The following is a 42,742-nucleotide window of genomic DNA, read 5'->3' as shown; positions in this document are numbered from 1 at the left end:
CGTCGTTAGTGGCAGGACTTCGCGGGGCGCGGATCGTGTGGATCGTCGGGATCCGGGTCACCGAACCAGCGCGAGGGCTCGTGTGAGCCGTACTCGTCGTGCCAGTCCCACCATTCATATGCGGGGGACTGCGGGTAGCCCTCCGGCGAGTCCTCCCATGTCTCCTGGCGGCCCAGCGCCGTCATGTCGAGGAAGGTCCAGGTGTTGTTGAACGCCTCGTCACCCCGGTTCTTGATGAAATAGGTGCGGTACACCCGATTCCCGTCGCGGATGAATGCGTTGGTGCCATGCCAGTCGTCGACATCGAAGTCGCGGTCGAAGGAACTGTCCGCGGCGATGGTGTACCAGGGGTGATGCCAGCCCATCCGTGCCTTGATGCGTTCCAGGTCCGCCTGCGATCCGCGCGAGGCGTAGATGAGTGTGGTGTCGCGGGCATTCAGATGGGCCAGATTGCCGATGTGGTCGGCCATCAGTGAGCAGCCGGTGCACCCATGTTCGGGCCAGTCGCCCGTGCCGGGGTCGATGAAGGCGCGGTAGACGATGAGCTGGCGGCGACCCTGAAACAGGTCGAGGAGGGTTACCGGGCCTTCTGGTCCCTCGAACCGGTAGGACGCGTCCACCTCAGTCCACGGCATGCGCCGGCGTTTGGCGGCCAGGGCGTCGCGGGCCCGGGTGAACGCCTTTTCCTCGATGAGCATCTGCTGGTGCGCGATTGCCCAATCCTGTGCCGACACGATCGGGGGAGTCCTCATGATGTTGCCCTCTCTATGGTCTCGGCGAGCTGTTTGATCCGCGCCAACCGTCGATCCCATGCCGCTCCCACCGCGGTGAGCTGCTCGGCGATGCGGGCGACTTGTTCGGCGTTGGCGCGATACTGCTTCTCCCGCCCGTTGGCGGTGGCGTGGACCAGGCCGGCCTTGTCGAGGACCGCGAGGTGTTTGGTCACGGCCTGGCGGGTGACCGGAAGGCGATCGCTCAACGTTGTGGCCGTGGCCATGCCGTCGGTCAAGATGAGGTCGAAGACCCGCCGGCGGGTCGGATCGCCGACCGCCGCCCACAGATCGTCGTCGATGACGGCTGTCGTCATGGCCGGCCCGCCAGCTCGCCCACGCAGGGAGCGAGGCGGGGCAGGTGCCGCGCCCAGCCCTCCTCGTGTGCCTCGTACTGCTCGATGACGTCGGCTTCGGTTCGGCCCTGGTCCCGAAAGCCGACCTCGGTCATGCGCACCTGGGTGCCGGTCCCCGCCGGTGTGAGGTCAAATGTCACCAGTAGCGAATTTCCAGCGTTCGCCACGTGCCCCTCGGGATAACACCAACGGAACGAGAACCGCCGCGGCGGATCGACGTCGACGAGCGTGAGCCCGAAGATCTGGACCTCGCCGGGTTCCTCGCCGCTGAAGGTGATCTCGCCCCGCGCCGCCGGGGTCGGGGCGAACTCTGCGTCGTCCGGCCACCATTGCTTCATATGTTCCGGGCGGCTGATGACGGAGAAGACCACCTCCGGCGCCGCGTCGATGTGAAGTTCTCGCTCGATGCGTTCGTATGACATGTCTCTCCCAACTCGCAACAATCGGTTGCGTTTTACTGTAGTGCCGCAAGGGGTGATATGCAACCATAAGTTGCAGGTGATTGGCCCGGTGGCGCGGTCCAGGGGTTTCGTTGTGTGGTGGGCGGCCCGACGGGGCCTGCCGGTAGGCTGAGGAAGCTGTTTTAAGAAGCCCGCGCGTGATTGTTCACGCTTGCCCGATGAGGGGTCCCTTGGCACTGTTCTTTGAGATCATTGGCTACGCGCTTCTGCTCTTCTGTTTGCTGCTGTTCGCGCGCATAGTGATCGAGACCATTCAGTCCATTAGCCGCGATTGGCACCCGCGAGGCGCCACTGTGGTGATTCTGGAGCTCATCTTTACCGTCACCGACCCTCCTGTGCGGTTATTGCGCCGCCTCATTCCGCCACTCTCGCTTGGCGCGGTGCGATTCGATCTGTCCATTACTTTGCTGCTTTTGGTCGGATTCTTTGGCATGCGGGTGGCGTTCCTGATGGCCGCTGGCTAAGCCTCCAGCGACGCTGAATTTCGGTATTCAACTCACATCGATCTGGATACGAATGCGCGTCATATCCAAAGCCTCAGAGTATTTTTATGCACGTCAGAGGGATACTTAACGCGCTCTGCTGCGACCGGCGGGTCGGATGTGACAGGATGGACGCCAGTTACAGTGACACGGCACGTTCGTTTTACACTGCAATACGATTCCAGACGTCGAGACTTGATAGGGGCAGGCAATGCCGCTTACACCAGCTGATGTACATAACGTCGCGTTCAGTAAGCCACCCATCGGTAAGCGCGGATACAACGAGGACGAGGTTGACGCCTTCCTCGACCTGGTGGAGAACGAGCTGGCCCGCCTGATCGAGGAGAACTCGGACCTGCGTCAGCGGGTTCAGGAGTTGGACCAGGAGTTGGTCGAGGCCCGCAAGGGTGGCGGCGCGGCTCCCGTCTACGAGGCCCCCAAGCCCGAGAAGAAGCCCGAGCCCGCTAAGCCCGAGCCCACACCGGCACCCGTCGTGGCGGCCGCCCCGGCTGCGGCGTCGACCGAGGAACACCATGTCCGCGCGGCCAAGATCCTGGGCCTGGCACAGGACACCGCGGACCGTCTGACCGGGAACGCCAAGTCCGAGTCGGAAAAGTTGTTGTCCGATGCTCGCGCAAATGCGGACCAGATCGTCAGCGAGGCTCGCGCCACCGCCGATAAGACGGTCACCGACGCACGGGCCAAAGCAGAGGCGCTACTCTCGGATGCCCAGACCCGTTCCGAGACCCAGCTGCGCCAGGCGCAGGAGAAGGCCGATGCCCTGCAATCCGATGCCGAGCGCAAGCACTCGGAGATCATGGGCACCATCAACCAGCAGCGCACGGTGCTGGAAGGGCGTCTGGAGCAGTTGCGTACATTCGAGCGCGAGTACCGCACCCGGCTCAAGACCTACCTGGAGTCTCAGCTCGAGGAGCTTGGCCAGCGCGGTTCCGCAGCGCCCGTCGATGCGGGTGCTTCGAATGAAAACGCATCCAAGGAAGCCGGTTTCGGCCAGTTCAACCGTGGGAACAACTACTGATTTAGATCGGTCTATGCTCGCGGCACGTATGAGGAGTGATTCGCGATGCTGATCGTCGCATTGGTGTTGGCCGCTGTCGGTCTGGCGGCCCTGGTGACAGCAGTGGTCACCAGTAATGAAGTTCTTGCCTTCGTGTGTATCGCCGCAGCCGCCATTGGCGTGGTGCTCATGATTGTCGACGCGATTCGGGACCGGCACGCCGGCGCGCTGGAATCCGATGAGGAGTCCGACCCGGACGCCGAGGGCGATGACGACGAGTCCGACGAGCAGGGGACCGACGAGTCCGGAACCGCCTCGGCCGATCAGGCCGGCGGTGACTCGGTAACCGATGTGGCAGAAGCAGATTCGACCAAGACATCGGTGATCCCGGCGGTACACGAGAGCACGGCCCCCGCCGCTGTCAGCCTCAAGGAGGCCGCCACCGCGGCCCACATCCATCCGTCTGCCGAAGAGACCTACGAGCAGTTCGATGTTGACGACGAGGACGAGGACGAGCCACACCGCTCGTGACGGGACCCTTGCCAATGTCGCGTAGAGCAGTCGTGAGCGTGGCGGTCGTCGTTGCGACACTTAGCCTGTCGGGATGCCACGCCACGGAACCGGCCGTAAGCGGCCACCCGGAAGCGGTGGCTGGCATTGTCCTGGTGACGGCCCAGACGACTGTCCCGCAGCCTCCGTCGTCCGGCACGCTCGGCGAGGAGCCGGACGGGGGCGCGTTGTCTGCTCCGGTCAGCCCATTCGACACCACTTCTCTCGCGGTCATCAGGCTGGACCCTCCGCTGCTCCGCGCGGTCCAGGACGCCGCCAATAGCGCGGCGGTCGACGGTGTGACACTTGTGATCACGTCGGGCTGGCGGTCACGGGCTTTCCAACAGCAGTTACTCGATGACGCGGTACAGACGTACGGAAGCCTGGCGGTGGCCCGGCAGTGGGTGGCCACTCCCGACGAATCGCATCATGTGCAGGGCAAGGCCGTCGACATCGGTCCCGCGTCGGCCTACGACTGGATGCTAAGGCACAGTGCGCAATTCGGTCTGTGTCAGGTCTTCGCCAACGAGAAGTGGCACTACGAACTCATCGCCGATGCCGAAGGGCAATGTCCACCGTTGCGTACCAACGCGGCGGGCTGACCAGACTCGCTTCTACCTCGGACCGGCTGCGGCCTTGGCGAGCTGACCTGAGATGGATTCCAGTGCCTGGGTGAGGCTTTGGAAGGGGATTTCGGGGTCGCGTTCGTGGTAGATCGCCGCGATGATGATCGGCAAAGTGACCGTCGCTTCAGGATATTTCGTGACATCGATGCGCCCTGTCGCGTCCTCCACGGGAGTGCCCTGGTCGTAGAGACGGTTCGCTTGCTCGTGTAAGTCCGACCAGAACGCGATGCCGCGATCGATGGCCGCGTCGATCTCGGCGCCGACCAGCACTGGGCCATGACCGGGCACAACGGTTTTGGCGCCAAAGGTACGGATGCGCTCCAACGCGGCGATCCAGTGAGGGACCGAACCCGACCAGACGACCTTCACGATGGCATGGGTCAGCAAGTCGCCGGAGAAAAGCACCTTGTGTTCGGGGAGGAAGGTGATCGCGTCTCCGACGGTGTGGGCCGGACCGAGCTCATGCAACTCGAGGTCGAGCTTGCCCACGCGAAGCGCCCTCTCGCCCGAGAACGTGGTGTCCGCGGGCCGGACGCGCACCTCATCGAAATGGAAAGGCTTGGCCAGTGGGGCCAACACGTGCATAGGCGATGACGGGTCGGTGCTGCCGCCCAGGAGCTCGGCGGTCAGGTCGGCGTGCTCCTGCACCATGAGCGCACTGGCGGCTTCCGTGGCGATGATCTCGACGTCGTTGGCGAATACCTGATTACCGAAGAAGTGGTCGCCGTCGGTATGCGTGTTGAAGACATAGCGCACCGGGGCAGTCGCCGTGTGCTGCCCGAACGCATCGCGCATCTCCTGCGCGTGCCGCACATCGTAAAGGGTGTCCACGACCAGTGATTCGCCATCGCTGACCACCAGACCCGCGTTGGCCAGCCCGAAGCCCTCGTCGCCGGAGAGGAAAACGTGTGCGCCACCGCCGAGTTGGACGAGTCCCTTGTGGAACGCAGAATCCTGTGTCATGTCAGTTCTGCCCCTCTTCTGAACGCAATGTGTTCGTAGCGGTGGTGAGGATGTCCTGCGTCGCGCCCTCACCATCGGCGGTGATGCCCAGCGTCTTGAGGAAGAGTGCTGTCATCACGTAATGCCCAGTGAGCAGCACGATTTCGGCGACTTCGTTGTCTGAGTAGAACTTCTGGACAGCGTCGGTAACCGCGGGTGGGCCGGTGATCCCGGCAAGCAGTTCGTCGACGAAACCGATGAGCGCGGCGAGGCGCTCATCGCCGAAGGAGTCCACTCCGGACACCACCGCGTCGATCACCTCGGCTGGCACTCCGACTCGCTGTGCCTCCGGAGCATGGTGGTGTATCTCGTACTGCGCGCGCGTGACCGCACCGACCCGCAAGATGACCAATTCTCTGGTCTCGGCGGACAACTCGCCGTCTCTAAAGGAGAGGCCCAAGGTGAGGTAGGGCTTGGCGCTGTTCCTCGTCATCACCAGGCCCCGGGTCAGATTGGCGGGGAACAGCTCGAATGCTTCTCGTTGTGTGGGGCTCAAATCGGCCACCGTCGGCAGAACGACGCTCATGGATTTCCTCTCCTTGGGCACTCCTGGCGGCAAGGGTCTGTTATAAGAAACGGACCGTATCTTGTGTGCTCTGATCGTATCACGGCGTAAGATACGCGACGTGTCTACTGGAGGCGTGAAGGAGAGCGCGGAAGCGTCGCGGGCGGACGGCGGGACACGGCGGCGCGACGAAACACTGATGTCGGCAATCCGCGACGCGACGTACGCGGAGCTGAAGGAGCACGGCTACTCCGGGGTTACTTTTGAGGGTGTGGCCCGTCGGGCCAAGACCAGCAAGCCGGTGCTGTACCGCCGTTACCGATCCCGCGCGCACATGGTCGCCGACGCACTGCCGACGCTGCGATACCCACCCGCGCGGCTCGCATCGGCCACCTCCCTGCGTGAAGACGTGCTGGCACTGTTGGGGGCCTTGCTCCGGGAGCTGCAGCTCATCGGGGTCGCCAACTACCGCTGCCTCTTGGCCGAGGCCGACGACGAATTGGCCGGCGACATGACGACGGCAATCGCCGGATGGGTCGACCAAACGGTGCTGCAGGCCTTGGCCGAGGCGCGCGAGCGCGGTGAGATCGGTCCCGAGGACATTCCGCTGCCTGTGGCGACGAGCATCCTTGCGCTCATGCGCCATGAGCTGTTCTTCACCCGCAAGCAGTTTGACGGCGACAAGCTCGCGGAGCTGTTCGACACCGTCTATCTGCCGTTGATCAATCTGACGTCGCGCGGCGGCTAAAAGCGGCTTCGCTCGTCTCAGTCGTGTGTGTCCGAGGGGGGACTTGAACCCCCACGCCCGTTAATAGGGCACTAGCACCTCAAGCTAGCGCGTCTGCCATTCCGCCACTCGGACCTCTTGCTCCAGTTTGGGCACGTAGGCGGAATTTCCGCGCTGTGCTCAAACCAAGTGCGGGCACTATGGCCCGTGGTTGCCGTCATAGGCTAGCGGAAACCCTGCACAAGGCCCAAACCGGTTGCCCGCGCCCGGTGTGCGGCGTCCGTCGATGGTAGGAAAGGTAGTTGTGACTTCTGAGAATCCGGCGCCCGAGGACGAGGTCGTCGAACTGGTCAGCACGCTGATCCGTTTCGACACCTCCAACACCGGAGAGCTGGAAACCACCAAGGGCGAGGCCGAATGTGCCCGCTGGATCCAGCAGCAGCTGGAAGAGGTCGGATACACCTGTGAGTACGTCGAGGCGGGCGCACCTGGCCGCGGAAACCTGTTCGCGCGTCTGGCCGGGGCCGACAGGGGGCGTGGTGCCCTGCTCGTGCACGGCCATCTGGACGTCGTTCCCGCAGAGGCCGCCGACTGGAGCGTGCACCCCTTCTCGGGGGCGGTGACCGACGGCTATGTGTGGGGCCGCGGCGCGGTCGACATGAAGGACATGGTCGGGATGATGGTCGCGATCGCCCGGTGGTTCAAACAATCCGGGACGGTACCCCCGCGCGATCTGGTCTGGGCATTTGTCTCGGACGAGGAGAACGGTGGCAAGTGGGGCTCTCAGTGGCTCGTAGACAACCGTCCCGACCTGTTCGAGGGTGTCATCGAGGCCATCGGCGAGGTGGGCGGTTTCTCGCTCACCGTGCCGCGCAAGGAAGGTGGGGAGCGGCGTCTGTACCTGCTGGAGACGGCGGAGAAGGGCATCGCGTGGATGAAGTTGACCGCCAAGGCGCGGGCCGGCCACGGCTCCATGGTGCATGAGGACAACGCCGTCACGGCGGTCGCCGAAGCCGTCGCCAAACTGGGCCGGCATCGGTTCCCCTTGGTGCTGACCGAAGCGGTGACTCAGTTCCTTGCCGCGGTCGCCGAGGAGACCGGCTACGACTTCGACCCGGACTCACCGGATCTGGAGGGCACCGTCGCCAAGTTGGGATCGATTGGCAAGATTGTCGGCGCGACCCTGCGCGATACCGCGAACCCCACGATGCTCAAGGCCGGGTACAAGGCCAATGTCATACCGGCGACCGCTGAGGCCGTGATCGACTGCCGGGTGCTGCCCGGACGGCTGGAGGCCTTCGAGCGTGAGGTCGACGAAATCATCGGGCCCGATGTCGAACGCGAATGGGTGCAGTTACTCCCCGCCTACGAGACAACGTTCGACGGCGACCTGGTCGATGCGATGAATGCCGCGGTGCTGGAATTCGATCCCGATGCCCGCACCGTGCCGTACATGCTGTCCGGCGGAACTGATGCAAAGGCGTTCGCCCGGTTAGGTATTCGGTGCTTTGGTTTCGCACCCTTGAAGCTGCCGCCCGAGCTCGACTTCGCCGCACTGTTCCATGGCGTGGACGAGCGCGTGCCCGTCGACGCATTGACGTTCGGTACCAAGGTTCTTCAGCACTTCCTGCTTAACCACTGATCACACCCGACTGAAAGGACGCCCACATGGCCTCTCCCTACGACTCCCTGCCGCAGTTGCCGACCTTCACCCTGACATCTGCCAGCGTCACCGATGGACAGCCGCTCGGCATCGAGCAGGTAAGCGGAATCATGGGTGCTGGGGGACAGGACGTCTCGCCCGAGCTGAGCTGGTCCGGATTCCCCGAGGAAACGCAGAGCTTCGCCGTCACGGTGTATGACCCCGATGCGCCCACCGCGTCGGGCTTTTGGCACTGGGCGGTGGCGAACCTGCCCGCCACTACGACGCAGCTCCCCGCTGGCGTGGGCAACGGAAGCGACTTGCCGGGGGATGCGATCACGTTGGCCAATGACGCGAGCCTCAAGCGGTACATCGGGGCGGCACCGCCCGCCGGTCACGGACCGCACCGGTATTACATCGCCGTGCACGCCGTGAGCGTGCCGAAGCTGGAGCTGCCGGAGAGCGCTACCCCGGCGTATCTGGGCTTCAACTTGTTTGGGCATGCGATCGCCCGCGCTGTCATTCACGGCACCTACGAGCAGCACTAGCTGCCTCGGAATGGGCTAGGAGGCGGAGCCAACCGCCTCTTGCAGGCTGCCGAACCCGCCGTCACGCAGGTGTTGGGCGATACCGTCATGAATCCGCTTGGCGTAGAAGCCACCCCGGTAGATGAACCCGGTATAGCCCTGCAGCAGTGAGGCCCCGGCGGTGATCCGCGCCCAGGCGTCGTCGGCATCCTCGATGCCGCCGACGCTGATGAGCACCAGGCGGTCACCCACTCGCCGATGTAGCCGTCGCAGCACCTCGAGTGATCGGGTGGCCACCGGCGGACCGGAGATGCCCCCGGCGCCCAGGTCTTCGACATCGGGCGTCTTCAAGCCGGCGCGGCTGATGGTGGTGTTGGTGGCAACGATCCCGGCGAGGCCCAGTTCCGCTGCCAGATCTGCGATCTCGTCGATATCGGCATCGGAGAGATCCGGGGCGATCTTCACCAGCACCGGTGTGGTGGTCTCTTCGAGAACCGCGGAGAGGATCTTGCGCAACTCGCCGATGGCTTGGAGATCGCGTAGCCCAGGGGTGTTGGGGGAGCTCACATTCACCACCAGGAAATCGGCGGCCGGCCCCACCAAGCGTGCGCTCACCCGGTAGTCGGAGGACGCGAACGCGGCCTCGACGATCTTCGACTTGCCGATGTTGGCGCCGATGGGCACCGTGGACTTTCGTGTCGCCAACCGGGGCGCAAGGGCTGCCGCACCGTGGTTGTTGAAACCCATCCGGTTGAGCAGGCCGCGGTCGGCAGAGAGCCGGAACAGTCGGGGCTTCGGGTTGCCGGGCTGCGCGATGGCGGTCACCGTGCCCACCTCGGCGTAGCCGAACCCCAGCGGGCCCCACACCTTGAGGCCCTCGCCGTCCTTGTCGAATCCGGCGGCCAAGCCCAGCGGGGCGGGGAAGCGCACCCCGAACACCTCGCTGGCCAGGAGGGGGTCGGCCGGGGCGCACAGCCGATTCAACAGCCAGCGCGTGGGCGCGAAGGCTGCCGCGGCGCGCAGGGAAGCGAAGACCAGGCTGTGCGCCCGTTCGGGTGGCACCACAAAAAACAGCCGCAACAGGATGGCGTACAGCATCAGATCACCGGGACGGTAAACGGCCCGCCAGCCAGGTTTCCGCGGAGTTTCTTGCGGCGCAACAGGACTCGACGGCTTCCGTCGGTGTAGACGCGGACCCGGGTGAGCTCCCAGCCGCCGAACTCGGCCTGAATCGAGAGCCGAAGCGATGCCGTGATCCTGGTGATTTCCGGAGGCAGCCGCAACGGGTAGTAGTCGTACTCGTCATCGGGTTCGCTCTCCCAACCCGCTGGAAAGCTACTGCGTGCGGCGCGGCTCACCCGATACTCCTGATGTCGATCGCCTGTATTCCGTCGCCGACGCCGGATGCCACAAACAACGTGGATCCGTCGCTGACCAGTGAATTAGGTTGCCGCACAGTCGCGAATCGGGCCCTTTCCTCGGGGATGCCGGTAGACAAATCGTAGCCAATAACCGTGTTGGACGCCGTCTGCGACACCCAGGTGAGCTTGGTCGAGTACGCCAGTCCATACGGAGCGGCGGGAACCGGGTAGCGCTGGCGCAGGATGAGCGAGTCGGCCAAGCCGAACACCAGCAGGGCGCCGCCGCGGGTGTCGGCCACCAGCAGGCGTCCCTTATCGTCGGCGAGCATCGTGGTCGCCCCCTCGCCGGCTCGAAGGGCATGCGCGGTGCCATCGCCGGCCTCGGTCAGGGTGGTCACGGAGCTCTGCGCGCGGTCCAGAACGGCGACGGTGTTGCCTTGGTATGCAAGGGAATCGATGTGGGCGAAACCGCTTGCGTGGGCGGCAATCTGGTTCTGGGCGTCGAGCGTGAAGACGGTGCCGTCGGTGTTTCCGAGCACGACACGGCCGTCTGGGCGGCGGGTGATGGCTGAAAACTCGGCGTTTTCGTGGCCCGAGATATCGACCTTGTTCGCGCGCCCCGAGGTGATGTCGACCGTGAAGTAGCCGCCCGTGGTGGACAGGTACACCCTGCCGTGGTCGTCGCCGACGGCAGCGGTCGCCGGGGAGGAGAGCGTGACGGTGTGACGTGGCGCGTCGAGATTGTCCCGCGTGAACAACGTCACTGTTCGGCCGTCATTGGTCAGAACTGACACTGTGTTGCTCGAGGTGTCGAACAACACGGCGCTGGACTGGCCGGCGAACCGGTGCACCGTTCCCGCCGGTGCTGCCGTCACCGGGGGCGACTGTGCTGCGGAAGCCGGCGTGATGACGGCGGGGGCGGCGGGGCTGCCGGTATCACTGCCCGTTGAGCAGCCCGATACGGCGCCCGAGACCACCGCGATGACGGCTGCTAGTGCGGTGATAGTGCCTCTTATACCGCGCACATCGCGGCCCGGTAAAGGATTCATCGCATCCATCATCGCAATCGACCTGGGATTGCCGAGCAGGAGATGACTTTCTCGGCGCGTTCGGTGCTAGCAGTCGGTAGCTGGGGGCTATCGTGAGAGCCATGACGCTTGCCGACAGTCCGGTCTTCACCGTCGAGGTCCTCGTGACGGGCGTGCACGCGAATGGATTTGGTGAGGTGGGCGATGGTCGTAGCTTCGCTTTCCGCATCGAGGATTCGTTGCTGCGTGTCGAGATCTACCGGGCCTTCCTCACCGAGCTGGTTCCCGATGACAGCGATGTGGTGGCCGTGGGAACCCGGCCCATCACTGATATCGATGTCACCGATGAACGCAGCATCGTTGCCGCGGTGCGCGATCTGGTCGCCGACGCGCAGCCGGTGAGCATCAGCCGCCTCGCCCGGCTGCTGGCCGGCTAGGGCGATCTGCCGCCGCGTCCAGTACGGTCGCTGTCGTGGATTCGGCAGTAGCGGCAATGTCCTGGTTGCAAGTGATCGTGCTGGCGGTGGTCCAGGGACTTACCGAATTCCTGCCGATTTCGTCCTCGGGCCATCTGGCCATCGTGTCGCGGGTGTTTTTCGATGAGGATGCGGGCGCGTCCTTTACGGCGGTCTCCCAGTTGGGCACGGAGGCGGCGGTTTTGCTCTACTTCGCCAAGGACATCTGGCGCATCCTTCGTGCATGGTTCGGGGGGCTGTTCGTGAAGGCGCACAGAACTTTTGACTACTGGATGGGCTGGTACGTCATTGTCGGCACCATGCCCATCGGCGTGTTGGGTCTGGCATTCAAGGATCAAATCCGTTCGGGTGCAAGAAATTTGTGGCTCATCTCGGCCTCGCTCATCGTCTTCGCGCTGGTCATCGCCGTCGCGGAGTACTACGGGCGGCAGGTGCGTCACACCGAACAGCTCACCATGAAGGATGCTGTGATCGTCGGTAGCGCACAGGCTTTGGCTCTGATCCCGGGTGTATCCCGGTCGGGTGCCACCATCAGCGCCGGGCTGTTCCTCGGACTGGACCGGCCCGCGTCCGCCCGATTCGGATTTCTGCTGGCCATACCGGCGGTGCTGGCCTCCGGGCTGTTCTCCCTGCCCGATGCGTTCCACCCGGTGACTGAGGGCATGCGTGCGACGGGTCCGCAGCTGCTGGTGGCCACCCTGATCGCCTTCGTCATCGGCTACGCGGCAGTCGCCTGGCTGCTCCGCTTCATCAGCAACCACAGCATGTACTGGTTCGTCGGATACCGCGTGGTCCTGGGGCTCACGGTGATGGGTCTGCTGGCTGCCGGGGTGGTGAGCGCGTCATGACGGTCATCCTGTTACGTCACGGGCGGTCCACCTCGAATGTCGCGCACACCCTCGCCGGCCGCAGCCCAGGTGTCGAGCTCGACGAGAAGGGACAAGTCCAGGCACGGGGGATCGTCCACCGTCTGGGCGCGGTGACGGTTCGGGCGATCATCACGTCCCCGCTGCTGCGGTGCGAGCAGACCGTGGCGCCGTTGGCGGCGGAGTTGAACCTGACGCCTGTCGTTGAGGACCGGCTCGCCGAGGTGGATTACGGGCAGTGGACCGGCCGCGCGATTGCCGAGTTGCTCGCCGAACCCCTGTGGAAGGTCGTCCAGCAGCAGCCCAGTGCCGCACAATTCCCGGGTGGTGAGGGGCTTGCACAGGTCCAGGCGCGGGCGGTCGCGGCGATCCGTGAGCACGACCGGCGGCTATCCGAGGAGCATGGCGGTGACAGCGTCTGGGTGGCATGCACGCACGGAGATGTCATCAAGTCGGTACTCGCCGACGCGCTCGGCACGCACCTGGATGCGTTCCAGCGCATCGTCGCCGATCCGGCCTCGATGAGCGTGGTGCGCTACACCGAGCTGCGACCCTTCGTTATGCACATGAATCACACCGGCCCCGACCTGTCCAGCGCGCTGAGCGCCCGGCCGCCCGAGAAGCCCGCCGGGGCGGCTTCCGATGCCCCTGTGGGCGGCACAACCGATTAGAACCCTTCGCGCGAGGGGTTCATCGACCGGTAGTTTTGGAGACACCATGCCCCGATCGATTCACGTATTCCGCAGCCCGGACCGTTTCGTCGCCGGAACGGTCGGGGAGCCGGGGAACCGTACGTTCTATCTGCAAGCCGTCCATGAGAGCCGGATCGTCAGCGTGATGCTGGAGAAGCAACAGGTGTCTGTGCTGGCTGAGCGCATTGGAACCCTGCTGTCGGAGGTCCACCGCCGGTTCGGAACAGAGATCCCGCCCGAGCCCGATGTGGTTGAGGATCTCAGCCCGCTGGTGATGCCCGTCGACGCCGAGTTCCGGGTCGGAACCATGGGGCTCGGCTGGGACGCCGAGGCCAACTCGGTGGTTGTCGAACTCCTCGCGGTGAGCGAGCAGGAGTTCGACGCCTCCGTGGTGCTCGATGACTCCGAGGACGGCCCGGACGCCGTTCGTGTGTTCCTGTCCCTGGAAGCGGCACGGCAGTTCGCGACACGCTCCACCCGGGTCGTTTCCGCGGGCCGTCCTCCGTGCCCGCTATGCGAGGAGCCGCTCGATCCGGCCGGACACATCTGCGTCCGCACCAACGGCTACCGCCGGGGGACGGTGCCCGGGGCGGCAGATGATGACGCCGAGTCCTGACGACTCGGGCCCCGGCGGCAGCCCCGAGGAGCACGCCGCCATCCGTGACGGCGAGCTCACCGTCATCGGGCGCATCCGATCCGCGAGCAATGCCACGTTTCTCTGTGAGGTCGAAAGTGGCCTGCATTGTGTCTACAAACCAGTGCGAGGTGAGCGGCCGCTCTGGGATTTCCCGGACGGCACCTTGGCCGGGCGTGAGGTGGCAACGTACCTGATCTCGGCGGAGCTGGGCTGGAACGTGGTGCCGTATACGGTATTTCGAGACGGTCCGGCGGGTGTTGGCATGGTGCAGCGGTGGATCCACGAGCCGGAGCTCGCCGAGGGCGCCCTCGACCTGGTCGATATCTGTCTTCCGCAGGCCGTGCCGCAGGATTACCTGCCGATCCTGCGCGCTCTCGACGCCGACGGCGCGGAAATCGTGCTGGTTCACGCCGATGACGCCCTGCTGCGCCGGATGGCGGTGTTCGACACCCTGGTGAACAACGCCGACCGCAAGGGCGGTCACATCCTGCGGGGTGCCGACGGTGTCTACGGCGTCGATCACGGGATCTGCCTGCACGCCGACGACAAGCTGCGAACCGTGCTGTGGGGATGGGCGGGCAAGCCCGTGGAGCCAGAGTTGCTTGATGACGTGGAGCGCCTCGAGGAGGCATTGCGGGGAGATTTGGGCGCCGCACTGTCGGTCCACATCACTGCGGAGGAAGTGGCGGCTTTACGCCAACGTGCTGCGACGACGCTGGATGAGCCGGTGATGCCGATGCCTGATCGCAACAGACCTATACCGTGGCCCGCCTTTTGATGGGCGATCGTCTAGCCTGGTCGGCACAGCGTGATGTTCCGGGAAGGGACGGGCAAGGGGGGTGCTGACGTGACGGGACCACATGACCCGTATCAGCAGGGACCAGCGGGGCAGTGGGGCGCACCCGAAGGGCCAACTCAGGAGCACTGGCAGGCGCCGCCGCCGACGGCTCCGTACGGTTACGCGCCATCGGACTACCCGGACGATTCGATCGGCCGCCTGTATGACGGAATTCCGCAGGGTTACGCGGTTCCCCCGATGTATCCGGGGCTCCCAGGGCAGGATCCCTTCGGGCCGCAGAAACAGTCCAGGCCGTGGATTCTGATCGCTTCGATCACCGCGGTGGTCGTCGTCGTGCTCGCGGTGGTGTTGGTGGTGATCCTCAACCGGGACACCGATCCGCGCCAATCGGTCAGCTCGCCGACTACTACGGTGTCCTACGCGAACCCCGAATTGCCCACAGTCAGTGGCGCACCGACGTATCTGACACCTACTGCGCAGCCGCCTAGTGCACCAATGCCACTGCCCCAGATGCCTGTTCCGCCCCCGGCGCCGACGGGCCCGCCCAAGGCCGCGGGACAGGTGGCCGCAGTCGGCGACTGTATCGCGTTGGCCGCTCCCTCGGACTACAAGGCGGTGGCGTGTACGGACCCCAAGGCGGCGTGGCGTGTGATCGAGGTTGTCCCCGGCGGCAAGTGCCGGCAGACGTACACCGGATTCACGGCCGGTGATTTCTCGTATTGCATTGCCCCGCAACTGCGTGTCGGCTCGTGCTATCAGACGGCAGTGGTGATGGGCAGCACCGTGTTCGTGGCCGCGGATACCTGCCAGGCGCCGAAGGCATTCGTCGTGTTGTTCGTGATTCCGGGGACGAAAGAGGCCGCGCAATGCAAGGGCAAGCCCGGGGTGGTTCATTCCTTCGCGTTCCCCGACCCGCCGATGGCTATCTGTACGGGCGAATTCGCTCCCTGATCGTGCAAACTGGGATCGGTCAACTTACGCAAAAACGCTTCCGACCAGTCGCTATCGCGCAATAAGATCGTCTCCTCATCTGAGGGGGCATCATGATTACCAACTTCCGCCGGTTTTGGGCTGCCGGCATTCTCGCCGCTTCCGTCGCAGGGGCCATCAGTCTTGCCGGACCGGCACATGCCGATGGCGAGGGAGAGTTCTTACAGCTCATCAACGACAACATTCCCGGGGCAAGCCCCTATAACGCGGGCAATGCCGCGATGTACGTGCACGCCGGGAACATGGCCTGTGGGGTGCTGCGCAACGGCGGAACGAAGGACGAGGCCATTGCGGCCGCCACATTGCTCCCGTGGTCTCCGAAGTGGGCGTCGAAGGCGGTGGTCGAGTACGCCCCCCAGACCATGTGTCCTGACGTCAAACACTGACGCCTAGCGCGGCGGCCCCTTTTCGATCCGCCCGCGCAATGCTCCGAGGGAATCCTCGTGCTCGGTGTGCCAGTCCGAGTCCAGATACCAGGTGTAGCCGGCCTCGTGCAGGGTGGTGATCTTCTCGCGTGTGGCAGCGAGGTCACCGAAGTCGGTAGTTGCCTCGTACACCACGTCGTAGCCACCGGTGTGGCCCAATTCGCTTCGTAGTGAATGAATTTCACGGGCGGCCTCAATCCATCGCCGTAGCGGCGGATTGAGGTCGAACTGTCCGTCGGCCGTGGTGATGTTGGGCAGCAGCCCGTCACAGCGGGCGGCGCGGGACAGGGACTTGCGTGAGCCACTCAGACCCACACACCAGGTGGTGATGCGCGGCTTCTGTGCCGGCGGGCCGGGCACCATATGCGCCGTGGGCGTCACTTGGTAATGCGTGCCCTCGTAGCTGAAGGGCTGACCTTCCCATAGCCCGAATAGGACGTCGAGTCCCTCGTCGAGTAGCCCGGCGCGAGCCTTGCGGCCCTGGTCGCGCTCGAAGGCCAGCCAATTGTCATGCAGCGCACCCATTCCCACCGACAAGATGACCCGGCCGCCGGAGAGTCGATCCAGCGTCGCAGTGGTGGATGCCAGATCCCACGGCTTGCGGCGCGACAGCGGCGTGAGCATGGTTCCGAGCTTGATCCGGGTGGTGCGCATAGCCGCCGCTGTCAACGCCACCCATGCGTCGACACCCCACACCGGTTCCCAGCCGAAGACGGCATCCCAGCCCGCCTCCTCGGCCAGCGCGGCCAGCTCCGCGACGTCGGCGGCGTCACCCGTTGTCAGGACGATTCCGTACTGGATGCCGGCGGTCATGGGCGCGAGTATGCCGACGGGGTGTGACAAATCCTGATCGGGTAATACTGACCGGGTGACTCTTTCCGATGCCGCTCTTGCCGCAGAACTCGCTCACGAAGCCGGACAGCTGTTGTTGCAAGTGCGTGCCGAGCTCGGGTTCGACGACCCCAAGGCGCTCGGCGCGGCCGGTGACAAGCGTGCTAACGCTCTGCTGCTGGAGCGACTGGCCGCCGAACGGCCCGCGGACGCGGTGCTCTCGGAGGAGGCCGTCGACGACAAGGTCCGCCTGGGCGCGCAGCGGGTGTGGATCATCGACCCGCTCGATGGCACCCGCGAGTTCGGGATCCAGGGCCGCGACGACTGGGCGGTGCATGTCGCGCTATGGCAGGCCGATGGTGCTGGGGGGTCGATCACCGATGCCGCCGTCGCGCTGCCCGGATTGGGCACCGTGTTTCGCACCGACGAGACCCGGGTCAGCCCTCCGGCGCGCGCTGAATCGGATCCGATCCGGGTTGTCGTGAGTGCCAGTCGCCCTCCGAAGCTGCTGATCGAGATGGCAGAACGGCACAACATCGAACTGATCCCGATGGGTTCGGCCGGGGCCAAGGCCATGGCGGTGGTGCGTGGTGAGGCCGATGCCTATCTGCACGGCGGCGGCCAGTGGGAGTGGGATTCCGCGGCACCGGCGGGCGTGGTGCTCGCGGCCGGGCTGCATGCCTCGCGCCTCGACGGAACCCCGCTGCGTTACAACCAACCGCACCCGTACCTGCCGGACCTGATCATGTGCCGCTCCGATCTGGCGCGGCCGCTCCTGGATGCGGTGGCCGAGCTCGCCTGAGCACCTCATACAGTGGTGCCATGCAGTCGTGGACGTCGGCGCCGGTTCCTGAACTCGACGGTAGTGGTCCGCAGCTGAGGCTGTACGACACCGCCGATCGTCAGGTGCGACCGGTCACGCCGTCGTCCGGTCCGGGATCCAGCGCGACGATGTATGTGTGTGGCATCACCCCTTATGACGCCACCCATCTGGGCCACGCCGCAACGTATCTCACGTTCGACCTGATCTATCGGCAGTGGCTCGACGCGGGCCTGGACGTGCATTACGTGCAGAACGTCACCGACATCGACGACCCGCTCTTCGAACGTGCCGACCGTGACGGCATCGATTGGCGTGAGCTGGGGGACCGGGAAACCGATCTGTTCCGGGGCGATATGACGGCGCTGCGGGTGCTACCGCCGCGGGAGTACGTGCGCGCCACCGAGTCGATCGCTTGCATCATCGAACTCGTCGAGAAGATGCTGGCCTCGGGCGCTGCCTATGTGGTCGATGACCCCGAGTATCCGGACGTGTACTTCCGCGTCGACGCCACCGAGCAGTTCGGCTATGAGTCGGGGTACGACATCGAGACCATGTCGCGGCTCTTCGCCGAACGCGGCGGTGATCCGGACCGTCCCGGCAAGGCCAATGAGCTCGACGCCCTGCTGTGGCGCGCCGCGCGCCCGGGGGAGCCCAGCTGGGAGGCATCGTTTGGCCCGGGCCGGCCGGGTTGGCATGTGGAGTGCTCGGCGATCGTTCTGCGCGAGCTCGGTGCCGGTATCGACATTCAGGGTGGTGGCAGCGACCTGATCTTCCCGCACCACGAATACAGTGCCGCGCACGCCGAATCCGTTACAGCGCAACGCCGTTTCGCGCGGCACTATGTGCACGCCGGGATGATCGGGTGGGACGGGCACAAGATGTCCAAGAGCCGCGGGAACCTGGTGAAGGTTTCGGGGCTGACGGCCGAGGGTGTGGATCCCGCGGCGATCAGACTCGGGCTGTTGGCCGGTCACTACCGTGCCGATCGGTCCTGGAGTGACGCCGTGCTTTCCGACGCGCAGGGCCGTTTGGCCCGCTGGCGCCACGCAGTGGCGCTGCCCACCGCGCCGGGTGCCCGCGACGTGGTGTCCCGGGTGCGGCGCTATCTCGCCGACGATCTGGATACACCAAAAGCTCTTGCGGCCCTAGATAACTGGGTGACCGACGCGTTGGCGTACGGCGGTCATGACCCCGAGGCCGGAACCCATGTGCGTCATGCGGTGGATGCCCTGCTGGGAGTGCAGCTGTAGCGTCGGTCCATGGGTTCAACGCCGAACAACATCGCTGGTAAGACCGTCCTGATCACCGGCGGTGCCGGTGGAATCGGGGTGGAAGTCGCCCACAGGCTGCATGCCAAGGGTGCCAATCTCGTGCTCACCGATCTGGACGAGACCAAGCTTGCCGCGGTTGCCGATGAGCTGGGTCGTGATCGGGTGCTGGTCGTGGTTGCCGATGTCTGCGACCTGGCGGCCATGGAGAAGGCCGTCGCACTAGCCGTGGAGCGGTTCGGCGGGATTGACGTGGTGCTTGCGAATGCCGGACTGCTGGCCTTCGGCTCGGTGCTGCAGATCGACCCCGCCACCTTCAAGAAGTTGATCGATGTCAACGTGCTCGGGGTATTTCATACGGTGCGCGCGGCGCTGCCCTCGGTCATCGAACGACAGGGCTACGTGCTTATCGTGTCCTCTCTGGCGGCATATGCCGCCGCGCCGGGGGTCACGGCGTACAACGCCTCGAAAGCGGCCGTTGAGCACTTCGCCAATGCGCTGCGCCTGGAGGTGGCGCATCGGGGCGTCGATGTCGGTTCGGCGCATATGTCGTGGATCGACACCTCGATGGTGAACGACCAGAAGGCTAACCTGTCGGCGTTCTCGGAGATGTTGAACCGCCTGCCACCGCCATTGGGCACCGTGACCTCGGTAGAAGCCTGCGGCAAGGCCTTTGTGAAGGGCATCGAGCGCCGCCGTCGACGGATTAACTGCCCCGGCTGGGTGGGTGTGACGCACTGGCTTAAGCCTGTGCTGTCGACGCCGGTTGGCGAGATCCCGGTGCGAGGCATGATTCCCGAGATCCTGCCGCGTATCGACGCCGAGGTGGCGGCCTTACAGCGCGCTGCTCATGACCGGGCAGAGCAGGTCTAGCGACCTTCCCATATACCCATTACGGGTATGGGGTGTGTGTATCGTGGGGTGATGGCCCCCGGCGGTGAACGCACAGTGCGACGCGGAGGTCTCACCCTGGCGTCGGTCCTGCTGCGGGTCCTGCTGAGCATCGTGGTTGTGCTGATGCCGTTGTTGACGTGCCATGCGGCGCCGGATGCGGCTCCCGGAGTTGTTGGCACCTTGGCCGCATCAATGGGTGTCGCCCAGGTGCCACACGTACTCGTCAATCTGGTGGGCGCTGAAGATCATCACGACTGCCACGCGTTGCCCGTGATCACTGCCGCCGTCTCTGCCGCCGGCGTGCTCTCCGGGTGGGCGGTGGCTGCCGCGGCAGTGACATTCGTGGTGCTCGCGGTGTGTGAGATGTGGCGCCCGAGCGCGCACGGTCCGCCCCGGGTACAGCCCCACTGGTTGTTGAGTAACGGTCATGAGCGTCTCGTGCATTTCTGTGTGATGCGGCGCTGACCGGTTCCGGCTGCCCCGCCAGTCACCCATCGTCTAACGAGTAGACGGCGATGCGCGGTCGGGTGACCAATCAGTCATGGCTTCAACACTTTTCAGATAAGGACACGATCACCGTGGCTAAATCATCTGTAGCTGTGCTGCGCGCTCTCGCCGGTCGCATCGGCGGATCGGCATTGGCGGCCGGGATGGTAGCCGTCGTATGGGCGGCCCCCGCCTCCGCCGGTCCGACGCAACCGGGTCCGCAGGCGCCAGGTAACGCCCAGGCCGTGATCACCGCGCTGAAGGTCCGCGGGGATCAGATCGTCATCAACCGCAGCGGTCCCAAAAAGCCGCTGTCGCAGTGCACCGCCACCTCGATCCGGGTCGGTCGGCACATCTATCGGCAGGCGCCGCAGCGCAAGGGCCCACCCACGCGCTCACTGGCCTCCCACGTCATGTACGTCACTGTTAAGTGTTAGGGAATTCTTATGCGCCGCAGGCTTTTTCCATGTCGTTCGATCGCTGCGGCAATGTTTCTCGCCGCGGCGCTGGCCGTCGCCGCATCTCCCGCCGCATCGGCCGGTCCCTCGCCGGCGAATGCCTTGCAGGTGATCACGCAGTTGCAACGCCAAGGTGCCAAGGTCGTCGTCCTTCGCACCGGTGATAAGCCGCTGCAGGCGTGCACCGTGACCGCGGTGCGCGAAGGGAAGTCGGAGTATTGGTGGACCCACCCCCGCATCGCCGACCCTAACCGAGCTAGACGTGCCAATGGTGTGGGTACTCAACTGATTTACCGCACCGTCTACGTCGACGTTCAATGCTGACCAGTTCTCGGACGATCCGCGTTTCGGTAAGCGTGGTTATCGCGGCGGCGACTCTCACTGCGCTCGCGGTGCAGTGTGTGGCGATGCGTCACCGCGATATGGCCGCGGTTCCCTTGTCGCATCATGCCGTCGCGGCCGGGTCGCCGCGGCAGTTCAGCGCGGTCACGGTGCACGATCACATCGGGAAGGCTGTGGTCTTGGGGTGCTCGGCCGGCGACGCTGTGGCGACCGCGGTCGCGACGCCCGTAGTGCCACGTCTGCTGTGGCTTGCCGCATCGATGCTTGCCGTCTGTGTACTGGCGTCGGCGATCGGTGTGGTCCCGACGCGCGGGCCGCCGTCTCATACCGGGGCTGCGGCAATCATCGGGGGGCGCACTCTCATTCATCACCTCTGCGTACTGCGGCGCTGATCACGGTCGGCCCGGGTACCGGCATGCGTTGACGCATGCACGGCCCGGTGCTGCGGCCAACCGTCAGTAAGCTCCGCACCCTCCTGGGTGCGGCTTCACGCATGAGAGGTATTTCGCCATGAACTCCAACTTTCGTGGGCGCCTGCCCGGGATGGCCTGGGTTACGGCCGCGGTTACCGCGGCACTGGTGGCGGCCCCGGTCGCTCAGGCCGGCCCGGGCGCGCTCGGTGACGCCGAACAAGTCATTGACGGCCTCAAGGCCCAAGGCAACAAGGTCATCGTTACCAGGAGCGGCAACAAGCCGCTGTCGCAATGCGTAGCCACCCGGGTGCGCAAAGATCTCGACGTCTTCGGCAACCCGCGGATCTACCCGAACATCTCGTCCGGGCCGACCAGGCGGGTATGGCTTTACAGCGTGTATCACGTCGACGTCCAGTGCTAAACCCCTTGACATATACCCCTGGGGGGTATTTAATCGGGGTATGAGTGCGCACGCGGATCACCCCGGCCATCCGTCTTCTCACATGCCTGCCGCAACATGCGAAGCCGATCATGTCGACCACGCTCACCACGATCACGGTCACCACGATCACGGTCACCACGACCACGCGGGTCATGGCGGAGGCCATGGAGGTCATGCTGACCATGTCGGGCAGTTCCGCAGGTTGTTCTGGATCATGCTGGGGCTCTCCGTGCCGGTGGTGGCGTTCAACGACATGTTCGCGATGGTCATCGGCTATCAGTTGCCGGCCACCGGTTGGGTCCCGTGGATCTCACCGGTGCTCGGTACCGTCATCTACTTCTGGGGCGGCAAGCCCTTCCTGATCGGTGCCGTCGCCGAGGTACGGAGTCGCACGCCGGGAATGATGCTGTTGATCGGCCTGGCGATCACGGTGGCCTTCGTCGCGTCCTGGGGGGCGAGCCTCGGCCTGATCGATCACCAGCTCAATTTCTGGTGGGAGCTGGCGCTTCTGGTGGTGATCATGCTGCTGGGGCACTGGATCGAGATGCGGTCGCTGGCGCAGACCACCTCGGCGCTCGACTCCTTGGCGGCGCTGCTGCCCGACAGTGCCGAGCGCGTCGAGGGAGACGCGGTGGTGTCCGTCGCGCCGGCCGACCTTCGGGTGGGTGACGTGGTTCTCGTGCGCCCGGGCGGCTCGGTGCCCGCGGACGGTCGGATCACCGAGGGCAGTGCCCATCTGGATGAATCGATGGTGACGGGGGAGTCACGCGCGATACGTCGTCACACCGGCGATCCGGTCGTCGCAGGCACCGTGGCCACCGATTCCGGTCTGCGTGTGGAAGTCACGGCGGTCGGTGACGACACCACACTCGCCGGAATCCAGCGTCTGGTGGCCGATGCTCAGGCGTCGAGCTCGCGCGCGCAGCGGATCGCCGATACCGCCGCGGGCTGGTTGTTCTGGTTCGCGCTCGGTGCCGCCGCGTTGACGGCCGTGGCCTGGACGATTCTGGGAGACCCTGACACCGCGGTGGTGCGCGTCATCACGGTGCTGGTGATTGCCTGCCCGCACGCGTTGGGCCTGGCCATTCCGCTGGTCGTTTCCATCGCCACCGAGCGCGCCGCGCGGGGCGGGGTCTTGGTGAAAGACCGCTTGGCTCTTGAGCAGATGCGCACCGTCGATGTCGTGCTGTTCGACAAGACGGGAACGCTGACCAAGGGTGCTCCTACGGTGACGGGTGTCGAACCCGTCGAGGGACGCGAGGCCGATGCCGTGCTGTCGCTGGCGGCCGCGGCCGAAGCCGACAGTGAGCATCCGCTGGCACGTGCCATCGTAGAAGCCGCTCGAGACCGGGGACTGCGTGTCGCTGCCGCCAGCGGCTTTTCTTCCGAGCCGGCGCTGGGTGTTACCGCGGAGGTCGCGGGTGCGCAGGTCGCGGTCGGTGGGCCCGCGATGCTGAAAAGGCATGGTGCACAAGAATTACCGATCGCCGAAGGATGGCGTGCTGAGGGTGCGATCATTCTGCACGTGTTGGTGGATGGGCGGGTCGCCGGCGCACTGCGGCTGGCCGATGACATCCGGCCGGAGTCTCGGGATACGGTCGAGGCGCTGCACAGACTGGGCGTATCGGTCGTCATGATCACCGGTGACGCGCATGCCGTGGCCAACACGGTGGCGGCCGAGCTCGGTGTGGATCGGGTGTTCGCCGAGGTGCGGCCCGAGGACAAGGCGTCTGCGGTGGCGCAGCTGCAGTCCGAAGGGCATACCGTGGCGATGGTCGGTGACGGTGTCAACGACGCTCCCGCGCTGGCCCAAGCAGATGTGGGGATCGCGATCGGAGCGGGAACCGATGTCGCGATCGCTTCCGCCGGTGTCATTCTGGGCAGCTCGGATCCGCGGTCGGTGCTGTCGGTGATCGAGTTGTCGCGGGCCAGCTATCGCAAGATGAAGCAAAACCTTTGGTGGGCGGCCGGATACAACCTGATCTCGGTTCCGTTGGCGGCGGGCGTGCTCGCCCCGATCGGATTCGTGCTCCCGATGAGCGTGGGGGCCATCTTGATGTCGGCATCCACCGTGGTGGTCGCGCTCAACGCGCAGTTGCTGCGCCGCTTGGATCTTCGCCCGGAGCAGTCTGTGCGGCGAATCCTCGGTAGGTGAATGTCAGCGGCTGATGGGACGATTCAGTGCGGTTGCCGCGTCGATGATGGCCGGGTGGTCGAGGTCCAGGAGTTCGACCCGCTCCAGTTTCGGGCGGTGCCAGCTCGCCAGCACCGGCCACGACGGACGGTGGTATGACCACCATCTGACGGCCTGCCACCGCTGGTCCCCGCCGTCGGCCATGGTCTCCGACCAGATCTGATGTCCCCACGCCTGAGTGACGGCGAGATTCCGCGCTACCACCTGTGTGGGGCGAAGTCCAAGCCTGACAAGCTGTTTCGCATCATCGAGATCACATACCCGTAGGTTATCGGGAAGGCTGAACACTCCGAGCGCCCTGCGGGTACCCAGCAGGGGGAACTCCAGTATCGAGTCGTCCCAGATCTGTAGATCCCCGAATACCTCCCCGCATGCCACCTCGGGCCGCGTTCCCAGGTACCAGACGTAGTAGTCGGGATGGTCGATTCGGCCACCGCGTTGCGGTCGGTGCTGGTACAGCGGATGTCCAGGTTGCCCCGTCTTCGCGTCCGCGAGGTACGGGAAGATCCGGTAGGCCAGCATCTACGAAAAGGACCCCGCGGTTACCGCATCCAGTGCATCGAGGACCCGGCCCGGCCCCTCGCTCAACAACACATCCAGCGGGCGGGCGCCCCCGAGGTAGCTGTTCGCACTTTCCAGCCACGTTGTCGCGGCGGGGTCACCCCACACCAGACGTGCCCGCGACACAACATGCTCCAGATCGATGATGAGGGGGGCGGTGCGGCCGCCGGGGCGTTCCTCACCGGAGATCCACCGTGAGGGTTGCGACCGGTTCACCCCGATAATCCGGGCCAACTGCGCGGCCCCGCCAACGGCGTCGACCAGGTAGGACACCCGCAACGGAGCAAGCGGATCGTCGGCCGGCTGTGTGGCGACCGCCAGGCTGCCGACCACCACACGTTGGGGAGTGCTCACCGAGCGAATCGATGTAGACCCGCGCTTTTTCGCAGGGCTGGAAGCCGCTACCGCCTTGCCGGTGGTGCCGCGCCGTGTCGCTGCCATGCCATGAGTATACCCAACAAGTTTGTTGGGTATCGGTCAGCGTGTCTGAGCCGACAGCACCTCGATGACGTGATCCACGGAGGCTCCGCCGAGTAGATCTTGTACCGGCAGCTCAAAGTCGAGTTCAGCCTGCACGCGCCGTCGAAATTCCAGTGCCTGCAATGAATCCAGGCCCATCGCCACCATGGGCATGGCGGTGTCGATGGAGTCGGCGTGGTCGGCGCCGATGACCTCAGCGAGTAACTGCACCAGATGTCCGGAGCGGTTCTCGGGCGTCACCGCCGCGGGCCGAATGCGCTCCGTGGGCGCTGCCGGCCTGCTGTTGTCCACAAGCTCGGAGAGCAGCGGCCCGTACCCGAACACACCCAATACCTCGCGTGCCTGCGTGAGGTCGAACGCTCCGACCAGGGTGTTGCCGGTGTGTCGTTTCATCCCGACGGCAAGAGCATCGGCAGGCCGCATCGGATGGACCCCTGCGGCGGCCAGTTTCGCAATACCTGTGTCATCGAGATCGAGGTGCACGGTCCACTGGCCCCATTGCACGGATACGCAATCCAGTCCGGCGGAACGCTGACGGGCCGCGAGCACGTCCAGCATCCGGTTGCCCGCCGCATACATCAGCTGGCCTTTGCCGCCGATCGTCGCCGCCAGCGATGAGCACAACATGACGTGACAGGAATCGGTGCGGGGCAGGGCGTCGAGGACATTCGTGATGCCCCCGACCTTGGCGCGTAACGCCTGGTGGAACTTCTCGGAGGTGACCTCGGCGAGCGGAGTATCCGAATAGCTCACCGCGGCATGGATGATCAGGTCCGCAGGCGATTCGCGCAGCTCACCGGCGAGTTCGGCGACGGCGGACGCATTGGTCACATCGCAGGAGAGTGCACGAACCACGGCACCGGTGCTGCGCCGGATGGCGTCGAGCCGTCCGGCCACCGCGGCGGTCTCGCCGGAACGGCTGATCAGGGTGATGTGCCGGGTGCCCAGTCGGGCGTAGTGCTCGCAGAATTCCTGACCGAGTTTTCCGGTGCCCCCGGTGATCAGGACGTGATCGGGTACCGCAGTGGCGGTTTCGCTATCGCCGTCCTGACTGGCATCCAGGATGCGCTTGGCGTACATGCCGTCCGCCCGGAGTGCCAACTCCGATTCTCCGGCTGATTGCAGCGCGGCCAGGACGATGCTGGCACTGTCCGGGTGGGCGATATCCGACGTGAGGTCCAGATGCCGGAAGGCAATTCCCGGATGCTCGGCACCCATGCAGCGAAATCCGGCGGCGATCGCGGCGTGCACCGGATCTGATGACGTATCTGCGCTGGTGACTTCTTCGCCGCCGACCGTGACAATCCAGCATCCGGTCACCGAGCTCGACAGCTCTGGCCACCATGTGCGGTCGCCGAAGAACTGTGCCACCGCGTCGGCGGCCCCGGGGTCATCCAGTTGTCCCGCGGCGGGAAGCACGATCACCACAGTGTCAGCGTCGCCGGTACCGGATACCTCTGCGTCGCCAATGATGTGGGCCGATGAACCGAAGTCCGGCGCACCCTCGCGCAGTGCCTCGACGAGCGCCCCGGCCTCGCCGGTGGCGTCGATGAATCCATAGAACCTTGGCGGCATCATCGAGCGCCGGGTCACCTTGGTCCAGGCCTCGCGCAGTAGCCGCGGGTGTGCCGGAGAATCGACTCGGTCTGTTGGGCGATCGGCTTCCTGCGGGACGGAGGTGTGCGTCGCTACGGAAGCCCCGCTGTTCGCCCAGCGGTACGACAGCCAGAGTGGAACGTCGTTGTTCTGAACATTGGGGAAGTCGCGCAATGGCAGCGATATGGGTTCGGATGTCTCGGTGCGCAGCGCGTCCCAGTTGTAGTTGAGATCATGGACGGCGAGGTTCGCGAGGTTGGCGGTGAATTCGGCCAGATCGGTTGCGGTCCGGGTGGATGTGCCTACTACGCACGCGGTGCGTTCGGAGTCCAGAGCCGCGAGATTCTCACGGATCGCCAGCTGCAATGTGGGATGTTCGGCGAGCTCCACGAAGGTGTCGACCTGAGCCGTCACCGCGGTCGCGATGGCGCGATCGAAACGGACGACATTGCGCAGGTTCCAGAACCAATACTGATCGACCGGTACCTCAGGAGTAATCGGTGCACCTAGTGTCGAACCAATGCAATCGATTTCGGAGACCGCGAACTCGCTGACGCCGAGACCTTCGGCAAGGGCCATGCGAATCTCGGCGCCGATCGAGGCGATCATGCTGGTATGCGCCGGGTATCGCACCGGGATGATCCGAGCGAAGACCCCGTCTTCGGTGAGGCGGTCGACAATCTGCTGAACGGTCTCGCGCTGGCCGGAGATCCCCACCATCGAGGGGGAGTTGATCACCGAGAGTTCGGCCCAACCCGATTGCCGGGCAAGCAGTTCCTCGCAGGTGTCGCGATCGGCGGCGATCACCGCCATGACGTAGTCGTCTGCCGGGAATTCATCCGCGATCCGGGCCCGGGTGCCCACCACGGTGACCGCGTGAGCAAGAGACATGGTGCCGGAAACATACGCCGCGGCGATCTCACCCTGACTGTGTCCGATCGCGACATCCGGGGTGACGCCGACGGAACGCCACAGCGCGGCCAGGCCCGCCATCTGAGTGAACAGGGCGGGCTGGACGACACTTGCACGGTCATCGGCGGGAAGGTGTTCATCGAGAAGATAATTCAGCGGCGAACGGCCGAACTGCGTGGCGAACAGTTCCGAGCAGCGGTCGACCTTGTCGCGAAAATCGGGGAACCGATCGTAGAAGAGTCTTCCCATGCCCGGGCGTTGCCCGCCCTGCCCGGGGAACACAAATCCACGGCGGCGAGAGGTCGCGGGCTCGGCATTGCGGATCACGTGGGTGTGGATCGCACCGGTAACGACGGCCCGCAGTGCGGCTACCAATTGATCGTGGTCGTCGACGGTGATCAGTGCGCGGAACCGGCGCGCGGTGCGGGTCCGGAAGATCATGCCCGCAATCCGATTCGGGGTGATTCGCGGGTGGTCAAGCACATACGCCAGGAGTGCGGCGGCCTCCCGGCACAGCACCTCTGGGGTGTCCGCCGAGAGTAGGACAGGGATGGTTCCGTCGGGTAAGCGGTGGCTAGACATCGTCGCCGTCCTCTCCGACTGCGTCGCTGGCAGGCATCGCGATGATGGCGTGCGCGTTGGCGCCCCCGGCCCCGAAGGAAGAGACGGCGCCGTACCGGATGCCATTCTTCGGCTCCCAGGGGTGCAGCTTCGTGGCCAGGCGGATCCCGGTCATCGACCAGTCGACCTTGGTCGTGGGGTTGTCCGCGAACAAGGTGGGAGGGATGTGTCCATGCTGGCCGGCCAACAGCAATTTGATCAGCCCTACCATTCCCGCAGCCGATTGTGCATGTCCGGCATTAGATTTCGCAGATCCCAGCAGTGCGTGTGAGCCTCCGGCCCCGTAGGTGCTCTGCAACGCCATGATCTCCAGCGGATCGCCGGCGCGGGTGCCCGTGCCATGTCCTTCGAGCATCCCGACGTCGGCTGGATTGACACCGGAGGCGGCGATGGTCGCGGCGACCAGCTTCGCCTGCGCCCGCCCGCGTGGCACCAGGATGGGTTTACCCCCGCCATTGTGGTTAGTACGGATGGCCATGATGCGCCCGTACACCCGGTGACCCAGGGCGCGAGCGCGCGATTCACGTTCCAGTACAACCATTCCCACGCCTTCGCCCCAGAGTGTGCCGTTGGCCTCATCGGAGTACGAGCGGCAGTGCCCGTCGGGGTCGAGAGCGTGCATCCGGGAGAACTCATAGAACCCGCCAGGTGAGCCCATGACGCAGACGCCGCCGGCGATGGCCCACTCGCATTCGTCGGCCCGAACCGCGGTGGCGGCGACATGAAGCGCTGCCAAGGACGATGCGCACGCCGAGTCGATGCACATGGACGGCCCGATGAGTCCCAACTGGTGCGAGATGCGACCGGCCGCGCCCAATTGTCCACGGCCGACCACACGCATTCCGCTGTGGGCATTGACTTCGCCGACCGGCGGCCCGTACTCGTTGGGGGAGATACCGATGAAACAACCGGCCTCGGAACCGTCGAGTGCTCCCGGGTTCAGGCCGGTGTTCTCTAAGGCCTTCCACGCTGATCGCATGGCCACCCGTTGTTGCGGGTCCATGGCGACTGCTTCGCGCTGTGTGATCCCATAAAAAGTGGGGTCGAAAGCACTTGCATCGGTGAGGAATCCACCGGCGTCGGACACGCGTCCCCAGCCGTCCAGATTGGATAGCGACAACAGCTCGTCGACGGGCCAATCGCGATCGCGGGGGAAAGGGCAGACGAGCTCGCGAGCGTCCGCCAATGCGTTCCAGAACGCTGCCGGGGTGTCGATCGCCCCAGGCATCTCGATCGCCATACCGGAGATGACAACGGGATCGGCGTCGGTGTCGCTCATCGTCGCGGCGAGTCCGCGCGGGCCGCGTTCGCGGCCAGCAGTTCGGCCAGCGCCTCGGTCTGGGAGTTCAGGAAGAAGTGCCCGCCATCAAACAACGTCACGTCGAGTTCGTTGGTGTGTTTACCCCAGCCGTAGAGGTCGCGCATGGTGATCATGGGGTCTTGATCCCCACCGATCGAGTGGATACGTGCCGCAACCTTGACACCCTCGGTGCACTCGTACGCGTTGAAGGCCCGATAGTCGCCCTTCATGACCGGCAGTGCCATCCGCATGACGTCGAGATTGCCCATGACCGCGGAGTTCGTACCGTCGAGGGCGCCCATATGTGCCAATACCGCGTCATCGTCGGTCGGCAGAGCGGGCTTGTCGGCGATATTGGCAGGCGCCACCGCTGAGGAGACGGTCAGTTGACGCACGTCCAGTCCGGCGGCCTCCGCGAGTCGGACAAACTCAAACGAGACCACGGCGCCCATGCTGTGGCCGAACGTATGGATCGGAACGCCGCGATTGTGTTCCGATGACTGGAACTCGGTGAATGCTCCCGAGGCGATATCGGGAAGCGTCGACAAGGCTGGCTCACCGGCGCGATCTTGGCGCCCAGGGTATTGGAATATCACGACATTGAAATTTGCCGAAGCGGCTTTCGAGAGCGTGCGATATGCCGAAGCGCCAGCACCTGCATGGGGAAAGAACAGCAGTAATGGTGCATCGGGTGACTCCGGCTTATGGAACTGCCTGATCCATCCGAGTTTGCGATCCACGTCGAGCTTCCTTCCAGCTTGCAGATAGTTAGATTAGCCTAACGTAACCCGCTATTGGGTATGCAGCTCACGCTCGGGGCGTGGTGATTCACGGCACCCATGGGGCGTCACCCGCTGCCGCCGACAGACATTAAGGTAAGGCTAGGCATAGTTCCTAGATTGAGGTGGTTCATTTCATGCGCGCGGAGTCGTTCGGATTCCAGGCTTTCGTCCTGAGTGGTGGTGCTCGGTGAGCGGGGATCAGTTGTCCGCATTGGACCGCCGGCGCGAGCTCCTGCGCAAACGGCTTGCCGAAAGTGGCGTGGAGGCGAAAGCCGCCACTGACACGGCCCCCCGGGTCCCGGCGGGTGAGCGGCGCGAACTCGCGCCAGGTCAGCGACGCATGTGGTTTCTGCAGACCAAAGATGAGGCTGATACCACGCTGAACGTCGGTGTCGCGCATCGGATGCGAGGCGCTCTCGACGAGATTCGGCTGCGTGATGCCTTCGCGGCCATTATCCGGCGGCACGACATCCTGCGCACTACCTATGGCGTCGACGCTGCCGGAGAGCCGTATCAGGTCTTCGCCGAGGACATCGAACTTCCGTGGACCACTGTAGATTTAGCCAATACTGAGGAGGGCGTGCGCGAGCGGGAGATTCAGGCGCTGGCGGGCCGCGAACTCGGACGCCCATTCGATCTGACGGCCGACCTGCCGCTACGGGTCACGTTGCTCCGTTTGGGTGAGCAGGAATTCGTTCTGCTGTTGGTGGTGCACCACATCAGCTTCGATGACAACTCCTGGGACGTGTTCTTCGCCGAGCTGAGCGAGTACTACAACGGCCGCCCGGTCGAGGGTGACGCTCCTCAGTTCATGGTCGTGGGGGCGGCCGCCGCCCGGTCATCGGACGCCGGCATCGACTATTGGCGCCAGTCGCTGGCGCCACTCCCGGAGCCCCTGGACCTTCCCGGCTCGTCATCGTCAAACGTGACTTCACGATCTGCGCGGCGGCGAGCGGTTCCGCTGTCCGCAGAGACGGCGGCGCGGATGGAGGAATTCGCCCGAGCGCACTCGGCAACGCCGTTCATGGTGCTGCTGGCGGCCTTCGGCACGCTTATTCATCGCTACACCGCGGCCACGGATTTCTTCATCGCTATCCCGGTAGTGGAGCGCAAGGCCAATGCGGAAAAGGCAATTGGCTATTTCGGTAACACGGTGCTGTTACGTGCCGGCGTGGACCCGAGGGCAGGTTTCGCCGCATACGTGGCCACCGTGCGCGAGGCGTGCCTGGGGGCCTTTGAGCACCAGGACATCGGAATCGACGAGGTGGTGCGCGAGGTCAATCCGAGCCGCGGCACCGGCCGCGACGGACTGGATGAGCTGGTGCGGCTCGGCTTCAGTATGCGCAAGGACCCCAACGGATATCGACTGGCAGGCGTGGAAACCACCCGCCTCGATCTCGATGCGGGTGCCGCGCAAGTGCCACTGGCTCTGGCGGTTGCGACGGACTCGACGGGCACCGTGGTTGAGATCGAATATCAGACCGATGCACTACCTCAGTGGCTGGTAGATCAGCTCCTCGCGCACTATGGGCGGCTGCTTGATGACGGCCTGACTCGCCCGGAGGAACCACTCTCACGGTTGGATCTCTTTGGCGCCGAGGAGCGCTCGGCCGTCCTGGCGCAGTCGCACGGAGCGCTGTCCGATGTTCCGCGTGGGACGCTCGTGGATCTTCTTCAGACGGCGGCTCAGGCGACACCGGATGCGTTGGCGGTGGTGTCCGATGAGGCGGAACTTACCTATGACGCGCTGCACCGTCGCGCGAACCGCCTCGCGCGGTGGCTCATCGCGCAAGGGGTGGGTACCGAGGATGTGATCGCCCTCCAAATGTCGACATCGGTCGAGTTCATTGTGGCGATGTTCGCGGTCCTCAAATCGGGCGCGGCGTACATGCCCATTGACCCTGGCCTTCCCGGCGAGCGCATCGAGTATCTGAGCGCCGATGCGAAGCCCCGGATGGTGTTGGGAGCGCGGGAGTTCCAGGCAGCGGAGGAGAACGCCGCCGCCCTTTCCGATACCGCGATTAGCGACGCGGACCGGTTGCGCCCGCTGCTGCCCGAGAACGTGGCCTACGTGATTTACACCTCTGGATCCACCGGACGACCCAAGGGTGTTGCCGTTGCGCATGTGGCGATCGCTGAGCATGTGGTCGCTTTTACGGCCGACTGGAGCATGACAGCCCAGGATCGGATGCTGCAGTCCACCTCGGTGAGCTTCGATGCCTCGCTGGCCGACATCCTGTGCCCTTTGTCTTTGGGGGCGCAGGTCGTCGTTCCCAAGCCAAATCCTTTCTCCGATATCGGGTATGTGATCGACCTGGTGCGGCGTCGGGGCGTGACGGTGCTGCACATGGTGCCGTCGCTGCTCAATTCGGTGATGTTGATGCCCGAGGCCGGTGAGTTGCGCGGGCTACGGCACATTCCCGTCGGTGGTGAAGCGCTTCCCGGCGAGGTAGCGGACAAGTTTGCCCTGATGTTCGACGTCGAACTAAGGAATCACTACGGACCCACTGAGGCCGTGGTGTGTTCGACGTATATGCCTGTTGAAGGCCCTCAGGGCAATTCGGTCGTGCCGATAGGCCTGCCGAATCGAAACGTGTACGCCTACGTGTTGGACGAGTCGCTCGAACTGGTGCCTGCCGGCGTCGTCGGTGAGTTGTATCTCGGGGGTACGCAGCTGGCCCGCGGCTATCGTGGCCGGCCGGTACTCACCGCCGAGAGGTTCGTGGCCGACCCGTTCAGTCCCGGAGGTCGGCTGTACCGCACCGGTGATCTGGTGCGCCGTAATACTTCCGGCCAACTCGAGTTTGTGGGCCGCGCCGACGAGCAGGTCAAGGTCCGCGGATTCCGCATCGAGCTCGGTGAGGTAGAGGGGGTCATCGGCGCCGATCCGCGAGTCGGTCGCTGTGTGGTCGCCGTGGTGGAGGATCCGCAGGTGGGTCCGATGCTGGCCGCCTATGTCGTGCCCGCCGCCGATGGACCCAACGCGGAGATCGACCTGGACGAATTGCGCGCTCGCGCTCAGGAACTGCTGCCGGGGTACATGGTGCCCAGCGCATTCGCGGTCATTCCCGAGATTCCGCTGACCACCAGCGGCAAGCTGGACAAGCGGGCGCTACCCACCCCGGATGCGATGGCGGCGAGGGCATTTCGGGCCCCGACGACGCCAACCGAACGTCGAATGTGCGCGATCTTCGCCAATTTGTTCGGGCGTGACGCGGTCAGCGTTGATGATTCGTTCTTCGAACTGGGTGGCCATTCGCTGCTGGCCGCGCGCCTCGTCGCGCAGATCCGCGCTCAGTTCGGCATCGACTTGACGGTGCGCACGGTCTTCGACAGTCCCACTCCGGCGGGACTTGCCGAGCAGCTTGTCACGTACTTCCGCGAGGAGTTCGAGATCGAGCTCGATGAGCTGGACCTCGATGATTCCGATGAGATGGAGGTCGCTCCTCAGGACGGTCGTCCGGATCTCGTCGAAACCGCCCGTCCGGAGCGTCTGCCGCTCTCCTCGTCCCAGCTGTCCATGTGGTTCGAGTGCCAGATGGAGGGTGTTACCGATATTGGCAACATGTGGCTGGCGTTGCGTTTCGACGGTCCCTTGCAGACAACCGCGCTTATTGCGGCCCTCAATGACCTGGTCGCCCGTCACGAGACGTTACGCACCAATTTCGCGATCCATGAGGGCGGGCCCTACCAGATCGTGCATCCGTCGCGGGAGCTGTCGGTCCCGATCCTCCGGACCGATCCGGAAAACCTTGCGGACACCCTGGCCGAGCTGCGACACCACATATTCGGGCTGGAATCGGAGTCGCTGTTCCGTCCCTCCATTGTCGAGCTGGGTGCCGAGGAGCACGTGCTGGCCCTGGCGGTGCACCACTTGGTGGTGGACCACGTCTCGTTCACCGTGATCGTCGATGATTTGGTGGCCGCGTACCGCGCCCGTATCGCGGGACAGGCGCCACAGTGGGATCCGCACCCGGTGCAATATGCGGACTATGTCTTGTGGCAGCGCAACGCCTTCGGCGCCGGCAGCGAGTTCGGGCAGGCGGAGGTCGCATACTGGCGTGAGCTGTTGGCCGGCGTGCCCGTCGAGATTGCGGTGGCACACGATCGCGCTCGGCCGCAGATTCTCGGAAAGCGTGGTGAGGTTGAGAGATTCACCGTGCCGCCCGAGCGCAGGCAGGCACTGACTCGGATGGCCGAGCAGCATGGTGTCACCGAATTCATGGTCTACCAAGCGGCACTGGCCGCCGTTCTGCATCGGCTCGGCGGTGGCACGGACATCGTCATCGGTAGCCCGGTTGCCGCCCGAGTACACCCGAATGTCGCGAATCTTGTTGGACTGTTTGCCAATATGGTGGCGCTGCGGAACGACTTGTCCGCGGACCCGACCCTGCGCGAGGTACTGAAACGTAGCCGTGATGCCACGCTCAACGCACATGCACACCAGGAACTGCCCATCGAGAAACTGGTGGAGGCCGTCAATCCGCCGCGTTCGCTCTCCTGGAATCCTCTGTTTCAGACCATGGTCAATTTTCGTGGTGCGGATTGGGGTACGGAGGCACGAGATCTGACAGGCTCTGGCGGGACTTCTTTGGTACCGCTGCCGATGGAGGTGGACGTCTCCTATTTGGATCTGAACTTCGCGCTAAACGTCACCCCCTCGGGCGGGCTCGATGTGTCGGTGGTGGCCAACGCCGATCTGTATGACCCCGACACCACCCGGCTGATCGCACGTGCGCTGGATGCGGCGTTCGACGCGTTCGCCAAGGACCAGGACCTACGGGTTTCCGAGATCGTGCTGCTACCGGCGGATGCGATGGAGCGGCTGTTGGCTCCGCCGGCCGCCGCACACGAACGTGTCGCGGCGCCAGTGAATGAGGGGTCTGAGGGGACCACGCTCGCACTCATCGCCATCCTGGAGGAGCTGCTGGAGATCAGCGATATCGATCCCGAGGACAACTTCTTTGCTCTTGGCGGCGACAGCGTCATCTCCATCCAATGGTCGACCCGTGCTGCCGAACGTGGCCTGGCGATGACCCCGCAAATGGTGTTCGAATGCGCGACGATCTCCCAGCTGGCGGGAGCTGTCGATTCCGCTGACTCGGTGGCGGCAGAGGATAATTCGGGTACCGAAAGGCCGACAGAGCCCAGCGCTCCGATGAGTGCTTCTGGCCTAAGTGCCGAGGCGCTCGCTGAGCTCACCGCATCGTGGCAGGCGCAGTCGTGACGGGTACCGAACAGCAGCCTCAGATCGAGGACGTGCTGGCGCTGAGTCCCCTACAGGAAGGCTTCTTTGCGCTATCCCAGCTCGCCGACGAGAGCGTCGATCTGTACAGCATGCAGTTCGTCGCCGATATCGAAGGCGGCCTCGACGTCGATCTGTTGCACCGCAGTGCTCAGGCACTCCTGACTCGGCACCCCAATCTGCGTGCCGCCTTCTGGGACCGCGGGCTGCCCAAACCCGTGCAGATCGTGCCTACTCACGCGGACATTCCGTGGGAGGAACGTGAGGCACAGCCAACGGAATTCGACGATGTCGCGCTGAGCGAGCGGCGCCGCCCATTCGATCTGGGCAAGGGTCCCGCGATCCGCATCGTGTTACTCACCGTCCCCGGCCAATCGCGGCACCGGATGATCGTCACCACCCACCACATCCTCATGGATGGCTGGGCGATCGCCATCTTCTTCAGCGAGCTTCTCGCCGTCTATCAGGCCAACGGGTCTGCCGATGGACTGCCGGCGGTGCGGCCCTACCGCGATTACATCGCATGGCTCAACGCGCAGGACGACGCCGCCGCGACCGAGCGATGGATGCGCTACCTGAGCACCGTCTCCGGGCCGCTCATGCTTGCCGACGGCGTTGTCGCCGCACACGACAGCGTGCCCCAGAAATCGCAATTCCTTTTGACCGCAGAGGAAACCGCGCGGCTTCGCCAGTGGGCAGCCGTGAACGGGCTCACCCTCAACACCGTGACGGCGTTCGCGTGGGCGCTCGTGCTCGGCAGGCTGACCGATCGCACGGATGTGGTGTTCGGCACCATCGTGTCCGGGCGGCCCAAGGAACTACCCGATGTCGAGCGGATGGTCGGGCTCTTTATCAACTCGGTGCCGATGGTGCATCACGTCGACTACTCGACGTCGGTAGTTGAGCAGTGTGCGCAATTGCAGCGCGAGGCCGCGGCGATGCGCGATATTGGGTACCTGAGCCTGTCCGCGCTGCAGCGCGCGGAGGGCAGTGCCGCGTTGTTCGACACCCTGTTCGTCTTCGAGAACGCCCCGATAGGCGATGCGGCTCAGGCCGTCGAGATGGCAGACGGCACTCGCTTCCGTCCGGTTGAGATGGAAAGTCTGGCCCACTATCCGCTCACCGTGGTGTCGCACATGCATGGAGATTCGCTGCTGGTGCTCATTGAAGCAATTCCGGAGGCGTTACCGCATGTTTCGGGCGCCAGCATCGGCGAGCGCCTTGTCTCGGTGTTACGTCAGCTGCCGGAGATCGGTGACCGGACACCGGATGCGCTCGATGTGCTGACTGCTCGTGAGCGCGCGGAAATCGTCGTGACGCCGTCGGCGGCCGATCCGTCGGTTGCTTCGGTGTGGGAGCTGTTCGCGGCGCAGGCGGCCGAGAACCCCGACGGAATCGCGCTTACTGTGCAGTCGGCGGGGGCCGACACGCGCTACACCTACGCGCAGTTGCACGCCAACGCGAGCCGGTTGGCGGCGGAACTGGTTGCCCACGATATCGGTCCGGAAAACACTGTGGCACTGGCACTCCCGCGATCTACTGATGCCATCGTCGCTATTCTGGCGGTCCTGGCAGCGGGCGCGGCATATGTTCCGGTGGACATCGGGTTGCCGAGGGCGCGCATCGAATCGATTCTGCGTCAGTCTGATCCGAAACTCATCGTCACGGTCGGCGAACATCGGGATATCGCCGACGGGCGTTATCCCGTTCTGGTGCTCGACGAGCCGGCGAGCATCGAGCGGATCTCCGCGCGCCCCGTCGCTGCGCCTGTGGTCGATCGGCACCGTGAGCAGAGTGCCTACTTCATCTTCACTTCCGGTTCGACCGGTGAGCCCAAGGGGGTCATCGGCACGCACGGTGCGCTGATGAGTTACTTTGCCGACCATCGTGATCGGGTGTATCGACCGGCTACCGCGCGGCTCGGGCGCACATTGCGGATCGCCCATGCATGGTCGTTGAGCTTCGACGCCTCCTGGCAGCCGATGATCGGTCTGCTGGACGGGCACACCGTGCACCTGTTCGACGCCGAGGCCATGCGGGATGCGCATCGGCTGGTGCGGGGCATGGCCGCGCACGGTATTGACATGATCGACACCACGCCGTCGATGCTGGCTCAGTTGTCCGCCGCGGGACTGCTCGACCGGGAGCTTCCGGTGCTGGCCCTTGGTGGCGAGGCTATCGAGACGGCATTGTGGAACCGGCTGCGTTCGTTGAGCGGTACCGCCGTCTACAACTGTTACGGCCCCACCGAGACGACTGTCGAAGCTGTTGTGGCAGCGGTGAAGGACTATCCGGAGCCCACCATCGGCACGCCCAATCAGGGAATGGCCGGGTACGTTCTCGATTCGCGGTTGCGGCCGGTGCCGGACGGTACCGTGGGCGAGTTGTATCTCGCCGGTGCACAGCTGGCCCGCGGATACGCGGGCAGGCCCGCGGTGACGGCGGGCGCTTTTGTCGCGGATCCGCAGCAACCGGGTCAGCGCATGTACCGGACGGGCGACCTGGTGCGCCGTGTGCCCCACGGAGGCTTCGCGTATCTGGGCCGTGCTGACTCTCAGGTGAAGATCCGCGGTTATCGGGTCGAGGTCGGTGAGATCGAATCCGCGCTGCGTCTACAACCGGGTGTGCAAACCGCCGCGGTGACTGTGGTGCGCCGTGCGGGCGGTGCCACTCTCGTGGGTTTTGTTGTCTCGGAAGAGGAGGCAGCCGAATTCGACTCTGCTCGGACCCTGTTCGGCCTCGCCGATCGGCTGCCGTCTTACATGATGCCGTCGCGTCTGGTTGTGCTTGAGCGGCTGCCCGTCACGGTAAACGGCAAGCTGGACGGCGATGTGCTGGAGCGGCTCGCGCTGGACGCCCTGTCCGGAGGCGCCGCCGAGGGTGTGGCGGCGCAGCCAGGCAGCACCACCGAATGTGCACTGTGTGAGTGCTGTGCCGAACTGTTCGACGGCACCGCTCCGGGTATCGACGAAGACTTCTTTTCCCTTGGAGTGGACAGCATCGTCGCGATTTCACTGGTGAACAAGGCGCGTAAGCGCGATCTGGTGATTACCCCGCGCATGGTGTTGGCCGCGCCGACGATCCGGCAGCTCGCGGCCCTCATAGACGAACGAGCCGGTCGCGCCGAGGGCCTGGATTCGATTGCGGGAGAAGCGGACTACGGCGAGGTTCCGCCACTGCCGGTGGTGTCGTGGATGTACGAAAGCGAAATCTACCGACGGCTCTCGTTGTCGGTGCTTGTCCGGCTGCCCGAGGGCATCGATGGTCCACGGATTGAGCAGATGCTCCAGCTGCTTCTCGACGGATTCGCCATGTTGCGGTCGACGCTGGTGGATACCCCTGATGGGCCTCGGGTGGTCACCCGTGAACCTGGGGTGGTGCGCGCCGAAAGTGTGCTCAGCCACGTGGAGCTGCCCACGGGAGAAGCCACCCACGCCGCGATTACCACTGCGGCACGAAAGGCCTTTGACGCCCTGGACCCGTCATCGGGTGCCATGATGCGGGCAACCTGGCTCACAGACGCCGAGGCGGGCGACGCCCTGCTGCTGACCGTCCATCATCTGGCGATGGACGTGGTGTCCTGGCACATTGTGCTGGGCTACCTTGCGGATGCGTGGCACGCGGTGGAATCCGGCGGAGTGCCCAAGGCGCCCATGGAGTTCACCTCGTATCGGCGGTGGAGCCAGCTGATGCAGCAGCGCGCCTCCAGCGAGGACGTGTCACGTCAGCGGGACTATTGGGCCACACAGGTCTCTGGTGCCGATCCGGAGCTGGGGTCGCGGCACGCTGACCCGGTCCGAGACACCTGGGGAACCTTGCAAACCACCGCGGTACCGACACCTGTCGATATCACCGCCCGGCTGCTGGCGTCGCTGAACAAGCCCGAAGGTGTCTACGGGTTCCTGCTGGCGGCGCTGGCGGTCACGGTGGCCAGCTGGCGTGCGCAGCGCGGACAAGACCCTGCCGCAGGCACTCTGGTCTCGCTGGAGGGCCACGGCAGAGACGACGCGGAGCTCGACACGGACACCAGCGGCACCGTTGGCTGGTTCACCACGGTCTATCCGGTACGCGTGGCCGCCGGCGAGACGGCGATAGACATTGATCAGGTGGAGAACGACAGCCAGGCGGCCGGTCGGCTCTTGGCCACGGTCGCCGCGCATCTCAGCGAGATTCCGCATCAGGGGCTGGATTACGGTTTGCTTCGCTATGCGGAGCGCCGTGAGGAGCTGGCTTCGGCGCGGGACCCGCAGATCCAGTTCAACTATGTGGGCCGTATGGATATCAGTGGTATTGACGATCAGCCATGGTCGCTCATCACGGATTCGCGAAGTCTCGCCGTGCCTCCGGACTCCGAACCGGATCTGCCGTTGCGATTCGCCATCAACATCGGTTCGGCGGTGATGACGACTACCGAAGGACCGCAGTTGGTCACCAACTGGCAATGGAGCTCAAACCTTTTCACCTCGGCGGATGCCGAGCGGCTGGCGTGGCTGTGGCAACGGAGCGTTGCCGCGCTGGCTCGGGCACTTGACGGATAGCGACAGGAAGACAGCACGGATGGAATCAATCAGCAAGGACGAGATTAAGGCGACCGTCGGCGACCTCATTGGGCTCACCCCCCGGGAGATCTCGGACGCCGCCGACCTCATCACGCTTGGGCTGGACTCGATCCGCATGATGACCCTGGCAGGTGGATGGCGCAAGCGGGGGAGCCGCATCACCTTCGCGCAGCTCGCCGCCGAGCCGTCGGTCGAGTCCTGGCACGCGCTATTGGGCGATGGCGCGGAGTCGGCCCCGGACGTTCGTGCCGACGTCGCGGCCGCCGGCACCCCGGCGGACACGGACGACGCGGCGGAGGATGCGCCCTACCCGCTGGCCACTATGCAGCACGCCTACTGGATCGGTCGTTCGGAAGATCAGGAGCTCGGTGGCGTCGCCGCACACCTGTATGTCGAGTTCGACGGTGGAGCAATCGATCCCGAGCGGCTGAGGCTGGCGGTGGAACGGCTGGTGGCGGCACATCCGATGCTGCGCACCAGGTTTCTGCCTGATGGCACCCAGCAGACCTTGTCGGCTCCGGAGCGTGATGTGTTCAGCGTGGTGGACCTGCGGGGACGTGCGGACAAGGAAATCGAGGCGGCACTGACCGGGCTCCGTGAACGCAAGACGCATCAGCGCCTGGCGATCGAGGACGGCCAGGTGCTCGATGTCACGCTGACCCTGCGCGACGAGCAGCGCAGCCGCCTGCATCTGGATGTCGACATGCTGGCCGGGGACGCGATGAGCTACCGAGTGCTGGTGTCCGATCTGGCTGCGCTGTATCACGGTGCCGCGCAACCAGAGTTGGGATACACCTACCGGCGGTATCGCACCGAGCAGCGCGGTGATGAGTCGGCGCGCGAGCGTGATCGGAAATGGTGGAGCGAGCGGCTGGACGACCTGCCGGGTGCGCCGGAGCTGCCGACCGTACCGGTGAGTGAACGCGCCGAACCACACCGCACCGTCCGATACGACTACTGGCTGGAACCGCAGGCCAAGCAGCAGTTGCTGGCGGCCGCGCATCAGCGTGGCATCACCCCCGCGATGGCGATGGCCGCGGTCTTCGCGGAGACGATCGGAGGGTGGTCCGCGCAAAGCCGTTTCCTGCTGAACGTCCCGCTGTTCCATCGTGAATCGGTGCATCCCGATATCGACCGGGTGATCGGTGACTTCACCTCCTCGATCATGCTCGACGTCGATCTCACCGATCAGATGTCGGTGGCCGACCGGGCCCGGGCCTTGCAACGCAGCATGTACGAGAGCGGGGCTCATTCGGCGTATCCCGGGCTGAATGTGCTCCGCGATCTCGGTAGGCACCGCGGTGAGCCGGTGTTGGCGCCGGTTGTCTACACCAGCGCGCTGAATCTGGGGGAGTTGTTCGCCTCGTCGGTCATGGACACCTTTGGCGAACCGGTCTGGATCATTTCCCAAGGGCCGCAGGTGCTGTTGGACGCGCAGGTCACTGAGGTGCGCGGTGGCCTGCTGCTCAACTGGGATGTGCGTGAATCGGCTTTCCCCGAGGGCATGGTCGACACCATGTTCGCGCGCTACACCGATGCGGTGGCTGCACTGTGTGTCGGAGACGACGGCTGGAATGCCGATGCGGCCGTTCGGCTTCCGGCCTCGCAAGCCGATGTCAGGCGAACCGTCAATGCGACCGACGGCCCGGTGAGCGGCCGATGCCTGCATGAAGGATTCTTCGATTTCGCGAAGACGCACCCCGGCGCATCCGCGGTGGTGTGGGGCTTCGGTGGCGAGGACGGGGTATGGACGTATGGCGACCTCGCCGCGCAGGCCCTGGCGGTGGCCGGTGCGCTGCGGGCCCGGGGCGTACAGCCCGGCGATGCGGTGGCGGTGCAGCTGCCCAAGGGGCGCGATCAGATTCTCGCCGTGCTCGGTGTGCTCGCCGCCGGGGCGACGTACATCCCCATCGGATTTGACCAGCCCGCCCGTCGCCGGGCCAGCATCCTCGAAACCGGTGGAGTTGCGATGGCGATAACCGTCTCGGACGCTGACATTCCGGTGCCGTCGGTGTCCATCGATACCGCTCGGCACCACAGCGAGCCGTTGGCTGCGCCAGTCATTCCACCGACCGACACGATCGCGTATGTGATCTTCACGTCTGGCTCGACGGGCACTCCCAAGGGTGTGGACGTGCTGCACCGCGGGGCGATGAACACCATCGATGCCGTCAATGAATGGTTCGATGTCGGGCCGACCGACAGGGTGCTGGCGCTGTCGGCGCTGGAGTTCGACGCTTCCGTGTATGACATCTTCGGAATGTTCTCGGTCGGCGGATCGCTGGTCGCAGTCGATGTCGAGCAGCGCGCCGAGGCCACCACGTGGGTGGATCTGCTACGGCGCCATAAGGTTTCGATTCTCAACTGTGTGCCGAGCATGCTGGACATGATCCTGGAAATCGGCGGTAACGGCCTGGGTGACTCGCTGCGGGCGGTCACCCTGGGCGGTGACTGGGTGGGCGCTGACCTGGCGACCCGCCTGGCCGCGCAGGTCCCGGGCTGCAGGTTCTCCGGCTTGGGCGGAGCCACCGAGACATCCATTCACAACACCATCTGTGAGGTGGTGGGAGACCCGCCCGCGCGCTGGGCGACGGTG

40 protein-coding genes and 1 tRNA gene (1 of these 41 only partly in view) are annotated in these 42,742 nt (G+C 64.9%); 26 read left to right on the top strand and 15 right to left on the bottom strand.

The window, feature by feature from the left end; all coding sequences use genetic code 11:
• Window positions 1–5: 5 nt before the first annotated feature.
• From B4400_RS17485 to B4400_RS17475, 3 genes are read right to left on the bottom strand one after another with little or no spacing between them, the layout of a single operon-like run.
• Window positions 6–752 (bottom strand): DUF899 domain-containing protein, encoded by a 747-nt coding sequence (locus B4400_RS17485; RefSeq protein WP_078311797.1) that lies wholly within the window; start codon window positions 750–752, stop codon window positions 6–8.
• Complete coding sequence (locus B4400_RS17480) at window positions 749–1,087, bottom strand: ArsR/SmtB family transcription factor (protein WP_078311796.1); 339 nt, start codon at window positions 1,085–1,087, stop codon at window positions 749–751. The genes B4400_RS17485 and B4400_RS17480 overlap by 4 nt, the downstream gene beginning before the upstream one ends.
• Window positions 1,084–1,548 carry an SRPBCC family protein gene (locus B4400_RS17475; protein WP_078311795.1) on the bottom strand — a complete coding sequence of 155 codons (465 nt, stop codon included), beginning with the start codon at window positions 1,546–1,548 and terminating at the stop codon, window positions 1,084–1,086. Before B4400_RS17475 ends, B4400_RS17480 begins: the two co-directional genes overlap by 4 nt.
• A gap of 209 nt (window positions 1,549–1,757) precedes the next feature.
• Between B4400_RS17475 and B4400_RS17470 the strand changes: the two genes are divergently transcribed.
• The 4 genes from B4400_RS17470 to B4400_RS17455 all read left to right on the top strand — a co-directional run bounded on the left by B4400_RS17470 (window position 1,758) and on the right by B4400_RS17455 (window position 4,238).
• A complete protein-coding gene (locus tag B4400_RS17470) occupies window positions 1,758–2,051 on the top strand; it encodes a YggT family protein (RefSeq protein ID WP_030095510.1) in 294 nt (97 codons plus the stop codon).
• Window positions 2,052–2,280: 229 nt separating this feature from the next.
• Complete coding sequence (wag31, locus tag B4400_RS17465) at window positions 2,281–3,108, top strand: DivIVA-like cell division protein Wag31 (RefSeq protein ID WP_078311794.1); 828 nt, start codon at window positions 2,281–2,283, stop codon at window positions 3,106–3,108.
• 45 nt (window positions 3,109–3,153) lie between these two features.
• Window positions 3,154–3,618, top strand: coding sequence for a hypothetical protein (locus B4400_RS17460; RefSeq protein WP_078311793.1), 465 nt, complete (start codon window positions 3,154–3,156; stop codon window positions 3,616–3,618).
• Between the two features lie 14 nt (window positions 3,619–3,632).
• A complete protein-coding gene (locus B4400_RS17455; RefSeq protein WP_078311792.1) occupies window positions 3,633–4,238 on the top strand; it encodes a M15 family metallopeptidase in 606 nt (201 codons plus the stop codon).
• A 12-nt stretch (window positions 4,239–4,250) separates the two neighbouring features.
• Here B4400_RS17455 and B4400_RS17450 read toward each other — a convergent pair whose 3' ends face one another.
• Together B4400_RS17450 and B4400_RS17445 are read right to left on the bottom strand one after the other, a co-directional pair.
• The gene (locus B4400_RS17450) at window positions 4,251–5,225 is read right to left on the bottom strand and encodes an MBL fold metallo-hydrolase (RefSeq protein WP_078311791.1); all 975 of its coding nucleotides are present in this window, start codon (window positions 5,223–5,225) and stop codon (window positions 4,251–4,253) included.
• 1 nt (window position 5,226) lies between these two features.
• Complete coding sequence (locus tag B4400_RS17445) at window positions 5,227–5,790, bottom strand: carboxymuconolactone decarboxylase family protein (RefSeq protein ID WP_078311790.1); 564 nt, start codon at window positions 5,788–5,790, stop codon at window positions 5,227–5,229.
• A 178-nt stretch (window positions 5,791–5,968) separates the two neighbouring features.
• Here B4400_RS17445 and B4400_RS17440 point away from each other — a divergent pair, with 178 nt between their 5' ends.
• Window positions 5,969–6,517 (top strand): TetR/AcrR family transcriptional regulator, encoded by a 549-nt coding sequence (locus B4400_RS17440; protein ID WP_078311849.1) that lies wholly within the window; start codon window positions 5,969–5,971, stop codon window positions 6,515–6,517.
• A gap of 28 nt (window positions 6,518–6,545) precedes the next feature.
• Here B4400_RS17440 and B4400_RS17435 read toward each other — a convergent pair.
• Window positions 6,546–6,631 (bottom strand) — tRNA-Leu (locus B4400_RS17435).
• Window positions 6,632–6,782: 151 nt separating this feature from the next.
• Between B4400_RS17435 and B4400_RS17430 the strand changes: the two genes are divergently transcribed.
• Complete coding sequence (locus B4400_RS17430) at window positions 6,783–8,138, top strand: M20/M25/M40 family metallo-hydrolase (protein WP_078311789.1); 1,356 nt, start codon at window positions 6,783–6,785, stop codon at window positions 8,136–8,138.
• 26 nt (window positions 8,139–8,164) lie between these two features.
• On the top strand, window positions 8,165–8,686 hold the full coding sequence (locus B4400_RS17425) for a YbhB/YbcL family Raf kinase inhibitor-like protein (RefSeq protein ID WP_078311788.1): 522 nt from the start codon (window positions 8,165–8,167) through the stop codon (window positions 8,684–8,686).
• A 15-nt stretch (window positions 8,687–8,701) separates the two neighbouring features.
• Here B4400_RS17425 and B4400_RS17420 read toward each other — a convergent pair whose 3' ends face one another.
• Genes B4400_RS17420 through B4400_RS17410 form a run of 3 tightly spaced genes read right to left on the bottom strand, consistent with a single transcriptional unit; the run spans window position 8,702 to window position 11,087 of the window.
• Window positions 8,702–9,763 carry a quinone-dependent dihydroorotate dehydrogenase gene (locus B4400_RS17420; protein ID WP_078311787.1) on the bottom strand — a complete coding sequence of 354 codons (1,062 nt, stop codon included), beginning with the start codon at window positions 9,761–9,763 and terminating at the stop codon, window positions 8,702–8,704.
• Complete coding sequence (locus tag B4400_RS17415; RefSeq protein ID WP_078311786.1) at window positions 9,763–10,023, bottom strand: DUF5703 family protein; 261 nt, start codon at window positions 10,021–10,023, stop codon at window positions 9,763–9,765. Before B4400_RS17415 ends, B4400_RS17420 begins: the two co-directional genes overlap by 1 nt.
• A complete protein-coding gene (locus B4400_RS17410; protein WP_078311785.1) occupies window positions 10,020–11,087 on the bottom strand; it encodes a hypothetical protein in 1,068 nt (355 codons plus the stop codon). The genes B4400_RS17415 and B4400_RS17410 overlap by 4 nt, the downstream gene beginning before the upstream one ends.
• Window positions 11,088–11,176: 89 nt before the next feature.
• On the opposite strand from B4400_RS17410, the gene B4400_RS17405 reads away from it, so the two are divergent.
• The 7 genes from B4400_RS17405 (at window position 11,177) to B4400_RS17375 (ending at window position 15,900) form a co-directional block, all read left to right on the top strand.
• Entirely contained in the window at window positions 11,177–11,491 is a 315-nt protein-coding gene (locus tag B4400_RS17405) for a hypothetical protein (protein ID WP_057968063.1), read from the top strand.
• A 56-nt stretch (window positions 11,492–11,547) separates the two neighbouring features.
• Window positions 11,548–12,378 carry an undecaprenyl-diphosphate phosphatase gene (locus tag B4400_RS17400; protein ID WP_078311784.1) on the top strand — a complete coding sequence of 277 codons (831 nt, stop codon included), beginning with the start codon at window positions 11,548–11,550 and terminating at the stop codon, window positions 12,376–12,378.
• Window positions 12,375–13,067 (top strand): histidine phosphatase family protein, encoded by a 693-nt coding sequence (locus tag B4400_RS17395; protein ID WP_078311783.1) that lies wholly within the window; start codon window positions 12,375–12,377, stop codon window positions 13,065–13,067. The genes B4400_RS17400 and B4400_RS17395 overlap by 4 nt, the downstream gene beginning before the upstream one ends.
• A 46-nt stretch (window positions 13,068–13,113) precedes the next feature.
• Entirely contained in the window at window positions 13,114–13,704 is a 591-nt protein-coding gene (locus tag B4400_RS17390) for a DUF3090 domain-containing protein (protein WP_078291958.1), read from the top strand.
• A complete protein-coding gene (locus tag B4400_RS17385; protein ID WP_502688411.1) occupies window positions 13,685–14,503 on the top strand; it encodes an SCO1664 family protein in 819 nt (272 codons plus the stop codon). Before B4400_RS17390 ends, B4400_RS17385 begins: the two co-directional genes overlap by 20 nt.
• Before the next feature lie 69 nt (window positions 14,504–14,572).
• Window positions 14,573–15,475 (top strand): LppU/SCO3897 family protein, encoded by a 903-nt coding sequence (locus tag B4400_RS17380; RefSeq protein ID WP_078311848.1) that lies wholly within the window; start codon window positions 14,573–14,575, stop codon window positions 15,473–15,475.
• Window positions 15,476–15,567: 92 nt separating this feature from the next.
• On the top strand, window positions 15,568–15,900 hold the full coding sequence (locus tag B4400_RS17375; RefSeq protein ID WP_078311781.1) for a DUF732 domain-containing protein: 333 nt from the start codon (window positions 15,568–15,570) through the stop codon (window positions 15,898–15,900).
• A gap of 3 nt (window positions 15,901–15,903) precedes the next feature.
• Here B4400_RS17375 and B4400_RS17370 read toward each other — a convergent pair whose 3' ends face one another.
• The gene (locus B4400_RS17370; RefSeq protein ID WP_078311780.1) at window positions 15,904–16,752 is read right to left on the bottom strand and encodes an LLM class flavin-dependent oxidoreductase; all 849 of its coding nucleotides are present in this window, start codon (window positions 16,750–16,752) and stop codon (window positions 15,904–15,906) included.
• Between the two features lie 55 nt (window positions 16,753–16,807).
• Here B4400_RS17370 and B4400_RS17365 point away from each other — a divergent pair, with 55 nt between their 5' ends.
• The 9 genes from B4400_RS17365 (at window position 16,808) to B4400_RS17325 (ending at window position 24,051) form a co-directional block, all read left to right on the top strand.
• Window positions 16,808–17,572 (top strand): 3'(2'),5'-bisphosphate nucleotidase CysQ, encoded by a 765-nt coding sequence (locus B4400_RS17365; protein WP_078311779.1) that lies wholly within the window; start codon window positions 16,808–16,810, stop codon window positions 17,570–17,572.
• A 20-nt stretch (window positions 17,573–17,592) separates the two neighbouring features.
• Window positions 17,593–18,843, top strand: a complete 1,251-nt coding sequence (gene mshC, locus B4400_RS17360; protein WP_078311778.1) for a cysteine--1-D-myo-inosityl 2-amino-2-deoxy-alpha-D-glucopyranoside ligase — start codon at window positions 17,593–17,595, stop codon at window positions 18,841–18,843.
• 9 nt (window positions 18,844–18,852) lie between these two features.
• Window positions 18,853–19,734, top strand: coding sequence for an SDR family oxidoreductase (locus B4400_RS17355; protein ID WP_078311777.1), 882 nt, complete (start codon window positions 18,853–18,855; stop codon window positions 19,732–19,734).
• Between the two features lie 51 nt (window positions 19,735–19,785).
• Window positions 19,786–20,220: a hypothetical protein gene (locus tag B4400_RS17350; RefSeq protein WP_139360309.1), complete on the top strand. Its 435-nt coding sequence runs from the start codon at window positions 19,786–19,788 to the stop codon at window positions 20,218–20,220.
• A 50-nt stretch (window positions 20,221–20,270) separates the two neighbouring features.
• Window positions 20,271–20,678 carry a hypothetical protein gene (locus B4400_RS17345; RefSeq protein ID WP_502688410.1) on the top strand — a complete coding sequence of 136 codons (408 nt, stop codon included), beginning with the start codon at window positions 20,271–20,273 and terminating at the stop codon, window positions 20,676–20,678.
• Between the two features lie 51 nt (window positions 20,679–20,729).
• On the top strand, window positions 20,730–21,023 hold the full coding sequence (locus tag B4400_RS17340; RefSeq protein WP_286142115.1) for a hypothetical protein: 294 nt from the start codon (window positions 20,730–20,732) through the stop codon (window positions 21,021–21,023).
• Complete coding sequence (lpqS, locus tag B4400_RS17335; RefSeq protein WP_078311774.1) at window positions 21,017–21,433, top strand: putative copper homeostasis (lipo)protein LpqS; 417 nt, start codon at window positions 21,017–21,019, stop codon at window positions 21,431–21,433. Before B4400_RS17340 ends, lpqS begins: the two co-directional genes overlap by 7 nt.
• A 118-nt stretch (window positions 21,434–21,551) precedes the next feature.
• On the top strand, window positions 21,552–21,875 hold the full coding sequence (locus tag B4400_RS17330) for a hypothetical protein (protein WP_078311773.1): 324 nt from the start codon (window positions 21,552–21,554) through the stop codon (window positions 21,873–21,875).
• Between the two features lie 235 nt (window positions 21,876–22,110).
• Window positions 22,111–24,051, top strand: coding sequence for a heavy metal translocating P-type ATPase (locus B4400_RS17325; protein ID WP_212566659.1), 1,941 nt, complete (start codon window positions 22,111–22,113; stop codon window positions 24,049–24,051).
• Window positions 24,052–24,054: 3 nt separating this feature from the next.
• Here the strand turns inward: B4400_RS17325 and B4400_RS17320 are convergent, their stop codons facing one another.
• Genes B4400_RS17320 through B4400_RS17300 form a run of 5 tightly spaced genes read right to left on the bottom strand, consistent with a single transcriptional unit; the run spans window position 24,055 to window position 30,300 of the window.
• Window positions 24,055–24,612 (bottom strand): RES family NAD+ phosphorylase, encoded by a 558-nt coding sequence (locus B4400_RS17320; protein WP_078311771.1) that lies wholly within the window; start codon window positions 24,610–24,612, stop codon window positions 24,055–24,057.
• Window positions 24,613–25,092 (bottom strand): MbcA/ParS/Xre antitoxin family protein, encoded by a 480-nt coding sequence (locus B4400_RS17315; protein ID WP_078311770.1) that lies wholly within the window; start codon window positions 25,090–25,092, stop codon window positions 24,613–24,615.
• 36 nt (window positions 25,093–25,128) lie between these two features.
• Window positions 25,129–28,158 (bottom strand): nocobactin polyketide synthase NbtC, encoded by a 3,030-nt coding sequence (gene nbtC / locus B4400_RS17310; RefSeq protein ID WP_078311769.1) that lies wholly within the window; start codon window positions 28,156–28,158, stop codon window positions 25,129–25,131.
• Window positions 28,159–28,213: 55 nt separating this feature from the next.
• The gene (locus B4400_RS17305) at window positions 28,214–29,539 is read right to left on the bottom strand and encodes a beta-ketoacyl [acyl carrier protein] synthase domain-containing protein (protein ID WP_078311768.1); all 1,326 of its coding nucleotides are present in this window, start codon (window positions 29,537–29,539) and stop codon (window positions 28,214–28,216) included.
• Window positions 29,536–30,300 (bottom strand): thioesterase II family protein, encoded by a 765-nt coding sequence (locus tag B4400_RS17300; RefSeq protein WP_078311767.1) that lies wholly within the window; start codon window positions 30,298–30,300, stop codon window positions 29,536–29,538. Before B4400_RS17300 ends, B4400_RS17305 begins: the two co-directional genes overlap by 4 nt.
• Before the next feature lie 229 nt (window positions 30,301–30,529).
• Here B4400_RS17300 and B4400_RS17295 point away from each other — a divergent pair, with 229 nt between their 5' ends.
• The 3 genes in view from B4400_RS17295 to B4400_RS17285 are tightly spaced (at most 19 nt apart) and all read left to right on the top strand, a layout consistent with a single transcriptional unit that may run on beyond the window.
• Entirely contained in the window at window positions 30,530–35,569 is a 5,040-nt protein-coding gene (locus B4400_RS17295; protein ID WP_078311766.1) for a non-ribosomal peptide synthetase, read from the top strand.
• A complete protein-coding gene (locus B4400_RS17290; protein ID WP_078311765.1) occupies window positions 35,566–40,125 on the top strand; it encodes a non-ribosomal peptide synthetase in 4,560 nt (1,519 codons plus the stop codon). The genes B4400_RS17295 and B4400_RS17290 overlap by 4 nt, the downstream gene beginning before the upstream one ends.
• A gap of 19 nt (window positions 40,126–40,144) precedes the next feature.
• On the top strand, window positions 40,145–42,742 hold the 5' portion of the coding sequence (locus tag B4400_RS17285; protein WP_078311764.1) for a non-ribosomal peptide synthetase. Its footprint extends 885 nt past the window's final position; the window shows 2,598 of its 3,483 coding nt (coding positions 1–2,598); it begins with the start codon at window positions 40,145–40,147; its stop codon lies off the right edge, out of view.

The organism is Mycobacterium sp. D16Q13 (genome assembly GCF_002013375.1).
GTDB lineage: Bacteria > Actinomycetota > Actinomycetes > Mycobacteriales > Mycobacteriaceae > Mycobacterium.
This window is presented reverse-complemented; position numbering and strand designations above follow the sequence as displayed.

Excerpts from the sequence above, each read along its gene's own strand:
- B4400_RS17485 (WP_078311797.1), bottom strand. The coding sequence starts at position 752 with ATGAGGACTCCCCCGATCGTGTCGGCACAGGATTGGGCAATCGCGCAC.
- B4400_RS17480 (WP_078311796.1), bottom strand. The coding sequence starts at position 1,087 with ATGACGACAGCCGTCATCGACGACGATCTGTGGGCGGCGGTCGGCGAT.
- B4400_RS17475 (WP_078311795.1), bottom strand. The coding sequence starts at position 1,548 with ATGTCATACGAACGCATCGAGCGAGAACTTCACATCGACGCGGCGCCG.
- wag31 (WP_078311794.1), top strand. The coding sequence starts at position 2,281 with ATGCCGCTTACACCAGCTGATGTACATAACGTCGCGTTCAGTAAGCCA.
- B4400_RS17460 (WP_078311793.1), top strand. The coding sequence starts at position 3,154 with ATGCTGATCGTCGCATTGGTGTTGGCCGCTGTCGGTCTGGCGGCCCTG.
- B4400_RS17455 (WP_078311792.1), top strand. The coding sequence starts at position 3,633 with ATGTCGCGTAGAGCAGTCGTGAGCGTGGCGGTCGTCGTTGCGACACTT.
- B4400_RS17450 (WP_078311791.1), bottom strand. The coding sequence starts at position 5,225 with ATGACACAGGATTCTGCGTTCCACAAGGGACTCGTCCAACTCGGCGGT.
- B4400_RS17445 (WP_078311790.1), bottom strand. The coding sequence starts at position 5,790 with ATGAGCGTCGTTCTGCCGACGGTGGCCGATTTGAGCCCCACACAACGA.
- B4400_RS17440 (WP_078311849.1), top strand. The coding sequence starts at position 5,969 with ATGTCGGCAATCCGCGACGCGACGTACGCGGAGCTGAAGGAGCACGGC.
- B4400_RS17430 (WP_078311789.1), top strand. The coding sequence starts at position 6,783 with ATGGTAGGAAAGGTAGTTGTGACTTCTGAGAATCCGGCGCCCGAGGAC.
- B4400_RS17425 (WP_078311788.1), top strand. The coding sequence starts at position 8,165 with ATGGCCTCTCCCTACGACTCCCTGCCGCAGTTGCCGACCTTCACCCTG.
- B4400_RS17420 (WP_078311787.1), bottom strand. The coding sequence starts at position 9,763 with ATGCTGTACGCCATCCTGTTGCGGCTGTTTTTTGTGGTGCCACCCGAA.
- B4400_RS17410 (WP_078311785.1), bottom strand. The coding sequence starts at position 11,087 with ATGATGGATGCGATGAATCCTTTACCGGGCCGCGATGTGCGCGGTATA.
- B4400_RS17405 (WP_057968063.1), top strand. The coding sequence starts at position 11,177 with ATGACGCTTGCCGACAGTCCGGTCTTCACCGTCGAGGTCCTCGTGACG.
- B4400_RS17400 (WP_078311784.1), top strand. The coding sequence starts at position 11,548 with ATGTCCTGGTTGCAAGTGATCGTGCTGGCGGTGGTCCAGGGACTTACC.
- B4400_RS17395 (WP_078311783.1), top strand. The coding sequence starts at position 12,375 with ATGACGGTCATCCTGTTACGTCACGGGCGGTCCACCTCGAATGTCGCG.
- B4400_RS17390 (WP_078291958.1), top strand. The coding sequence starts at position 13,114 with ATGCCCCGATCGATTCACGTATTCCGCAGCCCGGACCGTTTCGTCGCC.
- B4400_RS17385 (WP_502688411.1), top strand. The coding sequence starts at position 13,685 with ATGATGACGCCGAGTCCTGACGACTCGGGCCCCGGCGGCAGCCCCGAG.
- B4400_RS17375 (WP_078311781.1), top strand. The coding sequence starts at position 15,568 with ATGATTACCAACTTCCGCCGGTTTTGGGCTGCCGGCATTCTCGCCGCT.
- B4400_RS17370 (WP_078311780.1), bottom strand. The coding sequence starts at position 16,752 with ATGACCGCCGGCATCCAGTACGGAATCGTCCTGACAACGGGTGACGCC.
- mshC (WP_078311778.1), top strand. The coding sequence starts at position 17,593 with ATGCAGTCGTGGACGTCGGCGCCGGTTCCTGAACTCGACGGTAGTGGT.
- B4400_RS17355 (WP_078311777.1), top strand. The coding sequence starts at position 18,853 with ATGGGTTCAACGCCGAACAACATCGCTGGTAAGACCGTCCTGATCACC.
- B4400_RS17350 (WP_139360309.1), top strand. The coding sequence starts at position 19,786 with ATGGCCCCCGGCGGTGAACGCACAGTGCGACGCGGAGGTCTCACCCTG.
- B4400_RS17345 (WP_502688410.1), top strand. The coding sequence starts at position 20,271 with ATGCGCGGTCGGGTGACCAATCAGTCATGGCTTCAACACTTTTCAGAT.
- B4400_RS17340 (WP_286142115.1), top strand. The coding sequence starts at position 20,730 with ATGTTTCTCGCCGCGGCGCTGGCCGTCGCCGCATCTCCCGCCGCATCG.
- lpqS (WP_078311774.1), top strand. The coding sequence starts at position 21,017 with ATGCTGACCAGTTCTCGGACGATCCGCGTTTCGGTAAGCGTGGTTATC.
- B4400_RS17330 (WP_078311773.1), top strand. The coding sequence starts at position 21,552 with ATGAACTCCAACTTTCGTGGGCGCCTGCCCGGGATGGCCTGGGTTACG.
- B4400_RS17325 (WP_212566659.1), top strand. The coding sequence starts at position 22,111 with ATGCTGGGGCTCTCCGTGCCGGTGGTGGCGTTCAACGACATGTTCGCG.
- B4400_RS17320 (WP_078311771.1), bottom strand. The coding sequence starts at position 24,612 with ATGCTGGCCTACCGGATCTTCCCGTACCTCGCGGACGCGAAGACGGGG.
- B4400_RS17315 (WP_078311770.1), bottom strand. The coding sequence starts at position 25,092 with ATGGCAGCGACACGGCGCGGCACCACCGGCAAGGCGGTAGCGGCTTCC.
- B4400_RS17305 (WP_078311768.1), bottom strand. The coding sequence starts at position 29,539 with ATGAGCGACACCGACGCCGATCCCGTTGTCATCTCCGGTATGGCGATC.